Origin of the sequence: Rhizobium sp. SU303, assembly GCF_021052345.1 — a bacterium.
Lineage (GTDB): Bacteria > Pseudomonadota > Alphaproteobacteria > Rhizobiales > Rhizobiaceae > Rhizobium > Rhizobium laguerreae.
This window is the reverse complement of record NZ_CP088095.1, coordinates 335412-392746: the sequence shown is the minus strand read 5'-3', so window position 1 is coordinate 392746 and position 57335 is coordinate 335412. Positions and strand designations below refer to the sequence as shown.

Sequence of the window (57335 nt, the reverse complement as noted above, 5' to 3'; positions counted from 1 at the left end):
GCTGCTGGATCACATCCCACATGTTGGAAATGTTCGGCAGTTTCGACTTGTCGAGCTTCTGGAAGACGCCGGCCTGGATCTGGCGCTGCAGGAAGTCGGCAGTGGGAACGACGACGTCATAACCCGTGCCGCCGGCAAGCAGCTTGGTTTCCACGGTCTCGTTGGAATCGAAGGTGTCGTAGACGACCTTGATGCCGGTTTCCTTGGTGAAGTCGGTCAGGATGGAGTCGTCGATATAATCCGACCAGTTGTAAACGTTGACCACGCGCTCCTGCGCATAGGCCGGCGCGGCAGCAAGGAGTGCGGTAACGGCGGCGGCCGTCACGCATAGGATGGTTGACCTCATGACTTCTCCTGTTTTTTTCAAAGATTCCGCACCCGGGGCATCTTTTCCCTCTGGTTTTCGACGCAGACTAAGAAGGAATTTCTAAGCCCACAAGCGCAAAATCCTGCGCGCTCAATGATTTCACATTCACTGGAAGTCGAAGGCGCTGAGGCCTGCCACCATCTCGTCGAGCCCGAGCGGTCTCGTCACCGGCGGCTCGGCCCGGGAAAGGCAGCCGCGCCGCTCGCAAAGGCGACAGGCGGGACCGATCGCGACCGGCTCGAGCGCCGTCACCTGCCCGTAGACCACGCCCTCGCCAAGGGCGGCATCGCAGCCGATCAGGATCGCGGTGCGTCTGACCCTTTCGCCGAATTCGACGCTCGGTCCCTCCAGGGTGCGGGCGACCGTCAGGAAGGATGCGCCGTCAGGCATGACGACCGTTTCGGCGAGGATCTGGCCCGGCTGCAGGAAGGCGGCATGGATATTGAGCTTCGGACAGCCGCCGCCGAAACGGGCCTGCGGGAAGCCCTGGGCGCCTGCCCTGCGCAGCCGGTGGCCGGCGGCATCGATCTCGATCAGGAAGAAGGGAATGGCGGCCGCGCCCGGGCGCTGCAGCATGGCAAGGCGCGCGGCCGCCTGGCCGAAAGAGACGCCGAAGCGCGCACGCAGAATATCGATATCGTAGCGCGTCGCCTTCGCCGCCGAAAGAAAGGCCTCGTAGGGCATTGCGAGCGCTAAGGCCGCGATGCGGGCAAGCTCGAAGCGGGCGATGCGGCGCGCCTCGGCGGAGGAGAGCGAGAGATCGTCGAGCTCGGCATCGATTGCCGGCAGCAAAGCGAGAGTCGCGGCCTCGACGGCAATCTCGTGCGCCCGGTCGGCCTGTGACAGGCGCTCCGAGATGAAAAGCCGCATCGAATGGCGATCGAAACGGCGGCGCAGATCCGGCATGACGTGGACGGGCAGGACACGTACCGCGATGCCGCGCTCGGAACGCAACCAGTCCTTCAGCCCGGCGGCAAGATCGAGGCCGCCGGGGAGCGTTGCAGCAAAGGCTTCCGCCGCCGTCTCGATCTGTCCGAAATAGCCGGACCTACGCTCCAGCGTCTCGCGCACCTCGTCCAGCGGCAAGCGGCCGGCGGCGACCGGCGCATGCCCTTCGGCGGCCATCAGCGCCGTCAGATCGGACAGCCTTGCCGCCTGCTCGCGATAGGCGCGGTAGAGCTTGATCATGCCGCTCGCGGCGTTGGGTGCGGCCTCGGCCACCTCCACCAACTCCTGATCACCCGGCAGCTCGCCCAAAAGCAGTGGATCGGCAAAGACCTCCTTGAGCTGGCCGAGACTGCCGCCGGTCTGCCCCCGCAACTCTTCCAGATCGACCCTGTAGACGCTTGCAAGCTTGAGAAGGAGCTGCACCGTCAACGGCCGCTGGTTGCGCTCGATCAGGTTCAGATAGGACGGCGATATTTCAAGCGCCTCGGCCATGGCGGTCTGCGTCAGGGCCAGCGCATTGCGGATGCGCCTGACTTTCGGGCCTGCGAATATCTTCCGTTCCGCCATGTCACACCCTTTGACAGGAAGGAGCGCTCATATTTACAAAATTTTACAAATTCACAGCGCCACTCTGTCAATCCTCCTCATCTTAACCTCTTTCCGCCCCGGAAATCAAAGGTTTTTCTGGTCATAGCGCGTCATATTGTCAATCTTGTCACGCAACACCTTTGTCGGGCTTCTAGTGAGGAGAGCACATGACTGATTTTTACAAGCTTGTTCCAAATGCATCAGCCAGCCGCTTCGACGGCATCGAGAGACCGTACTCGGCCGAAGACGTGCAGCGGCTCAGAGGCTCGGTGGCGCTCAGTCATACGCTGGCCGAAATGGGCGCGGACCGGTTGTGGCGGCTTCTGCATCAGGATGATTTCGTCAATGCGCTCGGCGCACTTTCCGGCAACCAGGCCATGCAGATGGTGCGCGCCGGGCTGAAGGCGATCTATCTCTCCGGCTGGCAGGTGGCGGCCGACGCCAATACCGCATCGGCGATGTATCCCGACCAGTCCCTCTATCCGGCCAATGCCGGTCCGGAACTGGCCAAACGCATCAACCGCACGCTGCAGCGCGCCGATCAGATCGAGACCGCGGAAGCCCAGGGGCTTTCCGTCGAAACCTGGTTCGCACCGATCGTTGCCGATGCCGAAGCAGGCTTCGGCGGACCGCTCAACGCTTTCGAAATCATGAAGGCCTATATCGAGGCGGGTGCCGCGGGCGTTCACTTCGAGGACCAGCTCGCCTCGGAGAAGAAATGCGGCCATCTCGGCGGCAAAGTGCTGATCCCGACGGCCGCCCATATCCGCAATCTCGACGCCGCACGGCTTGCCGCCGATGTCATGGGCGTTGCGACACTGGTCATCGCCCGCACCGACGCGGAGGCGGCAAAGCTTCTCACATCAGACATCGACGAGCGCGACCAGCCCTTCGTCGACTATGATGCCGGCCGCACGGTCGAAGGTTTCTATCAGGTGCGAAACGGCATCGAGCCCTGCATCGCACGCGCCGTCGCCTATGCGCCGCATTGCGATCTCATCTGGTGCGAGACCTCGAAGCCGGACCTCGAGCAGGCGCGGCGCTTTGCCGAAAGCGTGCACAAGGTCCATCCCGGCAAGCTGCTCGCCTATAATTGCTCGCCTTCCTTCAATTGGAAGAAGAACCTCGACGAAGCGACGATCGCAAGGTTCCAGCGCGAACTCGGGGCGATGGGCTACAAGTTCCAGTTCATCACGCTCGCCGGCTTCCACCAGCTGAACTACGGCATGTACGAACTGGCGCGCGGCTATCGGCAGCGGCAGATGTCGGCCTATTCCGAGCTGCAGCAGGCGGAATTCGCCGCTGAGGTCAATGGCTATACCGCCGCAAAACATCAACGGGAGGTCGGCACCGGCTATTTCGACGCCGTGTCGCTCGCCATCACCGGTGGTCAGTCTTCGACCACGGCGATGCACGGCTCGACCGAACATGCGCAGTTCAAGCCGGCTGCGGAATAACTCGAAGAAGAGGAGAAGATCATGGCATCCATTACACGCGTCAGAGAACGGGCCGAAGAGCAGGCAAGCAGCATGAGCGAGGATCAGCAGACGACGATCCGCATGCTCGCCAACGACCTGCATCGGCTGAACCAATCGGTCATGAAGGCCGTCGAGGCCGGCGTCTCGGTTGAACTGGTGCGCTCGGCCCGTCATCACGGCGGCGACGGCCACTGGGGGGACCTGCTGATCCCGGTCGTCGTCACCAACCGGCATTGACGAAGTCGGGCCGCGGCGCTTTAGCCGCGGCTCGGTCGTTTTCCGGCGAAGAGATCGGCATAACTTTTGATGAGCTTGGTCATGCGGTCGGCGACCGTGCGGATCTCCGGGCGGTGGCGGTCCTCGGCATTCATGACGATCCATTGCCGGTGGCGCAATTCCGGCAACTCGCTGCCTTGCCGCTGCAATTCGGGATGGAGATCGCCGACGAAACAGGGAAGCACCGTCTTGCCGGCGCCGGCACGCACCAGATCCGGCAGCGAACGCGGCCGATTGACGGTGGCAACGATCCCCGTCCCGGCATGGGTATGCGGCCAGCGCAGATAGGCCGATATCGCCTCTTCCTCAGCGACTGCAATCCAGCGCTCGTCGGTCTCGGCGGCGTTGCGCCTGATATAGACGGCATAGGCCACCTCGCCGAGCAGACGTGCGGCAAGATTGGCCTCCTCAGGCTCGAAGGCGCGAATACCGATATCGCTTTCACGATAGGCAAGGCTCGCCCGCGCCTCGCCGATAGTGAGCGAAATGGCGAAGGCATCGCCCGGCATGCGGATTGCGGCGAAATTCTCCGTCAGCAGCCAGGCGAGCCAGGTACCGGCGGCGACCCTGACGGTCGTGCCGCCCTCGCCGGACTGCCGCCACGCCGCCACCTTGCGGGCGGCGGCTTCCATCTCCTGCAGGTGATCGAGCAGCGCCTGGCCATCCTGGGTCAGACGATATCCAGTCTGGCTGCGCGAAAACAATGCGCGGCCGATTTCCTGCTCGAGATCGAGCATGCGCCGGCCGACGGTCGCAGGACTGAGCCCGCTTGCGGTGCTTGCCCCCGTCAGCCCGCCGAGCCGGGCCACCTGCAGGAAAAGCTGATAGGAATCCCAACTCGCGTTTTTCATTGATGAAAAACATAGCGGGATTTTTCCCGTTTATAAAGAGAAATTCGACGCCTAGATCAGGTGATGTCTTACACAGGAAAGGACATTGTCATGATCGACATGATCACCATCGCAGGCACCATCGGCTATCGGCACTATCCCCAGCGAAGCGGTGGCAAGGCGGAAGAGGACAGATTCTATGCCGAGTTCGGAAACAATAGCCTTATCGGCTTTACCGCCTGGCTGACGTCGCTCGACCTCAATCTAGGAAGGCGGTGCAAGGGCGCGGCGCAATCCCGCAGCGGCTGCGGCTGCGCGGTTCAGGCGACTCTTCTTGCTCCGAGATGAGCCGGTGCCGATTCTGCGACGATGCGGAACCGCTCGATCAGCGCCATCAGCGTATCGGCCTCGCCGGCAAGCAAGCGGCTTGCCTGCGTCGTCTCGGCAACCATCGCCGCGTTCTTCTGGGTCATCTGGTCCATGGCGTTGACCGAACCGTTGACCTCCTGCAGCGCGGCCGACTGATCGCGGCTGGCGGTGGCGATGGTTTCGACATGGCCGCTGATCGCGATGATCTCCTGGCTGATCGAGGCAAGGACGCTGCCGGTCTTCTGGACCAGTTCGGACCCTGCCGTCACTTCGCGGCTCGATGTCTCGATGAGCGACTTGATCTCGCGCGCCGCATCGGCCGAACGTTGGGCGAGTTCGCGGACTTCCTGGGCGACGACGGCAAAACCCTTGCCCGCCTCGCCGGCGCGCGCCGCCTCGATGCCGGCATTCAGCGCCAGAAGATTGGTCTGGAAGGCGATGTCGTCGATCACCTCGATGATCTGCTCGATACGCTGCGAAGCCTGCTCGATGCGATCCATGGCGGCAATGGCATCGCCGACGACGGCGCCGGAATTGTCGGCCGTCTTCTTGGTCGCAGCCACGACATTGTTGGCTTCACGGGCACGCTCGGCGGAAGAACGAACCGTCACGGTAATCTCTTCCACCGCGGCCGCAGTCTCCTCGAGGTTGGCCGCCTGCGCCTCGGTGCGTTTCGAAAGCTCGCCGGCAGAGGCGGAGACGGCGCCGCTGTTGCGTTGGATCGTCGCCGCGCTGTCACGGATACCGGACAACGTATCCTGGAGCCGCAAGAGGGAAGCGTTAAAATCGACGCGCAGTTGCTCCAGCCGGCCGACGAACGGCGTGCCGATCGTCTGCGAGACATCGCCCTGCGACAGGCGCCCGAGGCCGGCGGCAAGCTGGTTGACGGCAAAGTCGATCTGGCCGTCGAGCGAGCGCTTGTCGGCATCGTTCCTGGCGCGTTCGGCATCGCTCAATTCGCGCTGTTCGGCGGCCTGGGTTTCCAGGTCGCGCCTTGCACGGGCACTGTCGCGGAAAAGCGCCAAGGCCCGGCCGATGTCGCCGAACTCGTTCCTCTTTTCGACACAAGGGATCGCCGCTTCGAGATCGCCCGCGGAAATCGAGTGCACGCTCGCCGTCAGCGCCTGCAAAGGCTTCACCGACAGGCGGATCGCATAAAAGGCGAGAACGCCGACGAGCAGCATGACGATGCTGCCGACGCCGAGAACCAGCATCTGCAGCTCATACATGCGCTGGTAATAGAGCTCCATCGGAATGCCGATGAAGAGAATGCCGACATTGGCGTTCGAGGCGTTCTTGATTGGGAAATAACCGGTCATGAACTTGCGGCCGAAAAGCTCAGCCGGACCGTAATAAGCCTCGCCCCTGGCGAGAACCGGCTGGGCAGGGTGCTCGGCGACCAGCTTGGTGCCGACGGCGCGATCGCCGTTTTCCTTCTTGACGTTGGTGGAGATGCGGACGTAGTCGCTGCCCTGCTTTTGAAAGATGGTCGCAACGCCGGCGATCGATTGCGCCGTGCGGTCGACCAGCGAATGGTCGGCAAGGGCGGGAATAGCATCTTCCGTGACAGTGGAGAGTTGATTATCCTTCAGCTCGATCTTTGCAGCCTGATCGGCCGCGCCGTAGAGAACGGCCATCGCGCGGGTGGCATCCCTGGCGTCGGAGACAGCCCCGTCCATGACATGATGGCTCAGATTGTAATAGGTCACACCGACGATGGCGGCCGTGCTGATCGCCAGCAGAAACAGCGTGATCGCAACGATCTGGCGTACGATCGACGTAGAGAAAAGGCGCAGCATCGAGACCCCCGGGAGATAGACCAAGGTTAAATTAGACTAAAAGCGTTAAGGAAGATTCTCCGTAAATCGGGGTTGTCGGAGGTATTCATCGGTCTCGTTTTCGGACGGATCATCTCTGCGTGATCGCCGCGCTCGCAATCCGACCGATCGCGATTTCTGCGAAATAGATAGAAACGGCCCCGGAAAGTGAACTGACCCCCGAAAGTTGGACATCCAACCTCGGGGGTTTTCATGTCCAAGTACAGCCTATCGTTCAAGCAGAGCGTCGTGGAGTTCTACGGCGACGGCGAGCGAAGCTATCGGGAGGTCGGTTTACGTTTCGGCCTGGACCATTCGATGGTTCGCAAGTGGGTAGCGAGCCATGCGGCACATGGCGTGGCTGGCCTGTGCAAGAAATTCAGCCACTATGATGCCCCCTTCAGGCTATCGGTGCTCGAGCGGATGTGGAAGGATAGCCTGTCGCGTCGACAGGCAGCTGCGCTCTTCAACATTCGCAATGCTGGTTGCCTGTCGGTTTGGGAGAGGCAATATGAGCGCGGTGGGATTGAAGCCTTGGCCCCGCGCCGGAGAGAGAAATCCCGATCGATGCCAGAACCACCCATCACAGACAGTGGATGGACTGCAGAGCGATGAGGCCAAGAGCCGTGAAGAGCTCATGGCGGAGCTGGCTTATCTGCGCATGGAGAACGCCTACCTAAAAAAACTGGAGGCCTTAGCGCGGGAACATCAAACGCCGACAAGGCGCAAGCCGTCCAGGCGTTAAGGCCACTCCATCCATTGGACGGGCTGCTGAAGCTTTCGGGCCTGGCACGCAGCACGTTCTATTATCAGCAGAAGACGCTGTCGTCGGCCGACCGGCATGCGGCCTTGAAAACGACGATCCGATCGATCATCGAGGCACACAAGGGACGCTACGGCTATCGTCGGGTGACTGCCGCGATCCGGGGGCTCGGAGAGGCGATCAATCACAAGACCGTCCAGCGGCTGATGGTCGAGATGGGATTGAAGTCCCTGGTCCGGCCGAAGAAATACCGCTCCTACAAAGGCCAGGCCGGACGTGTCGCACCAGACCTCCTCCAGCGACAGTTCACCGCCGAGCGCATGAATCAGAAATGGACGACAGATGTCACCGAGTTCAACGTGGCCGGCGAGAAGCTCTACCTATCGCCGGTCATGGACCTCTACAACGGCGAAATCGTCGCCTTCGAAACGGCGAGACGACCGATCTTCAAATTGGTCCAGAACATGCTGACCAAGGCGCTGGATCAGATAGATGACGATGAGAGGCCGATCCTGCATTCCGATCAGGGATGGCACTATCAGATGCCGACCTGGAACCGCATGCTCGAAAGCCGCAACATCGCCCAGAGCATGTCACGCAAGGGCAACTGCCTCGACAACGCCGCAATGGAGAGCTTCTTCGCCACCCTCAAATCCGAGTTCTTCCACCCCAACCGCTTCGACAGTATCGAAAGTCTGAAAGAGGGGGTTGAGGACTATATCCGCTATTACAACAACGACCGCATCAGGCTGAAACTCAAAGGACTGAGCCCTGTACAATACAGGACCCAGCCCTTAACTCTTCCCAGTCTGTAAACCGTCCAACTTTACGGGGTCAGTTCAAAGTCCGGGGCCGCTCGAATAAGACGGGTCGGTCGATGATCAGGCGGCGCGATAGATCGGCGCACCGGTGGCTTCGCCGTCGATCTTGAACTGCTGGATGAGCCTGCGCAGCGAATCGGCCTCGTCGGCCAGTTCGCGGCTGGCGGCAGTCGTCTCCTCCACCATGGCGGCGTTCTGCTGCGTCATCTGGTCCATCTGGTTGACTGTCGCGTTGACGCTTTGCAGCGCGTTGGACTGGTCGTGGCTGGCGCGGGCGATCATCTCGACATGCTGGCTGATCGTGACGATCTGGGCGCTGATCTTGGCGAGCACCGTGCCGGTCTCCTGCACGAATTGCGAGCCTGAATTGACCTCGTTGGTCGACTTGTTGATCAGCCCCTTGATCTCCTGCGCCGCGGCTGCGGAGCGCTGAGCCAGTTCGCGGACTTCCATCGCGACCACCGCAAAGCCCTTGCCGGCTTCACCGGCGCGCGCTGCCTCGATGCCGGCGTTGAGCGCCAGAAGGTTGGTCTGGAAGGCGATCTCGTCGATGACGCCGATGATCTGCTCGATCTGGCGCGAGGCACCTTCGATGCGGCTCATCGCGTCGATCGCATTGCTGACGACGACGGCGGAATCGTCGGCGCTGCGCTTGGCCTGGCGGACGATCTGGTCGGCATCCTTGGCGCGTTCGGCCGACGAGCGGACCGTGACGGTAATCTGGTCGACGGCAGCAGCCGTCTCTTCGAGCGAGGCTGCCTGCTGTTCGGTGCGCTTGGAGAGATCCTCGGCCGACTGGGCCATCTGGTTGCCATTGCCCTGGATCAGTTCGACATTGTCGCGGATCTGGCTCATCGTCGCCTGCAGGCGCATCATCGAACCGTTGAAATCCTGGCGCAGTTGTTCGAGACGGCCGATGAAGGGCGTTTCGATCGTCGTCGAGATATCGCCCTGCGACATGCGTTCGAGGCCGGCGGCAAGCGCATTGACCGCGAATTCGATCTGACGATCCATCTCTCGCTTTTCGGCGTCGTTGCGCTGGCGCTCGTGTTCGGCGGCGGCGCGTTCCTCGTCGCTCTGCTCCTCGATGCGGATCTTCGAGATGGCGTTTTCCTTGAAGATGCCGAGCGCGCGGGCCATGTCGCCGATTTCATCGTGGCGCTGCTCGCCGGAGATGCTGGTATCCAGCGCCCCTTCGGCGATGCGGCGCATGGCGCCGGTGATATGGCTGATCGGGCGCTGCAGCGTCAGCACAAGGGCAATGCCGCCGAGGATCGACAGAAGGATGCCGAGACCGGTGGTCATGACGGAGATGCTGTTTGCCTGGGTGCGCTCGGTGCCGGCCGTCTGCTTCTGCAGCTCGGCGAAATCAGTCAGCTTTTTCCAGATCTGGTCAAGCTCCTGGCGGGCCGCGGCATAGGCCGCGACGCGCTGGCCGATCGTGTCGACGATCTTCGAGCCGCCGCCGGAGATGACGTCCAGCGCCGGCTGGATCGCGCCGGATATGCCTTCGGCAAAGCCCATGCCCTTGGCGCTGGTGACCAGCACCTGCATGTCCTTGCCGAGCGTGCCGGCCTGCTGCTGCAGGCGCACGAGATTTTCCTTGCTGGAATCGGCGAGGAAATCGGAAAGAACGATCTGCAGCGAATAGACGGAATTTTCGAGACGTCTCGTATCCTGGAGGACCGAGTTGGCCTGGGCAATCCGGCCGTCGAGCGCGGCGAATTCCTGCGTCGCGTCACGCATTTTTTGCGTCGCGGTCAACTGCGTATAGGTCGCGGTCTGGCGGAAGCGCGAAACGAGACGGCCGAGTTCGGTGGCGGTCTCGTCGGTCGGATTGGGCGTCTGGGCGATCGTCTTGATGCCGTCGATGGTCGCAGCCAGCGCGTCGACGACATTCTTCTGGTTGCTCGGAACCGAGATGGCGATCAGACGCTGGGATTTGACGATCTCCGGCATCTGTTCGTTGATGAAGGCGATCTTGTCCTGCGGTGTCTGCGGCTTGCTGAAGCCGCTGGCGACGGTGCCGAGAAAATCGCCGCCCTTCAGCAGGCGATCAGCGGTGCGAAGGGTAGCGGTGGCGGCACTCTCATCGCTTTGGACAGTGTTCTGCAATTCCTCGGCCTGGTAGGACACGGTGAAGCGGGTGCTGATCACGCTCTTCTGCGCTGCGTCGATCTGCTCATGCAATGCCTTCTCCTGCTCGTGCAGCGCCCAGAGCTTGTCGACGACGCCCGAAATTTCCTTGGTGCGGCGCGATGCCTCCGCAAGGCTGTCGCGACCGGCGGCCTCGTCACCGACCTGGCTCAGCGTCTGGTCGAGCACGCCTTGCTGGGTCTTCAGATCCGCGATCAGCTTGTCGCGCGCCTCAGGGCTGGTGACGCGCAGGAAATCGTCCATCGAACCGTAGAGATCCTTGAACCCGCTCAACGACTGCAGCACGCTGTTGGATATTTCCATGCGGCCCTGCAGAAGTCCGGAAGCATAGAGGCCCGTCAGGCCCACCGCCGAAATGGTGACGACGAAAGGCAGAACGAAGATCAACACCTTCGTCTTGATCCTGAAGCGGGAAAGAATCTTGTCAATCAACATGGCGTTCCGGGCCTTTCATACACCACTCCTCCCGCAGGCGGCCACATGGCGCCAGCCGGGTGCACATCGAGCTGTTCTTATTTTACATTGGGGAACCCGGAGGCCAGGCGGCAGTCATTGCCAGTTCACGTCCAAACAACTTGGAGATGCCCAAATATTCGCGAGCAATTGTGTCAGATTAGATATTAATTTTCGGATAAGCGGTTATGGCGGGATAAGCCAAGGCCGTGAAATAGTTGCAAATTATGGGCCGCGACGCCGCGGTGCGACAATGAGCATGTCGCAACGTTCGTTCCAGGTCTGCGGACAGGATCAGATGAAGTGCGAGAGCAGCAGCGCGAGGCTGGCGGCGGTGGCGCCGGCTGCAAGCATCAGATAGCGCAGGGCGACCATCCGGGCGTTCGGCTTTGCCTCGGCAATTGCGATGGCGCGGGCGCGTCGTGCGTTTCTGTTCATGGCGAAACCTCACTTCTCTCTGACACAACAACAATCCAACAAATCGGCTTGCCGGTAAAGCTTAATTTGGGGACGACCTTACAAACCGCCAATTGAGACAGGATGGCGCACCTCTATTAAGAAGTCTTGAATCGCTATCTCCGGATACTTCCAAGGCATGTCAAAAAATGTGCAGCGGTTTTGGGCCCACGACATGCATCAAAACAAAGAGCTTTAGACGCATTCGCCGGCGGCAAAACCGGAAGCCCAGGCCCACTGGAAATTATAGCCGCCAAGCCAGCCGGTGACGTCGACGCATTCGCCGATGAAATAGAGGCCGGGCACGGCCTTTGCTTCCATGCTGCGGGAATCGAGTGCTGCCGTGTCGATGCCGCCAAGCGTCACTTCGGCGGTGCGGTAGCCTTCCGAGCCGGACGGTTTGACCGCCCAGTTCTGGGCGCCGGCGGCAAGACGCAGCAGCGCCTTGTCGGGCAGGTCGGCCATGTTGCCGGAGATCTTTTCGCGCTCGACGAGAAATTGTGCCAGCCGCTTCGGCAGGATATCGCCGAGTGCCGTCTGCGGCGACTGACGGCCATTGAGCTGCTTTGCCGTCTTCAGATGCGCAGCGATGTCGATCTCCGGTTCGATCGAGACCACGACCTCGTCGCCCTCGCGCCAATAGGAAGAGATCTGCAGGACAGCGGGGCCGCTCAGGCCGCGATGGGTGAAGAGCAGCGCTTCGCGGAAGGCGGTCCTGCCGTGGCGGATTTCGGCCGGGGCGGCAATGCCGGCGAGCGGCGCGATGCTTTCCAGCAGGCCGGGATCGAGCGTCAGCGGCACGAGGCCGGGTCGGGTTTCGAGCACGGCCAAGCCGAATTGTTCGGCGAGGCGATAGGCAAAGCCGGTGGCGCCCATCTTCGGGATCGACTTGCCGCCGGTGGCGACGATCAGCGACGATGCCTCACAGTGACCTTCGCTCGTCGATACCCGGAAGCCGGCTTCGGTCTTTTCGACGCCTGATATCTCGGTGCCAAGATGCAGCGCCGCACCGGCCATGCGCATCTCCGCCAGCAGCATGCGGATGATGTCTTTGGCGCTATCGTCGCAGAAAAGCTGGCCGAGCGTCTTTTCGTGCCAGGCGATGCCGTGGCGGTCGACCATGGCGATGAAATCGGCGGGCGTGAAACGGGCAAGCGCCGACTTGCAGAAATGCGGGTTGGCGGAGAGGAAGTTCTTCGGTCCGGCATGGATATTGGTGAAATTGCAGCGGCCGCCGCCTGATATACGGATCTTCTCGCCAGGCGCCCTGGCATGGTCGAGGATGACGACCGAACGGCCGCGTTTTCCGGCACGGATGGCCGCCATCATGCCCGCCGCTCCGGCGCCGATGACGATAACGTCGCTTTTGCGCTGCAAACCCGTTTCCCCGATCAAACCCGCGTCTTCTTTTTCCATCAAAGGGCGAAAGTCAACGTTCTCAACCTCTCGCCAATTGGCAAAGTCTGGTTATGATGGCGCCACGATCAACGCAAACCGGTGTGTCATGTCCCCAAAAAAGACGACGCTGAAGCCTGCCAGAAACGTACCCGCCTCAAAGAAAACTCCCCCGGAACCCGGATCCCTGCGTGGCGTTGCGAACTGGAAGGAAGCAGCGCGGTGGCTGAGGGACAGGGGCATCGAAGACATCGAATGCATCACGCCGGACCTTGCCGGTGTTGCGCGCGGCAAGATGATGCCGAGTTCGAAATTCACCTCCAACACCTCGCTGGCGCTGCCGTCGGCAATCTACCGGCACACGATTTCGGGCGAATATCCCGACGAGACGGAGAGTTTCCGCTATGAGCCGCGCGACAGCGATCTGAAGCTGATGCCCGATCTTTCGACGCTTTCCGTCGTGCCCTGGGAGACCGACCCGACGGCACAGGTGATCTGCGACATCGTCGATTCGGATGGCGGGGAAGTCCCCTATACGCCGCGCAACGTGCTGAAGCGGATCATGAGTCTCTATCATGAGCGCGGCTGGAAACCGATCGTGGCGCCCGAGATCGAATTCTACCTCGTCGCCAAGAACGACGATCCCGACTATCCGCTCCACCCGCCGAAAGGCAGGTCCGGCCGCTCGATCCTCGGCGGCCAGGGCTATTCGATCGCCGGCATCAACGAGTTCGACGAGCTGATCGACGACGTCTATCATTTCTCGGAGAAGCAGGGGCTGGAGATCGATACGCTGATCCATGAAGAGGGACCGGCGCAGCTCGAGATCAACCTGCGCCACGGCAATCCGATCGAGCTTGCCGACCAGGTGTTCCTGTTCAAGCGGACGATCCGCGAGGCGGCGCTGAAACACGACATCTACGCGACCTTCATGGCCAAGCCGATGCAGGGTCAGCCGGGCTCGGCGATGCATATCCACCAGTCGGTGGTTGATATCGAGACCGGCAAGAACATCTTCTCCAATGCCGATGGCTCGGCTTCGAAGGAATTCTTCCATTTCATCGGCGGCATGCAGAAATTCGTGCCGAGCGCGATGGCGATGCTGGCGCCCTATGTGAATTCCTACCGGCGCCTGCAGCCCGATATGTCCTGCCCGGTCAACAATGCCTGGGGTTACGACAACCGGACGACGGCCTTCCGTGTCCCGGTCTCCGATCCGCAGGCGCGGCGCGTGGAAAACCGGCTGCCGAGCTCGGACGCCAATCCCTATCTCGCGCTCGCCGCCTCGCTCGCCTCCGGCCTGCTCGGCATCATGAAGGAGATCGAGCCGACGGCGCCGACCGAGGATTCGGCCAATGAGGGATCGATCGACCTGCCGCGCGGCCTGCTGGAAGCCGTGGCGCTACTCGAGGACGAACCCGCCTTCGAGGAGATCTTCGGCAAGCAGTTCATAGGCCTTTATGCCGGCGTCAAGCGCGGCGAGTTCGAGACCTTCATGCAGGTGATCAGCCCCTGGGAGCGGGAATTCCTTCTGCTCAACGTGTGAGGGAAGCATCATGGCATCGCAGGAGACGTGGCAGAGCCCGATCGCGCCCGGGCTGTCCTGGTATCAGGCAACCGTCGGGGAGCGGCCCACCTATCCCGCTCTCGACGGATCGAGAACGTGCGACGTCGTAATTGTCGGCGGCGGTTATACCGGCCTGCAGGCCGCCTATAATCTTGCCAAGTCAGGCGTTTCGGTGGTCCTGATCGACGCCTGCCGCTTCGGCGACGGGGCGTCCGGACGCAATGGCGGCCAACTGGGCACCGGTCAGCGATGGTGGCCGGAAGAACTTGAGGAGAAGATCGGCTACGAACGCTCGAAGGCGCTGTTCGATCTTGCCGAAGCGGCCAAGCGCCATCTCATCGATTTCGCCCGCGAGCATCAGATCGAGATCGACTATGTGCCCGGCCAGCTCAATGTCGCACATAAGGCGAGCTACAAACGCGACTATTACGAGAATGCCGAAATCGCCGCCTTACGCTACGGCTATCCGCATCTCAGCTTCATGGACGAGGAGGAAACGCAGGAAAGGCTCGGCTCGAAGCGTTTCTACTGCGGCGTGCGCGATGTCGGCACCGGCCATATCCATCCGCTGAAGCTGCTGGTCGGGCTGGCGCGGGTCGCCGCCAATGCCGGTGCTGAAATCTTCGAGATGACCACGGCAACGGCGATCCGCCAAAGCGGCGGCAAGGTGACGATCGAAACGGAAAGGGGAACGATCACCGCTGAGCGCGCGCTGATCGCCTGCGACGGCCATATTGACGGCCTCGAGCCGGTGACGGCGAGCCATGTCATGCCGATCCGCTCCTTCATCGGCGCCACGGCGCCGCTCGACGGGCATCCCGATGTGCTGCCCGGGGGCGAGGCCGTGGCCGATTCGCGCTTCGTCGTGCGCTACTTCCGCAAATTCGGCGACGGCCGCCTGCTGTTCGGCGGACGCGAGGCCTATACGTCGGACAATCCGCGGGACATTTCGCAGCACATCCGCCGGCAGATCGCCGAGATTTATCCAGAGCTGAAGGACATCGAGATCACCCATGCCTGGGGCGGCAGCGTCGGCATCACCCTGCCGCGCCAGCCCTTCGTGCGCGAGGTCATGCCCGGCGTCATCTCGATCGGCGGTTATTCCGGCCATGGCGTCATGTTGTCAAACTACTGTGGCAAGCTCTACGCGGAAACGGTGCTTGGAAAATCCGGCGATCTCGACCTCTTCACATCGCTTGATATTCCAGCCTTTCCCGGTGGTCCCCGCATGCGGGCGCCGTTGCTTTTCCTCGCCTTGTCGTGGTTTGCGCTTCGCGACAAGTTTTAGTCCGATTGCGGATTTCATCTTCCGGAAATTCGCTCTAAAACCGGTGCCTGAGAGATTCATTGCACTGCACACTGGCTTTTTTAAATCGATTAGATTAGAAGAGCCGTCAACCAAGCCTGATTGAGAGACAAGCTCATGAGCAGCCAGATCATTCCCGTTGAGCCTTTTGATTACGTCGTTTTCGGCGGCAGCGGCGACCTTGCCGAACGCAAATTGCTGCCCGCCCTTTATCATCGCCAGATCGAAGGCCAGTTCAGCGAACCGACCCGCGTGATCGGCGCCTCGCGCAGCCCCTTGACCCATGAGGAATACCGCAATTTTGCCCGCGATGCGCTGAAGGAACACCTGAAGAAGGGCGAATATGACGAGGCTGAGGTGGAGAAGTTCTGTGCCCGGCTTTACTACGTCTCGGTCGATGCCCGCACCGACAGCGGCTGGGATCAGCTGAAGAAACTGCTCGATGAGGGCAAGGAGCGTGTGCGCTCCTTCTATCTGGCGGTCGCGCCCGGCATCTTCGGCGACATTTCGCAGAAGATCCACGACCACAAGTTGATCACCAAGTCGACCCGCATCGTCGTCGAGAAGCCGATCGGCCGCGACCTCGCCTCGGCGCTGCAGCTCAACGACACGATCGGCCGCGCCTTCAAGGAAGAGCAGATCTTCCGCATCGACCATTATCTTGGCAAGGAGACGGTGCAGAACCTGATGGCGCTGCGCTTCGCTAACGCGCTCTACGAGCCGCTGTGGAACGCCAACTACATCGACCACGTGCAGATCACCGTGGCTGAATCGGTCGGCCTCGAAGGCCGCGCCGGCTATTACGACACGGCGGGCGCATTGCGCGATATGGTGCAGAACCACATCCTGCAGCTGCTCTGCCTGACGGCGATGGAAGTGCCCTCGTCGATGGATTCGGAAGCCGTTCGCGACGAGAAGCTGAAGGTGCTGCGCGCGCTGAAGCCGCTCAATGCCTCCAACGTCGAACAGGCGACGGTCCGCGGCCAGTATCGCGCCGGCGCATCGGGCACCGGCCCGGTCAAGGGCTACCTCGAAGAGCTCGAAGGCGGCGTCTCGAACACCGAGACCTTCGTCGCCATCAAGGCCGAGATCAACAACTGGCGCTGGGCGGGCGTCCCCTTCTATATAAGAACCGGCAAGCGCTTGACCGGGCGCATGTCCGAGATCGTCATCACCTTCAAGCCGATCCCGCACGCGATCTTCGACCAGGCGGCAGGGCGCATCGTCGCCAACCAGCTGATCATCCGCCTGCAGCCGGATGAGGGCGTCAAGCAGTCGCTGATGATCAAGGATCCGGGTCCGGGCGGCATGCGCCTGCGCAACGTCTCGCTCGACATGAGCTTCGCCCAGGCCTTCAACGTCCGCAATCCGGACGCCTACGAGCGCCTGCTGATGGACGTGATCCGTTCCAACCAGACATTGTTCATGCGCCGCGACGAAGTCGAAGCCGCGTGGAAATGGGTGGATCCGATCCTCAAGGGTTGGGAAACGACCGGCCAGCAGGTGCAGGGCTATACGGCCGGCACCTGGGGACCGAGCCAGGCTATCGCACTGATCGAGCGTGACGGCCGCACCTGGCATGACGAAATCTAGGACGACATCGATGGCATCGACCCTGCATTCCTTCGCCAGTGCCGCAGAGCTTGCCGGCAGCCTCGCCGATAAGGTCGCGGATACGCTTTCGGCAGCGATCGCCGCCCGCGGAACGGCGTCCATCGCCGTCTCCGGCGGCTCCACACCGAAGGCCTTCTTCCAGGCGCTTTCGACGCGCGACATCGCCTGGGAAAAAGTGACGATCACGCTTGTCGACGAACGCTTCGTGCCGGCCGACAATCCGCGCTCGAACCATCTGCTGGTCGATGCCAATCTTCTTCAGAACAAGGCAAAGGCGGCGCGCTTCGTGCCGCTTTACCAGCCGGCACCTTCCGTCGAGGAAGCTGCAAGACTTGCGACGGCAAAAAGCGCAGAGATCGGCATCCCCTTCGACGTTGTCATCCTCGGCATGGGTGGCGACGGCCACACCGCCTCGTTCTTTCCCGGCGGCAGCAATCTTGCCAAGGCGATCGATGCATCGACGCCGCGTGGCATCATCACCATGGAAGCGGAAGGGGCCGGCGAGCCGCGCCTGACCTTCACCTTCTCCAGTCTTGAGGATGCCGCACTCCTGGTTCTCCATATAGAGGGCGAAGGCAAAAAAGACGTTCTCGCCAAGGCGGAAGGCAGCGGTGAAGAGGCAGAAATGCCGATCCGCGCCATTCTGCGCCGGGCCACTTCCCCGGTCGAGATCTACTGGGCTCCCTGATCCGCCGCAGATCTGAAATTCAGATTTAGGCCGGAGCCGCCGAAACAGATATAGACAACGAACAAGGCAGGGATTTTCCATGTCCGCTCATGCACGCATCTCTGCGATCACCGATCGCATCGTCGAACGCTCGAAGCCCACCCGCGAACGCTATCTTGAACGCCTGCGCGCGGCCGCCTCGCAGGGCGTGCAGCGCTCGGTGCTTGGCTGCGCCAACCTCGCCCACGGCTTCGCGGTCTGTTCCCCCGCCGACAAGGATGCGCTTGCCGGCGACCGCATCGCCAATCTCGGCATCATCACCGCCTATAACGACATGCTCTCGGCCCATCAGCCGTTCGAGACCTATCCAGCGATCATCCGTGAGGCAGCCGCCCAGGCAGGCGGCGTGGCGCAGGTGGCCGGCGGCGTGCCGGCGATGTGCGATGGCGTCACCCAGGGACAGCCGGGCATGGAGCTCTCGCTCTTCTCGCGCGACCTGATCGCCATGTCGGCGGGCGTCGGCCTGTCGCACAACATGTTCGATGCCGCCCTCTTCCTCGGCGTCTGTGACAAGATCGTGCCCGGCCTCGTGATCGCAGCACTATCCTTCGGGCACCTGCCGTCGATCTTCGTTCCGGCCGGTCCGATGACCACAGGCCTGCCGAACGACGAGAAGTCGCGCGTGCGCCAGCTCTTCGCCGAGGGCAAGGTCGGACGCGCCGAACTGCTGGAAGCGGAATCGAAATCCTATCACGGTCCCGGCACCTGCACCTTCTACGGCACCGCCAATTCCAACCAGATGCTGATGGAGATCATGGGCTTCCACATGCCGGGCTCCTCCTTCATCAATCCCGGCACCCCGCTGCGCGAAGCGCTGACGCGCGAAGCTGCCAAGCGCGCGCTGGCGATCACCGCGCTCGGCAACGAATTCACGCCGGCGGGCGAGATGATCGACGAACGCTCGGTCGTCAACGGCGTCGTCGGCCTGCATGCGACCGGCGGCTCGACCAATCATACGCTGCACCTCGTAGCCATGGCGCGGGCAGCCGGCATCCAACTCACCTGGCAGGACATTGCCGAGCTTTCGGAAATCGTCCCGCTGCTTGCCCGCGTCTATCCGAACGGACTGGCCGACGTGAACCATTTCCAGGCGGCCGGCGGCATGGGTTTCCTTATCAAGGAACTGTTGAAGCACGGTCTGGTGCATGACGACGTGCGCACGGTTTTCGGCCAGGGTCTTGAAGCCTATACGGTCGATGCCCGTCTCGGCGAAAAGGGCGCCGTCGTACGCGAACCGTCGCCGGAAAAAAGCGTCGATCCCAAAGTGCTCTCCAGCATCGAAACACCGTTCCAGGCGAATGGCGGGTTGAAGATGCTGCGCGGCAATCTCGGCAAGGCGGTCATCAAGATATCGGCCGTCAAGCCGGAGCGTCACATCATCGAGGCGCCGGCGATCATTTTCCACAGCCAGCAGGAGCTGCAGGATGCCTTCAAGGAAGGCAAGCTCAACCGCGATTTCATCGCTGTCGTGCGCTTCCAGGGCCCAAAGGCGAACGGCATGCCGGAACTGCACAAGCTGACGCCGCCGCTCGGCGTGCTGCAGGACCGCGGCTTCCACGTGGCGCTGCTGACCGACGGTCGCATGTCGGGCGCATCCGGCAAGGTGCCGGCGGCGATCCACGTCACCCCGGAAGCGGTCGATGGCGGTCCGATCGCCCGCATCCGCGAGGGCGACATCATTCGCCTGGACGCGATCAAGGGCACGCTCGAGCTGCTCGTCGATGCGGCCGATTTGGCCGAGCGCGAGCCTGTCGTCGTCGATCTCTCCGACAATGAATTCGGCATGGGCCGCGAGCTCTTCGCACCGTTCCGCCGCGCCGTCGGACCTTCGGACCAGGGTGCGAGCGTGCTCTTCCACCACTGAGCGTGGTCACTGGAGACAGACAAAAACCCACGGGGCGCGCGCAGCACCCCGTGGGTTTTTGATTTCAGTCGGATGGTCCCTCAGGCCCGGATATCGAGAACGTAGTCGCGGTGGGCCGGATGGGTGCTGTAGACGAAGATCTTGTTCAGCTCCTTCTGCGTCAGCAGGCGCAGGAAGCGCACGTCGATCGTATTGTTGACGTTGACCTTCATCAGCAGGCAGCCGACCTTGGTGATGCGGGCATCCGGAATATCCAGATAGAACTGCTTCGGCAGGCTGAACTGGGTCAGGATCGCGAGTGTCGCGCTGCTCATCGAGATCCGGACAATGTCGCAGCGGCGCGAAGCCGCGTGCATGACGCCCTTTTCCGTATATTCGATGCGCGCGGCATTCATCGTGTCCTCCATTTTGAACCGCACCTCGCGGTCATACATGAAGGATTCTTCCTTGCTCAGGAAATGAGATTTTGGCTGTGACGGATTGGAAGCGGCCACGTGCTTATCCCCCTCATAAATTAACGAGGAAAAGGTAGCAGCCGATCTTTAACAGAAAGTGAGAATTCGGCCCGTCCTGCACAATTCCTGGGGTAATCACCCCAAAAATGGCCGCCTCATTTCCGGTAGGTATGACCGGTTGCGTCAAAGAGATGCAACTTCTGCCTGTCGGCGGCAAACCGCATCCTCTGGCCCTTCTTCACATCGTAGATGCCGGGCAGCTTGACGACGATTGGCTCGCCAGGAACCAGGCCCTCGATATAAAGCAGCGTCACTTCGCCGAGCGCTTCGACGATCGACACTTCACCTTCGAAAAGGTAGTCGGCGTGGTCGGCAACCCGGAGATCCTCCGGACGAACGCCGAAGCTTGCCTGCTTGCCGGTTTCCGACGCGTCGGTCGCCACAACGAGGGTCACCGACATGCCGCCGGTCAGCGTCACCGTCGTCTGGCTTCCAGTTCCGGCGACCGTCGCCGGAATGATATTCATCGCCGGCGAGCCGATGAATTTCGCGACGAAGAGGTTTGCCGGGCGCTCGTAGAGGTCCAGCGGCGCGCCGACCTGCTCGATATTGCCCGCGGAGAGAACGACGATGCGGTCGGCGAGCGTCATCGCCTCGACCTGGTCATGGGTGACGTAGATCATCGTCGTATCGGCCATCTGTTCGTTCAGACGGGCGATCTCGATGCGGGTCGCGACGCGCAGCGCGGCATCGAGGTTGGACAGCGGCTCGTCGAACAGGAAGACCTTGGGATCGCGGCAGATGGCGCGGCCGATCGCCACGCGCTGGCGCTGGCCGCCGGAAAGTGCCTTCGGCAGGCGACCGAGATATTGGGTCAGCTGCAGGCTCTCGGCCGCCGCCTTGACGCGGCGATCGATTTCCTGCTTGCTTTCGCCGGCGATCTTCATGCCGAACGCCATGTTATCGAAGACGGTCATATGCGGGTAGAGCGCATAGGACTGGAAGACCATGGCGATGCCGCGCTTGGAGGGCGGCACGTCATTGACGAGATGGCCATCGATATACATCTCACCGCCGGTGATCGCCTCGAGACCGGCGATCATGCGCAGAAGCGTGGATTTGCCACAGCCGGACGGACCGACGAAGACGATGAATTCGCCCTGCTTGATATCGAGATCGATACCGTGGAGAACGTCCACGGAACCGTAGGATTTGCGAATATCCTTCAGCGTCAGTCCAGTCATTTCTCTCTCTCCCCTGCGTTCTTTAGGCGAGACGGGCGAAATACGCCCCCCAGGCCGGAATATCGATCTTGTCGCCATAGTTGTTGCTGGTAAAGCCGTGGCCCGTCAATGCCTGCCATTCTCCCGCCGGCAAGATGACGCCGACCTCGGCCGGGCTCATGTTGAAGATGCAGAGCAGCTTCTCATTGCCGTATTCACGGGTGAAGAGCAGCGTATCGCCCTGTATTTCCTCGAATTCGATCTCGCCCTTGGCAAAAGCCGGGTGCAGCTTGCGGAAGGCGATGAAGCGGCGATAATGCTCGAGCACCGAAGCCTCGTCGCCCAGCTGGACGCTGACGGCACGCAGGATGTGCTCGACCGGCACCGGCAGCCAGGGCTTGACCGTCGAGAAGCCGCCCTGGGCGACCTGGCTGTCCCAGACCATCGGCGTGCGGCAGCCGTCGCGGCCCTTGAATTCCGGCCAGAACTGGATGCCATAGGGGTCCTGCAGATCCTGATAGGCGAGATCGGCCTCGGTCAGCGCCAGTTCCTCGCCCTGATAGAGGCAGACGGAGCCGCGCATCGTCATCAGCAACGAGGCATAAAGCTTGGCAAAGGCGTCGTGATCGGCGACCAGCCCGCCCCAGCGGCTGACATGGCGCATGACGTCGTGATTGGAGAAGGCCCAGCAGGCCCAACCATCGGGTGCCGCAGCTTCGAAATCCTGCATCACCTCCTCGACACGCTCCGGCGTCAGCGGATCGGGCGCCAGGAACTCGAAGGCATAGCACATATGCATCTTGTCGTTGCCGGAGGTGTATTCGCCGACGATTTCGAGGCCTCGCTGGCTGTCGCCGACTTCGCCGACGGCGGCGATTGCGGGGAATTCCTCGAGAACGGCGCGGAAGCGCTTCAGGAAGGCAAGGTTTTCGGGCCGGTTCTTGTCGTAAAGATGCTCCTGAAAATTATAGGGATTGACCGCCGGCGCCGTCGAGGCGTTGCGGCGCTCGGGCGCAAGCGCCGGATTGTCGCGCAGCTGCGTGTCATGGAAATAGAAATTGATGGTGTCGAGGCGGAAGCCGTCGACGCCGCGATTGAGCCAGAAGCGTACGACATCGAGCAGACGGTCCTGCACCTCAGGGTTATGCAGGTTCATGTCCGGCTGCGAGGTCAGGAAATTGTGCAGGTAATATTGCATGCGCGTCGGATCCCACGCCCATGCCGAGCCGCCGAAGATCGACAGCCAGTTGTTCGGCGGCGTGCCGTCCGGCTTAGCGTCGGCCCAGACATACCAGTCGGCCTTGGCGTTGGTCTTGCTGGAGCGGCTTTGCACGAACCAGGGGTGCTGATCCGAGCTGTGGGAGATGACGAGGTCGATCATCACGCGGATGCCGAGGCGATGGGCCTCGGCGATCATCGTGTCGAAATCCACCAGCGTGCCGAAGATCGAATCGACATTCTCGTAGTCGGAAACGTCATAACCGAAATCGCGCATCGGCGAGGTGAAGAAGGGCGAGATCCAGATCGCATCGACGCCAAGGTTTGCCACATGCGGCAGGCGAGCGGTGATGCCCTTCAGGTCGCCGATGCCGTCGCCGTTCGAATCCTGGTAGGAGCGCGGGTAGATCTGGTAGATCACCGCGCCGCGCCACCAGTCCTTGTCAGGGGTCGAGATCGATTGGGAAGCCACGTTCATGGAATATCCTGTTTGAAGTCACGTTTGGAAATGGTCAGCCTCCCTTGACCGAACCCGCCAGCAGACCGCGCACCAGGTAACGCTGAAGCCCGAAGAAGACGAGCAGCGGCACGATGATGGTGACGAAGGCTGACGCCGTCAAAATCTCCCAATTGCCACCGCGCGAGCCGAGCAGCGCGTTCAGGCTGCCGGTCAGCACGATGTGGTCCTTGTCGGTGCCGAGGAAGACCATGGCGACGAGCAAGTCGTTCCACACCCACAGGAACTGGAAGATGGCGAAGGAGGCGAGTGCCGGGAAGGACAGAGGCAAAACGATGCGGACGAAGATCTCGAAATCGCTCGCGCCGTCGACACGGGCGGATTCGATGATTTCCTTCGGCAGGCCGGCGATATAGGCCCGCAAGAGATAGATGGCGAGCGGCATGCCGAAAGCGGTATGAGCCAGCCAGATGCCGGGATAGGTCTTCGACGGCTGGCCGAGCATGTTGCCGATCTCGTTGTAGAGACGCAGCAGCGGGATCAGGGACATCTGCAGCGGCACGACGATGAGGCCGACGACGAGCGCGATCAGCAGCCCGCGGCCGGGAAACTCCATCCAGCTCAGGGCATAAGCGGCGAAAGCGGCAATCAGGATCGGGATGATCGTCGCCGGGATCGTCACGGTCAGCGAGTTGATGAAGGATTGGCCAATGCCCTCGCCTCTTAGAACCGTGTTGTAGTTCTGCATCGTGAATTCCGGCGGTGCCGAGACGGATGCATAGATGCGCCGCGGGCGTTGGTCGGGCGAAAAGGCGGCGTTCTTCACATAGCGATAACTGCCGTCGCTGTTGATCTGCAGGGTTTCACCGTCGCCGAGATCGGCGGTCTCACCGGCCTTGAAGGCGGCCGGCTGCTGCACGCGATTGCCGAAGGCCTTCACCTCGCGGCCGGTCTGGCCTTCCAGCACATTGCCGGCAATGACATAGGCGGCACCTTCCTGCTGCTGCTGGTCCGGTGTGCCCAAGCGAACGGCAACGGTCTGCGTCGAGCCGACGAAGGCCGTCCACCAGCCGGAGACGACGATCTGGTCCTTGTCGCGCAGCGCGCTGACAAAGATGCCGAGCGTCGGGATGAGCCAGATGATGACGATCAACAGAACGGCTGCGTGAACGAAGAGCCGGGCGGGGCCGATCTTGAAGTAGCTTCCGATAGCGGTCATCTCAGTGCCCTTTCAGCTCGCGATTGGCGCGGCGCACGTTCCAGACCATGATCGGCGTGACGGCGAGCATGATGATGATGGCGATGACCGCGCTTCGGCCGGAATCGCCGCCGCCGCGGAACATCCAGTCGAACATCAGGTTCGCCAGCACCATCGTCTGCCATTGGCCGTTGGTCATGGTCAGCACGATGTCGAAGACCTTGAGGACGAGGATGGTGATCGTCGTCCAGACGACTGCGATGGAGCCCCAGATCTGCGGCACCATGATGCGCCAGAAGATCTGCCAGCCGTTGGCGCCGTCGATGACGGCCGCTTCGATCGTCTCTTCCGGAATGCCGCGAAGAGCCGCCGACAGGATGACCATGGCAAAACCGGTCTGGATCCAGATCAGAATGATCATCAAGAAGAAGTTGTTCCAGAAGGGAATGGAGATCCACACCTCCGGCGTGCCGCCGAAGGTCTGGACAATGGCGTTCAGCAGGCCGATCTGGACGTCGTTGCCGCCGCGATATTCATAAATGAATTTCCAGATGACCGAGGCACCGACGAAGGAGATCGCCATCGGCATGAAGACGATGCTCTTGGCGATATTGCCCCACCAGATGCGATCGGTCATCACGGCGATGACGAGGCCGAAGAAGGTGCAGGCAGCCGGCACCACGGCGAGCCAGAGGATGTTGTTGAAGATCGCCTGGCGGAATTCGCGGTCGCCGAGCGCCCATTTGTAGTTGGCGAGGCCGACGAACTGCAGACCGGCACGGTCGTAGAAGGAGAGGATGAAGGTCGCAACGACGGGATAGACGAGATAGACGATGAGCAGGAAGAGCGCCGGGCCGATGAACAACCACGGCCGGACGAGTGCACGCCGGTTGAGATTGCGCGATGCGGCGCGGATGTCGCCATCCTTCACCGGCAGAGCGAGATCCAGGATCTTGTTCGAAAAATAGAAATAGGCCGAGCACGCGACAACGGCGACGACCACGACGCTTAAAGCGGACACTATCTGCAACAGCATTTCGTCCCTCCCCTGCTTCCCCTGATCTTATTCCGACCGGTTTTTATTCTGACGGGCCAACGCCGGTCATCGTCAATTTATTTGTATTGCCCAATCACAATATATCCTGCGATGGCCGGGCTCTTTGCGAGCCCGGCCAGTCATGCAAAGCCATGCCGCCGGCAAGCCGGCGGCATCATTTTGAAGGATTACTTGATGCCGTCCCAGGCGCTCTGGATTTCGCCAGCGGCCTCTTCAGCGGACTTGCCGCCGACGAAATCGACCATGCCGGTCCAGAAGGCGCCGGCGCCGATCTTGCCCGGCATCAGGTCGGAACCGTCGAAGCGGAAGGTGGTGGCGGAGGTCAGGATATCGCCTTCCTTCTTCATCTGCGGGTTGGCATAGGCCTCGGTGCTGACGCCCTTATACGGCGTCAGGAAGCTCGACTGCGCCATCCAGACCTCATGGGCGATCGGGGTCTTCAGGAAGTCGATGAAAGCGCGAGCAGCCTTCGAGTCCTTGGCGATCGAGACGAGCGTGCCGGCGCCCAGAACCGGCTTGCCGAGTTCGGGATGCGAAGCAAAGGTCGGCATGTAGAAGAAGTCGGCATCCTGGCCGAGCTTCGTGCCTTCAGGGAAGAAGGACGGAATGAACGAGGCCTGATGGTGCATGTAGCACTTCGGCGGAACCGCGAAGAGGCCCTTCGGGCTGTCGCGGAAATCGGTCGAGGCCACGGCTGCGACGCCGCCATCGACGTATTTCGCGTTCTTGGCGAACTTGCCGAACTCGTCGATCGCGGCAACGACGGCCGGATCGGTGAACTTCAGCTCGTTGGTCGTCCACTTGTCGTAGGCTTCCGGCGGCTGCATGCGCAGCATGATGTCCTCGACCCAGTCGGTCGCCGGCCAGCCGGTGGCGCCGCCGGAACCGAGACCGATGCACCAGGGAACGCCGCCGTCCTTGACGATCTGGTCGGTCAGGGCATGCAGCTCTTCCATGGTCGTCGGGATCTTGTAACCGGCTTCCTCGAAGTTCTCCGGAACATACCAGACCAGCGATTTTACGTCGGCCTTGTAGGGGAAGGCGTAGAAGGCTTCCTTGCCGTCCTTGCCCTTGTAGGTGCCGTAACCGACCCAGCTGTCGCCGGCGCCGTAATTGTCCTTGATCCACTTGGAGTTGTCATCGCCGAGCGGCGTCAGGAAACCCTTGCTGGCGAGATCGGCCAGGAGGCCGGGCTGCGGCAGAACGGCAATGTTCGGCGGCGAACCCGCCTGCGTGTCGATGACGATCTGCTGTTCGTAGTTTTCGGAAGAGGAGTATTTGGCATCGATGCCGGTGGCTTCGGTGAAATAGGCAAGCACGCTCATGAAGAACGCCTCGTCCTCGCCACGCCACGGCCCGAAGATCGTCAGCGGCTGACCCTTCAGATCGGCATGCGCAGCCTTGAACTCGTCATAGCTCTTCCAGTTGAACTTGGAATCCTGTCCCGGGGCAAATTTCAAATCGGCCGCGGACGCAGCACCGGCAAAAAGCGCTGCCACGGCAACGCCCATCAAAAATGACTTTTTCATGTGATCAACCTCCCATCACAATCCCAACAGCGCCGAATTCCCTCAATAAAAGAAATTTCAAAGCGCTTTGACACCCAACTCATTCCACTTTCGATGGAATGGAGTCAAGTTAATTCGCGAAAACCCGCTGTGAATACGCCAGATATCGGGGCATATCGCGGCGTAACAGCGCCTATCGGGAAATATGGAGCGATTTTTCTTGAGTCAAGCGCGCCAGATGATACATAATTGAAAGCGCTTTGGATGCCTGGGAGGCGGCATGCATTTTCAAGACGGCTGACGGGCGGGGCTGGGAGGAAGCATAGCAGGTGAATCTCAAACAGCTATCGGAATTGCTGGGGCTGTCTCAGACGACGGTGAGCCGGGCGCTCAACGGCTATCCCGAGGTCAATGAGGCGACCCGGGCGCGCGTGCTTCAGGCTGTCAAGGAAACCGGATACAGGCCGAACAAGGCGGCGCAGCGGCTTGCGACCGGCAAGGCAGGCTCGATCGGCCTGGTCATGCCGACGGCGCCCGGCCACCAGTCCGACGTGCATTTCGGTGAATTCCTGGCAGGGCTCGGCGAAGAGGCCGTGCGCCACGATTTCCACTTCGTCATCATGCCAGCCGACCCGGATGACGAGGTAGCGGCGCTGCGCCGCCTTGCGATCAGCGGCAATGTCGATGCCCTGTTCGTCGCCTATATGCGCGGCCACGATCCGCGGCTCGCCATGCTGAAATCGCTCTCCATGCCCTATGTCGTACACGGCCGATCCTTCGGTTCGGAGCCGGACTATCCCTATCTCGACATCGACAATGAAGGCGCCTTCTACGACGCGACGCGGCTCTTGCTGCAGCTCGGCCATACGCGCTTTGCGCTGATGAACGGACCGATGCATCTCGATTTCGCCATCCGCAGGAAGAACGGCGTCATATCAGCCCTTGCCGAGCGCGGGCTCGCGCTCGAGGAGGGTTGCATGAGCCACGCGCTGATGACGGACGAACAAGGCCTGCTGGCGATGGAACATTTCCTGCAATTGCCGGAGCGGCCGACGGCCATCCTCTGCTCCAGCACGGTGCTGGCGCTTGGCGCGATCCGCGCGGTCAACCAGGCCGGATTGCGGCTCGGTGAGGATATCTCACTGATCGCCCATGACGACGTGCTGCCGCTGCTGAAACCGGAAAGCTTTTCCGTGCCGCTGACGACGACCCGCTCTTCATTGCGGGCGGCGGGCGTTCGCATCGCGCAGCGGCTGATCGGCACGGTGAAGCATGCCGGCCCCTTCCCCGACCAGGAGCTCTGGAAGACCGAGCTGATCGTCAGGGCCTCGACCGGTCCTGCCCCGCGGCCGTAATCAAAACTGGGGCGGCGTCTGCCCCGCAGCGCGATGAGCGGCGATCACGGTGTTGGCCATCAGCATGGCGATGGTCATCGGCCCGACGCCGCCGGGAACCGGAGTGATGGTGCTGGCGACCGCCGAGACCTCCTCGAAGGCGACGTCGCCGACGAGCCGGGTCTTGCCCTCGCCTCTTTCGGGGGCTGCCACCCGATTGATGCCGACGTCGATGACCGTCGCACCTGGCTTCACCCAATCGGCCCTGACCATCTCCGGCCGGCCGACGGCGGCCACCAGGATATCGGCGTTGCGGCAAACTTCAGCAAGGTTCTTCGTCCTGGAATGAGCGATCGTCACCGTCGCATTGGCATTGAGCAGCAATTGCGCCATCGGCTTGCCGAACAGGTTCGAGCGGCCGATGACGACGGCGTTGAGGCCGGAGAGATCCTCGCCATGGGTGCGGCGGACGAAGACCATGGCGCCGGCCGGGGTGCAGGAGACAAGTCCGGTTTTCAGGTCGCCGGTGGCGAGCTTGCCGGCATTGACGACGCTCAGGCCGTCGACATCCTTTTCCGGCAGGATCGACTGGATGATCGCCTCGCTGTCGAGCGGCTTCGGCAAGGGCAGCTGCACCAGAATGCCGTGGATCGACGGATCGGCGTTGAGGGTGGCGACGAGAGCTGCCAGATCCTCCTGCTTCGTTTCCGCCGGCAGCGTGTGCTGAACGGACTTGAAGCCGCACTCCTTGGCCATGCGGCCCTTGGAGCCGACATAGGCGTGGCTTGCCGGGTCGTCGCCGACGATGACGACCGCAAGGCCGGTGGTGACGCCGCTGCTCTTTTCCAGCGCCGCCGTCGCACTCTTGACCGTCTGAATGACCGATGCAGCTACGTTCTTGCCGTCGATTACTGTCGTCACGCGTCTCTCCGCCCTGTTTCACGCAATCTATGGATACTCGGCGAGCGTCAATTGCCCGCTAACGCCCTATCCTGTCGGAAAGCGGCAATGCAATAGCAAGCTTGCAAGGAAATGTTCGTTCAGCGCAGCGGCTGGCGCGCTTCAAGCGCATGAACACGAAGCCGGTCGCGCAGGCCGGAGATTTCGGAGCGCAGCAGCTCCATTTCGTCGACAGGCGCGGGGGCCGGCACAGGCATCGAGGGCAGCGGGGCCTGCGGCCGGGATACGGGCATTTTCTCGCTTGCGGAATCGGCGACGGGCCTCCGCAGCCGGAGCAGGAAAGCCGCAACAAGGCCTATCGCTAGGCCCGCCGCGGCACCGGTCAGCGCGCGGCCGATCAGACCATCGCTTCCCGATACTGCCGTTGCCAACGCCGGCTTCAGGAGAACGATACGACCGTCGGCGGCCGTTTCCACCGCCGCGGACGTCGCGTCTTCGAGCCGCGAGCGCGCGGCATTCGCCTTTTCGCTGAGTTCGGTCAGGCGTGACAAATCGACGCCGGTGTCCCTGCTCTGGGCGATCAGCGTGTTGCGGCGATCGTTCAGGCCCTTGCGCGCATTGACGGCGGCCTTAGCAGTGAGGTTGGCAGTCTGGGCAAGACGGGTAAGCTCCTTGCCCATATTCTCCTTGAGACCGTCCGTTTCGGCCTGCTGCTGCAAGAGGCGCGGATGGCGCGGGCCAAGCTCGGCCGAAAGCTGCGCAAGCGTCGTTTTGGCGACGGCATATTTGTCGCGCCAGTCCTGTAGCGCCGGCGAAAGCATATCGGAGGGGAACGAACCGTCGAGCACTTCGGCAAGTTTTGCGGCCTTGAGCCGGTCGGCCTGCGCCTTGGCGGCAAGGATATTCTGGTCTGCCTCTTTCAGATCGGCATCGAGCCGGTCGATCTGGCGGCGAAGATCGATCGCTACCTTGACATTGCCCTCGCCGCTCTTCGCGGTGAAGGCGGCAAGCTCCGCTTTCACTTCGTCATAGGTTTTACGCAAGGCGGTATCGGTCTCGACGTTGCCGCCGGCTCCGCCTGCTGCGGAAACCGCTTCGGCAAGCCTTGCGGCTATGCGCATGGATTTGCCGCTGTCGCCGGTCGTCACCCTGACGAGGATCGTGCCGGCGGCGGCATCGGGCAGTATCTCGACCGCATGTTTCAGAGTGGCCTCGGCGCGGGAGGCCGAATCGGCAGCAGCACCGGTCGCCGAGAGCAGATCGAGCGCGACGCCAAGCGCATTGGCGCTGGCGCCGGCAAATTCGGGATCATGATCGAGTTTCAGGGCGGCGACCGTCGAAGCAACCATCCGCGCCGACAGCAGCCCTTTCGCCGCGGCCTGGGTGAAGGCAGCGCGGCTTGCGGCATCCGCCTTCACGGAAAGCGTCGCCTCGGCACGGTAGAGGGCCGGCGAAGCTGGCATCAGCGCCGGCAAGCCCGCGCCGATGATCGTCGCGGCGCCCACCATCATCGCAAGACCGATCCCGTTCGCCCGACGCCGCGGCGCTACCGGCCGGGGCTCGGCGGGTTCTTCACGGACCGCGGCCAACGGTTCGGGTGAGATCATCGGCTGGTCGGCCGGAACGCTCAGCTCTTCATCGCCCGCCGGCTCCTGAAGAAGCGGATGGCCGACGTCGTTGGCGGCCCGGAGGCGGTTCCCGAGGATGGTTTCGATGCGGTCGACCAGCGGTGCGGTGCTCGCCGCTCTTGCGCGCTGCTCTTCCAGCGCGCGGCCGATGGCGCGCAGCAATTCGGCCTCGGGCGGCGCGATATCAGGCCGGCTTGACCGGGGCGCCCCATAGGAATCGTCATGGGGGCGCGGCCCTGCGGCTGCGCGATCCTGGAAGCTGTTTCTGGCCCTGATATCGTACATTTGCGCCACATCTCATGCACATGATGGCCGAGTTCGTTCATCCGCACGAATGCAGATGATTAAGTGACTCTAAATATTCATGGCAAAGAAATGGTTAACCGCAGCGGGCAAGAATTGCTAAACCGCGCGTCCTGTTAGACACGCGGCGCTATTAGGTCAGCTCGCCTTCTTGCGGTCCGCCCGCGGCTGCAGTGCGCTGCCGTGCTCTTCCGGATGGCTGAGGATCCTTTCGCGCCGGCGGAAGCGGTAGCGCAGGACATGGAAGAGGAAGACCGGGATGCCGATGACGTAACGGCGCCAGAGGCGCGCCGGCTCCTGCAGCAGGCGATAGGCCCATTCCAGGCGCATCATCCGCACGGTCTTCGGCGCACGCGGGACGGCGCCGGAGACGAAGTCGAAGAGAGCGCCCACGGTCAGCACCAGGCGCGCATGATCGGCGCGGATATTGTTGTGAACCCATTTCTCCTGCAGCGGCGTTCCCATGCCGACGATCAGGATATCGAGCTTCTGGTGCTCGAGCTCCTCGATGACCTCAGTGGAATCGACCTTGTCGAAGTAACCGTCTGAAACGACGACGAATTCGTGCCAGGGCGCGTGCTTGCGGAAGTTTTCCGCGGCCGCCTCGACGACCGAGCGCTTGCCGCCGATGAGACCGATGCGGCGCGGAGCCTCCATGAAGGTCAGGAAGGCCGGCACGAAATCGGTGCCGTTCAGATTGGCAGGAAACGGCGAGCCATGGGCGATCTGCGATGCGATATTGAGACCGATACCGTCAGGCAGCACCAGATTGTGCGACATGATCCGATAATATTCATCGTCGCGTAGCGTCGTCAGCATGTTGTGGGCGTTGACGAAGCAAACCACGGTCTGGCCGACGGGAATGGAGGCCAGCTCGTTGATGAAAACGAGGGCGTCGTCCCAGCCGAGATCGCAGACCGGCAGATCGAAGATCGTCCGCCGCGATGCGAGCACCGCGAAGTTTGCAATCAGATTCATTCCTACCTCCTGCCGAGGGTGCTGCATGCGCCCGACATCCCGGAAAACAAGCCCATATTTCCGCACCGGAGGTCTCGAAAGGACCGGTCGCGTCCCGCCGGGGCGCGTCGCTCCGATCCCGGATAAGCGGCGCATGCCAAGCTGTGACACCTCATATAACAGGACGGTTTCAAACAACCCTTAGGAAAATTCCTTGAATTTCTATGCTCGTATAAGTGGTTTATTAACCACGCTCGCCAACGACAAACGGCGCCCTCGGGCGCCGTTTGTCGTCGATGATCGAATGATGTCGAAAGCATGTCGCGCAAAAGTGTGCAGCGGTTTTGCGACAACGACATGCGTAAAAAACAAATACCCAGAGCGCGAGGAGCGAATCTGAAAGATCGCGACGCGCTTTAGTGGGCCGCTGGCGCCGGTGCTTCGGCAGCCGGTGCGGTCTCGACGATCTTGACCGGTGCACCCACCTTCTTCGGCTGACCGGCGGAGCTTTCCTTGACCTCTTCCTTGGAAAGATAGTCGAGCTGCTCCAGCATCACGTCGGCGACGTATTCGCCACCGAGGCGCTCGTTCATGCCCACCTTGATCTCTTCGCGGAAAGCCTTCGGATCGAAGGATTTGATGTGGGCGATATCGACCATCTTGTTGCCGACCAGCAGGCTGAAAAGCTCGTCCGTCGTCATCTCGCTCAGCGGCAGCGTCACGCCTTTCAGCATGTCCTTGTTCATCATGAACGAAACGCGGCCGAGGAAATAGCCGGTGATCGCACCGTTGCCGATGATCGGCACCGTGATCGTTTCGCCCTTCACCAGTTCAAGCGCGCTCTGCTTGGAATCTGTTGCTGCGGGCGCCGGCGCGGTCGCCAGGTACACCGAGAAATAGACCGAGGCCAAGGTGATGGCGCAAACCCAGACACCGGTGAGGACGAGCTTGATCATCAGTTTCCACGCGCGGCGAATTGTTCCTGGGAATAGGTGCCGTCGGCGTCGGCGTCCTGAACTGCGTTCTTCAGCAGGTCGGCGACAGCGCGAACCGCTTCGAGATGCGCCTCCACGCGACGGGCATTCAGGACCAGCTTCTTCTTCAGGCCGTGCAGCTGATCGAGATGGGCAGCGGCAAGCTCGGCCGGATCGGTGTCGCGGAAAAGCGTCGACAGCTCGTAGAGGCAGCGGCTCTTATGGGCATTGGAGACCTTGAGATCGAACTGCGGGTCGTTGCCGATCCGGGTGTTCTCATTGTCGATGATCATTTCGAGGCGTCCGAGAACGGATTTGATCCTGTATTCGTTCGAAATTATTTCCATGGTACCCTCGGTTATGCTTCGCTTAGAGCATGATGCCAAAAACGTACGCGGTTTTCGGACAACAGCATGCTCCAACTGTTAATTGGAACGGGATTCGGATTTTGGCCAACCGGCCTAAGATCATCCTGTTCTATCGGTCTTGGCTTCGGCGGTCGGCGTGCCAAAGGTCTTGCGCTGGAAGTCGTCGATCATGCTGAGCGCGGTGTTGCGGTCATCGTCGTCTGTGGAGGCATTGACGATCTTGCCTTCCTGCCGGCGCAGAAGTTCGCTGTACATCTGCTTGGCAATGCCGATGCCGTCACCCTTGGCCATGGTGTTGCCGAGCTGTTCGGCCATCATGCCTTTCCAGATATCGCCGGTCGCGCCCTTGCCGTAGACCTCTTCGCTTTCGCTCGGCAGCATGGACTTGACGAAATTCTGCAGGACCATGGCCTCGAACTTCCGGTAGCTTTCCGGAACTTCCTCGGTCTTGGTGCGGTTCTGGATGTTGGCGAGGGCGCTCTTCTGGCCGACATGATCGAGAACGTCGACCGTGTTGGAGAAGCCCTTGCCATTCTCGGCGAGGCTCGTTGCGGCAAAGGCCGCACGATTTGCCTTCAACTTTTCCTGGGCCGCCTGAACCTGCATGGGGTCGGCAGCTTTGACAACGTCCAGGACCAGATCACTGGGAGGCGAAATAGCCACGTTACAATCCTCTGAATTTAAGATCGTAACGACTATGGTTTTTGAAGCTTGCTGGAGGCTGGCGTTGCGAATTGCTGATCGATGACATCGTAGACGGCATTGTCATCGGCCTCGCGGCGCTCGGCCTCGAGTGCTTCCTTCATGCCCTCTTCAAAGCGGTCACCCTTGGCGCGCTCGCGCGTCAGCCGCATCTCGTGGATCTGCTGCATGCCGGTCAGCTGCTGGTCCTTGATGGTGAGCCGGCCGAATCGGTCGGCGTAATTCTGCGAAAAGGCGTGGTGGACGGGGTCCATCGAGCCGAGCGCGAGGATGACGTCGTCCATCGCCACATTGACCTCGACACGCTGGCGGCTGGTTTCGGCCAGGTCGTTCTCGGCCATTCTTTCGATATGACGCTGCACCGAGAGCAGTCGCTTGAGCTTTTGGGAGCGGCTCTTTTCGACCATGACAGCCTCATCGCCCGATATAGATCGAGGCGAAGGACTGACCGAACTGGCTGACCATCGCCGCAATCGAGAAATAGATCAGGAAGAGCCCGCCCATCAGCAGGTAGGGCGTGGAGATGAAGTAGACCGGGATCTGCGGCGCCAGCTTGTTGATGAAACCGATCGAGACGTTGAAAATCAGGCCGTAGATCAAAAAGGGGCTCGACAGCCGCAGCATGATGTAGGTGGTCTGCTCCAGCGTGTCGGTAAAGGAGATCAGCGTCGCGCGCATCTGCATCATGCCTCCGAATGGCATGGTCGTGTAGGAATCGATCAGCGCGCGAAAGACGATGTGATGGAAATCCATGATGAAGAGGATCATCATGCCGGCAAAGGTGATAAAGGCCGACAGGCTGGTCTCCGGCGTATCTTCGATGACGTCGGCGGAGCCCGGCTGGGTGTAGCCGACCATCATGGCGGTGATCGAGGCGGCGAACTGCATGCCGAGCGTGTAGATCCTCGCCAGCATGCCATACATCACGCCGATCAGCGATTCGCTGAAGATCAGGCCGATATAGGTTCCGGCACCGGTGTGAACGGCCGGATAGACAGTATCCCAGAGCAATGGCATGACGGCGATCGAGAGCGCGCCGGCGATGAAGACCCGCAGCTGTGCGGGCACGCGCGCCGAGGAAAAACCCGGAAGAGCCAGCACACAGCCACCGATCCGGCAGAAAACCAGAAACAGCGCGAGAACGGTCCCTTGCGGGTCTGTTATCATGAAATAGAGCCCAAAATCTTTATCTCGATGCCCTTGGCCAGTTCGACATGCGACAGGACCGGGAGCGTGGCGAACAGCCTCTCGATGATCATGCGCACATAGGAGCGTGTTTCCGGCGACGTGACAAGTGCGAATGGCAGGCCGCGATCCATGAACTCACGGATAACTTTGGTGGCCTGTTCGCTGAACTCCTCCAGGCTGCGCGGATCGATGTCGAATTCGATCACCTCGCCCTTGGCGTCGCGCTTCAGCGCCTGGTGGAAAGCGAGATCCCATTTGCTGCCCAGCCGCAGCACGCGCAGCACGCCGTTGTCGGCGAGGTCGCCGCAGAGCTGCTGGGCCATGCGGATACGGACATGCTCGACGATCTGCTCGGTCTTCCTGACATGCGGGGCGAGCTCGGCCACCGCCTCGAGAATGAGGTGCAGGTTGCGGATCGAGACGCGTTCGGCCAGCAGCAGCTTGAGCACCGCCTGCAGACCGGAATAGGACATATGCGACGAGCAGATCTCGTCGGCGAGCTTCTTGTATTCGGGGTCGAGGCGATCGATCAGTACCTTGACGTCCTTGTAGGACAGAAGCTGCGGCAGGTTGTTGCGGATGACCTCGCTCATATGGGTCAGCACGACGGAGACATTGTCGATCGGCTGGAAGCCCTCGCGTTTCAGATCGTCGGCGAAGTTTTCGAGGATGGAGACGGCAGGCATGCCGAAAGCGGGTTCGCGGATTTCGTCGCCGGGAATGCTCGGCCGGCGGCCAGCACCGGTAACGACGAGGACTTCGCCGACGCGCAGCAGGTTGGAAGCGACCGTCGTGCCGTGGATGCGGATCTGGTAGGACTTTTCAGCGATGGCGATATCGTCGGTCACCTTGATCTCGGGCACGACGAAGCCGTATTGGGTGGCGAACTTCTTGCGCATCTTGCCGACGCGGAAGGCAAGCTCCTGGTGGGCGCCGAGCAGGCGCGTCGAGACCATCTTGCCGAGTGCAAGTTCGATTTCGGAGGTGCGCAGCACTGCCTTGACCGAATCCTTTTCCAACTCCTTGTTCTGGACGACCTTCTTTTCTTCCTGCTCGCGGCGAAGCATGTTCTCTGCCTCGACTTGACGCGGTATGAACCAGGCGCCGAAGGCGAGAAGACCGCCGAGGACCACGAAGGGGATAAACGGCAGACCCGGCATCAGAGCCAGGATGAACATCAGCACCGCCGAGACGGAAAGCGCACGCGGATAACCGCTCAACTGGTTGACGACCGCCTGGTCGGTGGAGCCGGTGGTCCCGCCGCGGGAGACGAGAAGGCCGGCGGCGAGCGAGACGATGAGAGCCGGCATCTGTGCGACGAGGCCGTCGCCGACCGAGAGCTTGACGAAGACGTCAGCGGCTTCGCCGATCGGCATGCCGTGGCGGAAGTAGCCGATGATGATGCCACCGAAGATGTTGATGCAGGTGATGATCAGGCCGGCGACGGCATCGCCGCGCACGAACTTCGACGCACCGTCCATCGCACCGAAGAAGGAGCTTTCCTCCTCGAGCTCCCTGCGCCGACGCTGGGCTTCCCTCTCGTCGATGATGCCGGCCGAGAGATCGGCGTCGATCGACATCTGTTTGCCGGGGATGGCGTCCAGGGTGAAACGTGCGCCGACTTCGGCGATACGCGTGGCGCCCTTGGTGATGACGATGAAGTTGATGGTGATGAGAATCAGGAAGACGATCAGACCGATGACGAAGTCGCCGGACATCACCAGGCTTGCAAAGCCGGCGATGACGCCGCCTGCGGCATCGTGGCCCTCATGGCCATGCGAAAGGATCACGCGTGTCGTCGCGATGTTCAGCGCCAGCCGGGTCATCGTTGCGATCAGCAGAATGGTCGGGAAAGACGAAAAATCGAGCGGCTTCTGGATCCACAGCGCGACCATCAGGATCAGCACCGAGAAGGCGATCGAGAAGGCCAGTCCCATATCGATCAGGAACGGCGGGATCGGCAGGAAGAGAATGCAGATAATGCCGATGATGCCGAGGGCAAATCCGACATCGCGCAGGTTGGGGGCGACTTTTGGAAGGGGGAGTGCAGGTGGTTGCGCCATGACGATTCCGTCTCTTCATGAGAGGAGGCGGACATGCAGTCCGCCCAATTCGGATCGAGAGTTAAATGGCGAAGCTTGCGCGAAGGTGGCTCAGAGCGGTTCAGCTTCTCATGGAAGCGTAGAACCGCTCTAACCTTTTGTTTCTACGCAATCCCCGACGCAAAACCGCTGCGCACTTTTGCTGGAATTGCCCTAGAAACCGGACTGGATGCGAGAGAAGACCAGATTGGTGAAAATCGAAATCTGCGAGCCGACGAAGGGTGCTGTGACCCCGACGGTGATCAGCACCGCGACGATTTTCGGCACGAATGTCAGTGTCGCTTCCTGCACCTGGGTCAGCGCCTGGATCAAGGCAATGACGAGACCCACCACCATTGCCGCGATGACGGCGGGACCGGCGGCAATCAGGACGGTCCAGATTGCCGCCTGAAACAGATCCAATGCATCAGCTTCATTCATCCGAAGGCAACCTCATATCGCCTTGAAGCCGCCCCGCCGTGGCCGGACCGCCATTGATTGGTATCACCCGAGCTATGCGGCGCGCCGGCGCCGTGGGTATCAGGTATCGCTGGTGTCGGTCGACGTGGTCGGCGCCTTGTCGGCAATAGTGATTCCCGCCTGCACGAGTATATTCCCGCCAGCCGTGGTTGTCGCAATGATTCCGTCCGAATAAACCTTGACGGATTCGATGGTGCCCTTAACCTTACCGTCGGCGCTTTCCATGTATTTGCCGACGTAGCTGCTCGCTTGGGTGAGGCTGGAGCTTGCCAGAAGTGTGTCCAGCTTGGTGTTGGTCTGGATCGTCTGTTCGACCTGCGAGAAGCTTGCCAGCTGCGACATCTGCTCGCTGGCATCCATCGGATCGGTCGGATCCTGGTTCTTCATCTGCGCGATGAGCAGTTGAAGGAAATTGTCGTAGTTCAGCGTCGCCTTCGTCTGGGCCGTGTTCGTTGTGGTCGTCGAACTCGTTTTGGCCACGTTCGATGTTGCATCTACCGCCATGGTGCAATCTCCCTGCGAATCTGCTCGACCATCGTCGGCGGCATTTCGTGGTTGTTGAGGATATTGTCTTCGATGGCGTAAAGGCCGCGGATCGCCTTGAGTGCGTCAAAGGCACGGCCTGTCGAGACGAGCGCATCGATGCGCTTCAGTTCGGCGAGGATTTCCTCGTTCTTGAAGCAGGAGAGCAGCATGGTGATCGACTTGCGGAACAACGCCGTCGACTGGTCCTTGCCCTCAGGGTTGATGAGGATCATCTGCGCGATGAAATAGAGCTGACGCAGCGGCGTCGTGGCGCCCTCCGGCTGGAGGACGTGGTTTTCGAGAAGGAACGTCACATCATTCAGGAATTCCAGCGCGACCTTGCGGTCGACGCGCAGGACGGCGCCGTTGATGAAGATTCTTTCTCCGGCTTTCAGAGAAATGCGAAGTGTGCTTTTCATTTAAGTCCATCCCTGATGATGGTGGTAACGTCGATGATGCCCTGGTAGTTATTAGACTGACGTTTTCTGATCCTGTCGCATTCCTTCAATATCCAGATCGCGATCGAGATGAGGTTGGCCCTGAGCCCGATCTCCAGCTGGTTGTCGGGATGTTTGAGATCCTCGATGAAGCTGATCCAGACCCGGCGGGTATAAAACAGGGCTTCAATGGCTTCCCGGCCGTATTTTTCCTTTTCGCGCGCCGCCGCCAGCAGGTCTATGGACCGGTCAAGAACCTGCCATTCCCGCTCTTTCGCGTCGGCCACCGAGTCCTGCATGACTTCGGCATATGAGAACTGATACATTCATGCATCCTTCTTTATTGCGCGCCTTTGATCATCAAAGGTAGTTTACTAGACTCAACTGCTGGATCTTCGAGACGATCGTGTAAGCCGTTTCAAGCTGCGTTTCCAAAGTCTTGACGAGGGTCGACGCCTCGTAAGGGTCGACGCCCTGGAGATCGACGAGCTTGTTCTTGATGATGTTCGATTGAGCGTCGAGAGCGTCGTTCGACTTCTTGACGCGCTCTTGGGAAAGACCGAGCTGGCTTGCCTGGGTGACCAGGCCACTGGTCGCCTTCGCCGTGTAGCTGATCGCCTGCTTGGACACCGTGCTCATCGCATCGCTGCTGAGGCCTTGTCCCAACAGTGCCGAGGCCATCACCGAGGCGAGCGCGAAGTAACGCATGCCCTCGGAATTGGCATTGGTCGAGGATTCGATCACTTCGGAGTTGCTGATGCGGCTCGTCATGTTCTGGTTCGACGCCTGCGACCAACCGGTCGTCGGGTCGGTCCAGGCTGCCTGACTGAACATCGGCTCTACCGTCGTGGTGATGAAGGTGCTCATTTCGGCACCGGTCAGATCCTTGACCGCCTTCGGTGGGACAAGAGCGGCGGCGTATGCATTCAACTGCGTGACGATGGCGGCACTCGTCGCGGCCGTCTTGTCTGTCAGCGGCTGTACATCGGTGTTGATGCCCGAGAACAGATATTCGCCGTTTACCATGGTATTGGCCGTGTCCATCATGGTGGACAGGGCGCTGGTCGCCGACTGGATGGCGACGGTGATGCTGCCGGGATCGTGGCTGCCCTGGAGCGCCGTCAGCTTCGAAACAAGGCCGTCGCCGACATCCTTCATCTTGGAAAGGCCAAGCTGCGAGGATTCCATGCGCGCAGTGACAAGCGAGTTGCTTGATTTGATCGAGGCTATCCTGTCGACCTCGCGGCTGAAGTCCACGCTCCTGGCGGCGTTGCCGCCGAGCGAGACGCCGATATCGGCATAGACTCCCGTCGTCGCTTCCATCGTCGCCTTCGTCATCTGGTTCTGCGCCTGACGGATCGTCAACCGCATCGCATTCTGAATGGCCGAACTTGAAATAAATGAGCTCTTCATGGCTTAACTCGCAATATCCAGCAATGACTTCAACATTTCGTCAACGGCGTTCAGGATCTTGGTCGCCGCCTTGTAGGACTGCTCTATGTCGAGGAGCAACGTCAGCTCCTCGTCGAGGTTGACGCCCGTCTCGTTGGAATAGGCTTCGTCGGAGCGTGACAGCGCCGCCGAGGTGTTTTCCGCCGCCGTCGTGGCATTGCTGCGGTACTGTTCGAGCCAGCCAAGCGAATTCGTGGCGAATTCCATGATGCTGACGTTCGAATCGATGCCCGTCGTGGCGTCGAACCCGACCGGCGTCCCCGCCGCTGGGTCGAAATCGATGTCGGAGCCCAATGCGGTATAGAGACGATCGAGTTCAGTCGTATAACCGCTGGCGCCTGACGCGTTCAGGACGAGGCCGGTGACATTGACGCCACCATCGCGCAGGCGCATCGGATCGCCGCCTTGCGAGGTGATGACGCGGCTGCTGACCGTGATGGTCGCCGCCATGCCGGCAACCGCGGTGGCGCCGGTATCAACCGTGCCGCCGCTCCAGGTAAAGAGGCCGGGCACATAGGCCGGGCCGGCTACCGTATTCTGCTCCTTGAAGAGCGAGACCAAGCCGCGGGCGACTTCGTCGAGCTGCTTCTGGAAGTTCGGGGCGATTTCGTCGCGCACCTGGAGGAGAGACTGAAGGCTTCCCTGTGCCGTCGTCGTCGATCCGCTGCCGCGCGGAAGTGCTACACCGTCGATATAGACAGAATTGCCGGCGATGGTCGCGGTATAGACATCCTGAGACTTGAACGTCACCTTGCGCGGGATCGTCTCGAAGAGGATCGTTCCGTCAGACGTGCTCAGCACCATGTCATTGTTGTCGCGCGTCGTTGTGTTGACGCCGACGATCTGCGAAATCTGCTTGAGAGCCTTCTCACGCTCGTCGAGGGCGCCGGATGCATCCGCACCCGAGGCCGTGGCGGTCTTCACCGCATTGTTGGCCTTCTCGAAGTCGCTGAGAAGCGTATTCAGCTTATCGACGTCGGTGGCGATCTGCTTGTCGGCGGTGGCGCGGACGTTCTGAACGGATTGCGAGGCATTGTTCAGCGAGTTGGCGACGTCCTGCGCGGCGGTGATGGCGCCCTGAGCGGCGACGGTGCTGCCCGGCGTCGTGCGGAAGGCCTGAAGCTTCTGCTGGAAAACACCGAGATAGGTGGATGGCGACGTTTCGTAGTCGTTGCCACCCACAATCGACTTCAGGTCCTCAAGACCGCCGAGCAATGCCTGCTGGGCACTGTCCTGCGAGGATGTCTTCAGGTATTGGCGCAGCAGCGCCTCTTCCTGCGCCCGATCGATCTTGACGACCTGCGCGCCATTCAAGGACGTGGTGAGCATCGCCTGCCGGCGCACGTAATCTTTGTTGCCCGCATTCGAGATATTGTTCGATACGACACTGCTCTGAGTGCCAGTATTGTTGAATATGTTCTGCGCGGTATTAAGTGCTGACGTGAGCGACATGGCTTACCCGGTACCTTGCTTATCTCTTGAGGTTGACGAGAACGTCCATAATGTCGGATCCCGTCTGGAACACCTTGGAATTGGCGGTATAGCTGCGCTGCGATTCGATCATCTCGGTCAATTCGCCGGCGAGGTCGACGTTCGAACCTTCGAGAGCGCCTGATTTGATCGTGCCGAGGCCGTTGGTCTGCGGGAAGCCGGTGACGGTGACGCCCGACTGGCCGTTGGCGCTGTAGACGTTGCCGCTCATCAGCGTCAGCTTGTCGGGGCTGGCGACGTTGGCCAGCGGAATGCGATAGAGCGGCTTGGTGCTACCGTCTTCGTATTTCGCATAGACGATGCCGTCGCCGTCAACCGTGACGTCCTTGACCGGGGTCGCTGCCTGACCGTTCGGCGTACCGGTGCCGGAGAAGTCGGCACCGAGCTGGGTGAAGGCGGAGAAGTCCATGGCAATCGTCTGGCCAGTCACCGGATCGACGATGTTAACGGCGCCGGTCGAGGTCATCTTGCCATCGCGGTCGAAGGTGAGCGCTCCCGTGCCGACAGCGGCGGTGGAGTAAGGGAAAGAGGTCGCGCCGCCGACCGCAGCATCGGCGTTGCGGAACATCGCCACTTCCCACGTTGCAGCGGTAGCGGGAGGTGCCGGCGGCGGCGCTGCCGCGACTGAGGACTTCGTGAAGTAGAAGTCGTACATCACCTTGTTGCCGAGACGGTCGTAGGCGACCATCGAGACCTTCTTGGTATCGGTCGTCGTCGTGGCGAGGTTTGCACTTGGAGCCGTCGCGGGAGCGACCGGAGCGATCTTGGCGTTGGAGTCCAGGTTGCCCTTGAAGATACCGGATGTCGAGGCGATCGCGGTCAGACCATCCTGGTTGACATTGACGGGAACGAGGCCATCGAAGCCGTTGACGACGACAGCAGGAGCGCCGGAGTCGTAGGAATAGCCCATCAGCATGAAGCCGGCGGCGTTGACGAGGTTGCCTTCGTCGTCCTTGGTAAAGTCGCCGGCGCGGGTTAGAACCGGGGTGCCGTCAGGACCCTGGACGATGAAGAAGCCGTCGCCTGAGATTGCAAGGTCGGTGCTCGACGTTGTGTAGGAGATATCACCCTGGTCGGAGACGGCCTGGCGAACGGAGGTCTGAACGCCGCCGGAATTGTAGTTGCCGCCCGAGGAGGGCAGAACCAGCGACGAGAAGCTCGTCGACACAGCCTTGTAACCGGTGGTGTTAACGTTGGCGATGTTGTCGGCGACGGTGCTGAGGCGGTTGGCCTGAGCGTTCATCCCCGATACTGCCGTCTTCATGCTGCCGAAAATGCTCATCTGAAAACCTCGTTTTACCTATTATGCACGAGAGTATTTGTCGGGCCTTGCGTGAAGCTGTCTGTCATGCGAGCTGCGAGGCCAATATTGATGTTCAGCCGGGCGCCGGCGCCCCGGCCGAGAAATCAGGCCCAATCGATGCAGTAACCAAGGAAGCGCTTGGAATCGACCGGGTCGACACCGAGCTTCTTGCGCAGCTTCTTGCGCAGCTTCGAGATGTGGCTTTCGACGACGTTCTCCTCGACCTCTTCATCGAAGATGCCGTAGATGGCGTTGAAGATCTGGGTCTTGGTGACCCGGCGACCGCGATTGGCGATCAAATATTCGAGGATGCGGCGCTCGCGCCGGGGAAGTGCGAAGACTTCGCCGTTGATCTCGGGGTCACGACCATCCGAGAAGACGCGGATCCCGCCGATCTCGGTGTAATTGGTGATCGCCTTCAGCCGGCGCCGGATCGCAGCCGCCCTTGCGAGGATCTCGCGGGGATGCACCGGTTTGCGCACCACGTCGTCGACGCCGCAATCGAAAAGCGCAAGAGTGTTTTCGAGCGAGTGCTGGTCGCTGACCGCAATCACCGGCGCCATCGACCGATCCCGGATCGCCCGGGGCAGTTCGAAGTTGCGCTGGCCCTGGCCGATCAGAAAGGCCTCGACTGCAGCTATATCGGAATCGGCAGCGGTCTGTACCCACTCGCCAAATTCCGCTGGATCAAAGCCGGTGGAGGGAATGCCCTCACGACCGAACAGAGATGTGTATCCATCTTTCACGAGCTCACGCTCATCAACCACTACGATCATTCGTCCGCCTCCGAATCAGTGTGGCACTTCGATGATCTATGGGTACGAATCGCACGAATCGGCGACAACTCGTTAAAGTTAATGGCAGAAACTAATAATTGATTGAGATCGGGGTAGCGATTTGATCTATATCTAGTGGGTATGCCTAATTATACACACCAAAATTTCGTGGAAAAGTTAACAGTCGGTTAAATATGACTTGCGTACGGGTTTCGTGCCGGATTCCCGCCACATTGTGACACAGTTTCGTCACAATACGCCTCTTCCATCTTTGGTTGAATCAATTTCGGCAAAAGTTACTCGCATTGAGAGTCCACTTGCCATAGCCGGTGGCAACGAGATTGGAGATGACGCGGCAGACATATTGCTTCTGCGCCGGATTGTTGTTGGGTCCGGCATGGTATCTGGCTACCGCCATCGTCCATGTCTCGTGACGGTCATGCAGATTGCGGAGGAATTTTGCCGCATACTCCACGTTGCGATGCGGGTCGAACATCTCCTCGGCGGAGCGGAAATTCTCGCCGTGAAAGTAATGGTTGATCTGCATGCAGCCGATGTCGATGAGCTTGGCGCCGCTGCTGCGGGCGACATCGAACTGCCGCATTGCGTCCTGCTCCGAGGGTGGAAAGATCGCTTTGCCTTCGACGTTCATGGCGTAGGGATAGAGCGAGCCCTTGCGGCCGGTCTCCGTCAGCCCAACTGAATAGAGGATGCCTTCCGGGATGCCGTATTTGGCCGCTGCCGACTGGATCTCGCGTTCGCAGGCGCCGGTGGAGGCGATCGCCTCAGAGGTAAACGCCGCCAGTGCTGCTGCTGCCGCCAGAACGAGCGTCTTCAATACTGGTATCGCCTGCGCCATTGAAGCCTCCGTCCGTCCGCTGTACCGTCTGATTTTGGCGATCGCGCGCCTCGCCGCCCTGCCCCTGCTGAGGGAGCGACTGCTGCTGGGAGGCCTGGCCCTGATTGCCCGCGTCGGGACGCTCGACCGGCGCCATGCTGATGGTGACGTTTTCGACCGCGTAACCCTGGCTGCGCAGAGCTTCGAGAATCTTGCCGTGATCTTCCTTCATTTGACGATAGGCCGCTCCGGTTTCGACCTTGAGGTCGACGTTCAGAGCGTCACCGGACAAGCGCATGGTCGCCGTCACCAGGCCGAGATCGAGTGGGTTCATCTGGATCTTCAACGTATTGACCACCTTGCCGGTGCTCGTCCATTCCGCCGCGTTAGAGAGCGCCGAGCTCGGCTCCATGGCGCGCGCCCATTCGGAATCGCCGGAGAGAGCAGCGGTGACGGCGGCGGAATTCGTATTCTGCATCAGGCCGATATAGCGGCGCGATTCGAGCACCGAAACGTTTTCGACATCGGCTTTCTTCGAACCATCTTTCAGCCCGGCCTGATCCGTGCCGATGTGGACATCCATCGACACGCCGCGGCCATCGGCGCGGCTCAACCTGAATGTCTTGCCATCGGCGGCTTCGGCAGTCTCCGATCCGGGGACCTTGATGTCATCCGCCTTGCCGCTCTCGATATTGCCGCTGACCGCGGCAAGAGCGTCGGACGCATGGCCGCCCGCCTTGGCTTCGATAGCATCGAGTTTCTTGTCGCCCGCTCCAGCCTCGTCGACCTTGACGGAGACGTGATGCGCGGTGGTCGCCGGCAAAGTCACGGTCCCGTCGGCAGGCTCCTGCTTCAGCAGACCCAGAACATCGGAAATGCCGCCGTCATCATCGTCGCTGACCTTGTCCGTATCGGTTTCCAGCGCGTCGGCCTTGGTGTGTTTGCCACCCTTGGCTGCCGGAGCGACCTCATCTGCGGGACTGTCCTTCGGATCGAGCTTGCCGAAGGCGAGATCGGCCGGCATTTTGACCTCAGCCTTTGCGGGCTTTGTCGTGGCTTTTTCAACACTGGCAATCGTTTCCGGCTGCACCTCGGCCTGTGCCTTCAGCGCGGCGTCGCCGAGGTCGATCAACGGCTTTGCACTGCTGCGGCCGCGGATCGTCCGCGCCACTTTCTCGGCGGCGCCATCGGCAGCCACGCCCTGATCCGGCTGCGCATCGTCGGGCTCGTCATTGACGGCATCGCTGCCGGCCTTGGCAAGCGCGTCGAAGAAGCCGCTCTTTTGGCCTTCAGCATCACCTTTTCCGGCCAGTCGCGCGGATTTCGCAACCGCAGCCGTCTCCGTACCGGAGGCTCCGCCCGAGACGCTTATATCCATCATTGTTCGTTGCCTTCTTGCGCCAGAAGACCGTCGATCTCGTCGAGCTTGGATCGACTGGTCGTCACAAATGCGTTGAATGAGGGGTCGGTATCCTGGCTTTGGCCAGTCGATGCCACACCTCCCGGAACAGGCTCGGGAAGCGCGCCTGGCGCCCCCGGTTGCATGGCTATCGCCGCAGCCTTTTCAGAAGTGATTTCTTGATGATCAGTGTTAGGATTGGAGGCTTGCGTCAAGCTTGCCGGGTCGGGAGCGCGCAGGATCTGCTCGGCAACGGATCGCGCCGCCTCCTGCAGCGCCTGATCCCGCCGCGACAGCGCGTTGCCGTCGATGCCGCTGACATTCTTTGCTGCCTGATCGATATCCTCGGTGGGAAGGCCGGCCATGCCGCCATAGAAATCCGCGAGCGGACCGAAAGCATTGTCGGTGCCGCCGCCAAGCGACTGCACGCGTCCGACCGCCATGCGCGCCAGCTCCGGCTTGCCTGATATCGCGGCGGCGCGGGCGATGCGCAGATAGACCTCGCGCTGGCGCGGTGCGTCCATGAAGGACAGAATGTCGATGACATCCTGCGGCTTCACGTCGTGATCGTGGCCGACGACGAGGGTGACGAAAAGATCGGCGAACTGGCTGGCATAGGGCGAATGCAGGAAGCGTCTGACATAGCGCTGCGAGTAGGCCATTCCCCTGTCGAGCATCCCCTTGTCGACGCAAATGGCGAGTGAGCGGCGCAACGCCGCCTCCTCGACGATCGTGCCCGGGGCGGCAAGACGCGCCTGGTCGTAGAGATCCAGCGCGTCTGTCGGTTTCGTCGCGATCAGCACGTTGCCGCCGATCAGCGCAAGGTAGGGGCCGATCTTCTTGTCGCGATATTCCCTGGCCGTCTCCTGCAGCGTCTTGGCGACGAGGAGGCCCTTGCCGCTCAGATATTTGCGCAGCACGTCGGTGACACGGTTGTCGAAATAGCCGTTGACGTCGTGGGCGATCAGATATTCGAGCGTCTGCGGATTGCCGCCGCTCATCGTGTAGATCAGCGCTGCGTCGACATTGCGGTCGTCGTCGAAGATCGACGGTTCGACGGTGCGCAGCCGCGTGTCGATCGTGCCCAGCATGAAGCGCTGCATCTCGCCGGCCGAATGATCGCCGGTAACAACGGAATCCTGCACGAATTGCAGCGACCGCAGCATTTTGTAGGGCGCGAGATCGTCCGGATCCTGCGCATTGGCTGCGGCCGGCGAAAGCATCGCCAGGCCGAGAGCCACAAATCCGACGTAGCGATGCTGCCGACGCGCCATTCGACTATCCTTGATCCGCCTGCACCAGAATCTCGATCCGGCGGTTGGTGGCGTTGAACGGGTCAGACGGCAGCTTCAGCCGACGGTCGGCAAAGCCGGAGACCTGGGAGATGCGTTTCTCGTCGAGCCCGCCGCGCACGAGCATGTAGTAGGCGCTCTGGGCGCGGTCCATGGAAAGCCGCCAGTTCTCGTTCTGCGCGCCCTTATACTGGCGACCGTCCGTGTGGCCGCGGACGGCAACCGCACCACCCCTCTCCTTCAGGATCGCGCCGATCTTTTCCATGGCGAGCACCATTTCCTGGCGCGGAACCGCAGAACCGATATTGAACATCGAATCGTCGGCCTGGTCGGAGATGCTGACCAGCAATCCACCTTCGGACGCGGTCACGGTCAGGCCTTCAGCAAGCTTGCCGGCCACGCCGCCGATCTGCTGGGCGATCTGCGCCTGCAGTTGCTCGGCTTCGTTCTGCTGCTTCTCGGCCTCGGCGGCACTCTTGTCCGCATCCTTCTGAAGATCGGCGTCCTTCTGAGCTTCGGCCTTCTTGTCTTCGGGCGACTTGCCACCCGGCGTCTTGCCGTCCTTGGCCTCGACCGCGCCTTTGGTTTCCTTGGTTTCTTTGGTCTCCTGGGCGGCCTTCTGATCGGTGGTCAGCGGTATCGGCTTGGCGTCCTCCAGCTTGGCGATCTCGGTCGTCTCGCTCTCGACCGCCTGGTCGTCGCTCTTGCCGGGCGGCAACGGCTTGCCGGCCGTCGTGACCTCGATCTGCTTCGTCCAGAAATCCGGATCGAAGGGATCACGATAGGCCTCGCCGCCATCGGCGCCGGTGGCCGGGCCGGAATCGGCGGCACCGCCATCGCCCTTGGCGCTGACATTGGCCTGCTGGCCGACCTCCTGGGCGATCTCGGCGAGAACCGAATAAGGGTTTTCGAAGAAATCGGCCTCGGAATAATTGGTTTGGTCGCCGGAGGTCGATGTCTGGTCGTCACCATCCGCTGCGGCCTTGCCGTCGTTCGGATCTTCTTCCTTCTGTTTCGACTTCTCCTGCTTCTCCTCACCCTCGGCATTGTCGACGGGCTTCTTCAGGCCCTTCTCGGTCGGCTTTTCGTCGGAGAGTTTGATCGGATTGAAATAGGTCGCGACCGAGGCCTTGGTCTCCTCGTTGGCGGCATTGACCAGCCACATGACCAGGAAGAATGCCATCATCGCCGTCATGAAGTCGGCATAGGCAATTTTCCACGCACCGCCATGGGCGCCATCGTGATCACCGCCGCCATGTCTCTTGACGATGATGATCTCGTTCTTGCCGTGGTGGTGGTTTTCGCCTTCGCTCATTCCAGAACTTTCTTCAAGCTGGCCGCCCAGGCGGACATACGGGTGACGATGACGGAATCACCGATTTCCATGGCAAGATCGATATCGTCGGTCTCAAAGTGGCGAACCCCGCCTGCATGTTCGCCAAGCTCGGCCTTCAATATGTCGAAAAGCCGGGTCGGGCCCCTGACGACGATCGCTCCGGCCGCGCCCTCGAGGATCGCATCACGCAGCAGGGCGGCGAGGCTTTCGGCAGCCTTGGCTGCGAGCGCGTCCGTCATCACAGGCGCGATGGCCTGGGCGGCGCCGGCGCTGACCAGCTGGGCGACCTCTTCGGCGATATCCCGGATGCGGGACGCAATGACCGCCGCCGCCTCGACTTCGTAACGAAGCCTCAGCTCTTCGAGTTCTCGCGCATGGACCTCTGCCAGCGTCCGCGCCTCGCGTTCGTATTTTTCGGTCAATTCCACGGTCGCTGCGGCGTGACCTTCCGCATAGGCTTCGCGGCGCTCCGCCTCGATGTCGATCGCCGGTTCGCTCGGCATTTCGGGGAAATCGTCGCCGCCGAAATCGTTGATGTCGAGGATCGGCGCTGACGATTCCGGTTCACCGAAATCCTTCAAATACCGGGAAAGCGTAATGCTCATAAAAAACCATCCAGCATTCGGGAGGCATGCGGCATGCCCGCCCCCGCTCAAAGTGACCTTGTGCGCCGGCATCCCCTTCGAAACGGGCAAGGGCCTGACCTTGCACCGGCACGGATTCGGACGATAGCTTCATGCCGGAAACTAGGCAGTCAAACTTGCGCGAGGATGAATGGCGCCGCCGCCACCCGTGATCGCGCCCGCCCCTATTCCAGCAGGATCAGGATCTTGCTTGCGGCCGTGTTGAGGATCGAGATCGCTTCCACGGCCATCTGCTTCTGGGTCTCGATCGCCTTCTGCCGGATCGAAGCCTCGTCCATGTCGGTATCGACGAGCGCGCCGACGCTCTTGTCGATCGAATCGGCCAGATCGGCGGTATAGTCGATCTGATCGTCGATGCGCGCCTTCATCACGCCGATGGACGCGGCCGTCGTCGTCAGCGAGGAGAGAAGCGCGTCGGTGACGTCAAGCATGTCGGTGAGTTGCGCATCGGTCGTGTTGTTGTCGATCGCAATTTCCGTACCTGCCGCGGGCGTGGTCGAGTTGGCGTTCAAAAGGTAGTAGTTGCGCGACGTCGCGCCGCTGTTGTTGATCGCGTTGGCATCGACCGACTTGGTCAATAGGCCGCCACTTGCATTGTTCTTGTCGATGAGAATGGTCTGCGAGGATGGGAAATCGATGGTCTGGGCCTGATATTCGCCGGTCGGAGCGCGCACGAAACCCGAAATGACCTGCCATGTCGGCGGCGCAGCGGTGTCGCCGTTCAACAGCCAGTTTTCACCCGCAAACGATGTCGATTCAACGATCGTCTGCAACTGCTCTTTGTATTCGCTGATCTCGGCGTTGATCTTGTCCTTGTCGGCGCCGGGCTCTCTTGCCGAAACCAGCTTGGCGCGAATCTGGCTTAAGAGATCGATCGACGAGGTCATCGCCGTGTAGGTCGCATCCACCTTGGCAGCGCCGAGACCGAGCGCATCTCCGATCGTTCCGAGATTGGTGCTGTCCGAGCGCATGACGGTCGCGACCGACCAATAGGACGCATCGTCGGCGGCCGTCTCGATACGATATCCCGAGGACACTTGCTGTTGGGTCTGGTTGGCTTCTTTGTTGATGCTGCGCAGCACCGCAAGCGCATTCACCGCGGCCGCGTTGGTAATCTTAACGGTCATCGACAGGTCTCGGAATGGGGGTGAAAGGGCAGGCCGGATTGCCGGCGGCGACTGAAGTGGCGTCATGCCTCCGGCAGAGTTTCTACCGGCGTGTCGCAAAAGCAAATCAACTCGAGGCGAAGTTAACTCGATACCAACCTGTTGGGCAAGTGCGCAGCACTGAGCCTGATGCAGCCATCACAATTCCGACCAAAGCATTGATATAAAAGAAAGAACCGCGCCATTTTGGGCGCGGTCCGGGATACTTTGCGCTTGCTGCCAGACGACGGCGCAAGATTGGGTCCAGCTTCAGCGCCTGATTTAGCTGCGGAACAGCGTGAGGATGTTCTGAGCGCTGGAGTTGGCAATCGACAGTGACTGGATGGCCAGCTGCTGCTGCGTTTGCAGCGCCGTCAGCTTGCTCGATTCCTCTTCCATGTCGGCATCGACGAGGCGGCCGACACCCGATTCGATCGAGTCGCTGAGCGCGCCGACGAAGTTTTCCTGTAGATCGATGCGCGTGGAAATCGAGCCGAGCTGCGATGCAGCCTTGGTCATCGCCTCCAGGCCGGCCTCGATCGACGTCAGAGCCATGGAGATCTCAGCCGAGCCGAAAGTGCTGATGTCCATCGAGTAGATCGAGCCGATCGTACCATATGATGTGCCGATGATGCCGGAACTCGTGTCGATCACGCCGGCCGAGGTCATGCCGAAGAGGACGTTGCCTGTGGAGCTCGAGTTCAGAATGTAGTCCGTCGTCTTGACGGAGACATTGCCATTGCCATCACGCACGAAGGTGGAAACGACGCTCTTGGTGCCGTCGGCGCCGGCAACCCAGTTTTCACCGGAGAAGGAAGCCGATTGCGCGATGCTCAGGAGCTGCTGCTGCAGCTGGCTGATTTCTTCCTGGACCTTGGTCTTGTCGACGCCCTTTTCGGTCGCGGCGACAATTTTCGCCTTGATTTCGCTGATGACGTCGATGGCGCTGTCCATGGCAGAGTAAGCGGTGTCGACTTTGGCGGCGCCGAGGCCGAGAGCGTCGGAAACAGCTCCGAGAGCCTTGTTGTCCGAACGCATGGTCGTCGCGATCGACCAGTAAGCGGCGTTATCGGCTGCCTTTTCGACGCGGTAACCCGACGATACGTGGTTCTGCGTCGTCTCCAGGCTGTCGTTGATACCACGGAGTGTCTGAAGAGCGGCCATCGCCGCGACGTTCGTCAAAATGCTGGTCATGAAATGATTGCCCCTTGTCGGCATGTGGAAAAAAGGGACATTCCGGAAAGGTACCGGGAACGGGAAGCAGCCTCATGCCTGTTAACCGGTTCTTAAATTTGGTTAACTCTCCGTCTCGTTGACCGCAGAAGACAGCATTATGGTTAATCGATCGTTAACGGAAATTAAAAAAGCCGCGCTCCATCGGAGCGCGGCTCGATTCCAATGCCCGCCGAAGACCGGCGGGCCGATGTTTCTGCGGGTTATTAGCCGCGGAACAGCGTGAGGATGTTCTGCGAAGAGGAGTTCGCAATCGACAGCGACTGGATCGCCAGCTGCTGCTGGGTCTGCAGGGCGCTGAGCTTGGAGGATTCTTCTTCCATGTTGGCGTCGACGAGGCGGCCGACACCGGAGTCGATCGAGTCGCTGAGCGCGTTGACGAAGTCTTCCTGCAGGCCGATGCGGGTGGAGATCGAGCCGAGAGCAGCGCCGGCGCTGGTCATGGCCTTCAGAGCCGATTCAACGTTGGTCAGAGCCGTCTGGATCTGGCCGAGCGTGAAGGTGGTGATGCTCATCGAGTAGACCGAGCCGGTAGCGCCCGACGAGGTGCCGAGGATACCCGTGGAGGTTTCGACCGAGCCGCCGCTCATGCCGAACAGGACGTTGCCGGTGGAGGTGTTCGAGAGAACGTAGTCGGTCGTCTTGACCGAAACGGCGTTGGAGGCGTCGCGGACGAAGGTGGAAACGACGCTCTTGGTGCCGTTTGCGCCGGCAACCCAGTTTTCGCCCGAGAAGGAGGCTGACTGAGCAATGCTCAGGAGCTGCTGCTGCAGCTGGGTGATTTCTTCCTGGACCTTGGCCTTGTCGACGCCGTTTTCAGTGGCGGCAACGAGCTTAGCCTTGATGTTGCCGACGACGTCGATGGCGCTGTCCATGGCGGAGTAAGCGGTGTCGACCTTGGCCGCGCCGAGACCGAGAGCGTCGGAAACAGCCGAGAGAGCCTTGTTGTCCGAACGCATGGTCGTTGCGATCGACCAGTAGGCAGCGTTGTCGGAAGCCTTGCCGACGCGATAGCCGGACGAAACGTGGGCCTGGGTTTCCTGGAGACCCTGGTTGATGCCACGGAGAGTCTGGAGGGCTGCCATTGCAGCGTTGTTGGTGTTGATGCTCGTCATAGTTTGCTTGCCCCTTGTTGGCAGATTTTAAGAAGGGACATTCCGGATTTTCGGCCGGCCCACAGCGATCAGCATCATGCCTGTTAACCATTCCTGTTAGGGTTAACTCGCCGTTTCGATGGGCCTAGATGACAGCAAGATGGTTAAGGAAAGCTAAATTCAAATTGGAAATAGCGTAAAAATATCTGAGACTTAGAAGGATTTTCATTAACCTTATGTTAAAACATTTCGCGGCCGGGGATGACCCGGCCGCGAAACTTGGAAGCCTTGTGCCGACCGGTCTTAGCGGAAGAGCGACAGGATGTTCTGCGAAGAGGAGTTCGCAATCGACAGCGACTGGATCGCCAGCTGCTGCTGGGTCTGCAGGGCGCTGAGCTTGGAGGATTCTTCTTCCATGTTGGCGTCGACGAGGCGGCCGACACCGGAGTCGATCGAGTCGCTGAGCGCGTTGACGAAGTCGTCCTGACTGTCGATGCGCTTGGAGAGCGATCCGAGAGCTGCACCGGCGCTGGTCATGGCCTTCAGAGCCGCTTCAACGTTGGTCAAAGCCGTCTGGATCTGGCCGGCGGTGAAGGTGGTGATGCTCATCGCGTAGATCGAGCCGGTCGCGCCCGACGAGGTGCCAAGGATACCGGTGGAGGTTTCGACCGAGCCGCCGCTCATGCCGAACAGGACGTTGCCGGTGGAGGTGTTCGAGAGAACGTAATCGGTCGTCTTGATCGAAACGGCGTTGGAACCGTCGCGGACGAAGGAGGAAACGACGCTCTTGGTGCCGGCTGCACCAGCCACCCAGTTTTCGCCGTTGAAGGAAGCCGATTGAGCGATGCTCAGGAGCTGCTGCTGCAGCTGACCGATTTCTTCCTGGACCTTGGCCTTGTCGACGCCGCTTTCGGTTGCGGCAACGAGCTTAGCCTTGATGTCGGTGACGACGTCGATGGCGCTGTCCATGGCGGTGTAAGCGGTGTCGACCTTGGCGGCGCCTACGCCGAGAGCGTCGGAGACGGCCGAGAGAGCCTTGTTATCAGAACGCATGGTCGTTGCGATCGACCAGTAGGCAGCGTTGTCGGAAGCCTTTTCGACGCGGTAGCCCGACGAAACGTGGTTCTGCGTCTGGTTGAGGCCCTGGTTGACGCTACGCAGCGTCTGGAGAGCGGCCTGTGCGGAAGAATTGGTGTTAATGCTTGTCATAAGTCTGTCCCCTGGAAAACTAGATACAAAAAGGAGGACATACCGGACTATAGTACCGGCGATGACGGACCAGCTTCATGCTACTCGGCGCCTGTTTTGTTTGGCCCAAACCCGTCATGTCCAGGGCAATTTCGCAGCCAATGCTTGCCAACTTCTTAAAAATACCGACCCTGGGCCGGCTCCTTGCGGGGCATAGTTAATGCCATCTCACAAGGCTTAGTTAATGCCTGCTGAAGATAATTTTTAGCATCCGAATTCGAGCGGCAAAAGCGAACTTTACCGGCGAAATGGGCGCTTTCCTGGGACAGTCGAGGCTTTCCGAACAAAGCAGGCGCTCATCGCGCCACCGGTTTCAAGCAAGCTTCGAATGCCAGTATGGCAGATGCCGGGATAGCATCATCGGACTGACCCCGTTCTTGGGAGGACGGTCCGTGCGCGCTTCGGCGATCGACAGCCATGCCAGAACATTTCCTTCACGGAGTTGGGTTTTGAACAGCAAAGTTTCGTTCTCTGCGGCATCCAAGGATTACCAGATGGGCCGCTACACACAGTCCTTGGCGACGCTCAACCAGCTGATGGATATCCAGCAGGACGCCAAGACCTATGCGTTGCTGGCCAAGAACCTCGTGCAGCTCGGCTTCAAAGCCGATGCCGCGAAAGCCTATGGCCTGGCCGGCAACTGCGAAGGACCGAACGCCTACGAATATCAGAAACAGGCTGCCAAGCTGCACTACGAAACCGGCAGCGAGGACGACGCCTTGCTGATCGCCATGCGGAACCTCAGCAAGGCGCAGGAAGACCCGGAACTCGCCTTCATCATCACCGCGATCTATCTGAAGCGCCAGCAGCGGGATATCATCCGGCCGTTCAAGACGGTGCTGTCGCAGAGCCAAAATCCCGATCATATGCGCCTGGCGGCCTTGCTTCTCAGCGACGATCTGAACGACCCAACCAACCAGAGCCTCTCGCGCAACCTCTTCAAGCGGTTTCCCGGCAATCTCGCATTCCGCTTCCTGCATCTGGTTTTCGCCCGCGAATTCAATGAGTTCGAAGAGGCCAGCAAACATCAGGCGGTGATCGACGCTGCTCTCGCAAAAGGCGATATCGAGATCCTGCGCAAGGATAATCCGTTCTATCACCTGCACTGGTGCGGCAACGAAGACTTCAACCGGTATGCGACGATCGGCTTCGCCCCCCTCAACCCGGAACGGGTGTCCTTCCGCCGCAGCCAGCCGCACAGCTGGTCGGACAAGATCCGGATCGGCTACATGTCATCGGACTTCTGGGATAGCCACGCGACGATGAAGCTCTTGCAGCGCATCCTTGAACTGCACGACAAGGACCGGTTCGATGTGACGCTCTTCTGCCATACGGGCCCGGAGTACCTCAAGCACAATACTACCGACCGCAGCCGCTGGGGCCGGATCGTCACCGTTCACGGCTTCTCCGATCAGGCCGTGCTGGAAGTGGTGCGCGAGCACAATATCGACATCATGGTCGACCTGAAGGGCCATACATCAGGCAGCCGTGCGACGGCCTTCAACCTGCCGCTGGCACCCGTGCATGTCGGCTGGCTCGGTTTTCCCGGCAGCACGGTCAATATCGATCTGGACTACGTCATTGGCGACCATTCCGTGCTGCCTGATGTGGCAAAGCCCTTCTATCATGAGAAGTTCTGCCGGCTGCCGGAGAGCTACCAACCGAACGACCCGATGCATCGCCCGAAGCCCCGCCCCGTTACCCGCGAAAAGCTCGGCTTGCCGGAAGAGGCCTTCATCTTCGCGTCCTTCAACGGCAACCGCAAAATTACGCCGGAGACGATCGACAGCTGGTGCCGGATCCTCAAGCGCGCGCCGAACAGCGTGCTCTGGCTGATGGCGAATACGCCGCGCAACCAGGCAAACTTGTTGAAGCAGTTCCAGACGGCCGGCATTTCGCCCAAGCGGATCATCTTCTGCCCGCGCGCGCCCTATGAAGAACATATCGACCGTCAGCAGGCAGCCGACCTCGGCATCGATACCTTCCCCGTCAACGGCCATACGACCACCTCGGAGCAGCTCTGGGGCGGCCTGCCGGTCCTGACCGTCAAGGGCACGAACTTTGCTTCACGCGTCAGCGAGAGCCTGCTCAGGGCCATCGATCTGCCCCATCTCGTCGCGCCCGACCTGCAGGCCTATGAGGATATGGCCGTCGAACTGGCGCAAAATCCCGGACGGATCGCCGAATACAAGGCGCATCTCAAGGAGAAGCGTTATATCGCGCCCCTCTTCGATGCCGAACGGTTCTGCGACCATCTGGAGAAGGCCTATGAAGCCATGGCCAAGCGCGCCAAGCAGGGTCTTGCACCCGATCACATGGACATTCCGGCGCTGCCGCCGCGCACGGCGCCGTTCGCGGCCGAGTGAGGCTTTTCCGACCGCTACAGCGCCGCGCGTCTTTCAGAGGCGTAAAGGACGCTGTGGCACTTTGAATTGCTGCATAATGAAAGGACCCGCCGGAGCAATCCGGCGGGTCCTTTCATTGACGAATAATCCAAGCGGCGGCAGCCGGTCAGCTGAACGAGCGCACCAGGCTGCCGACGAGCAGGTTCCAGCCGTCGATCAGCACGAAGAAGAGAATCTTGAAAGGCAGCGAGATCGAGGTCGGCGGCAGCATCATCATGCCCATCGCCATGGTGATGGTCGCGACGATGAGGTCGATGACGAGGAACGGCAGCACGACGAGGAAGCCGATCTCGAAGCCGCGGCGAATTTCGGAAATCATGAAGGCCGGGATCAGCACGCGGTAGTCGATCGGATCGGTCGTCTGGATATTTTGTCCGCGTTCGCGCGCCAGATCGACGAAGAGCGCCAGATCCTTGTCGCGGGTATTGGCCGCCATGAAGGTGCGGAAGGGTTCGGCGATACGCTGGACCGCCTCGGTCTCGTTGATCTGATTGGCAAGCAGCGGCTGCACGCCGCTCTGCCAGGCCTGATCGAAGGTCGGCGACATGACGTAGAAGGTCATGAACAGCGACAGCGACAAGAGGATCATGTTGGAGGGCGTCGAGGAGAGGCCCATCCCTGAACGCAGGATCGAAAAAGCGATGATGAAGCGCGGAAAGCTCGTCACCATGATCAGGATACCCGGCGCGACCGAAAGAATGGTCAGTAGGCCGAATGTGCGGATGATCCAGGCGGCGACGGAACCATCGACCGGCACGTTCAACAAGTCAGTCGGCAGCTGCTGTGCCACCGCCAGTTCCGGTACCGCCATCATGGCGGCAAGGAAAACTATGAGACGAATCATTCGATGACAAATGTCCTGAACATGACCTTCGATACCCGCCCTTGCG

General features: G+C 60.9%; 51 protein-coding genes and 1 pseudogene (2 of these 52 cut by a window edge). 11 read left to right on the top strand and 41 right to left on the bottom strand.

Annotation, left to right across the window (positions count from 1 at the left end):
• Positions 1–346: the start of a polyamine ABC transporter substrate-binding protein gene (locus RlegSU303_RS01945; RefSeq protein WP_017959038.1), read on the bottom strand. The gene continues 752 nt to the left of window position 1, outside the view; the window shows 346 of its 1098 coding nt (coding positions 1–346); it begins with the start codon at positions 344–346; the stop codon falls past the left edge of the window.
• Between the two features lie 126 nt (positions 347–472).
• A complete protein-coding gene (locus RlegSU303_RS01940) occupies positions 473–1882 on the bottom strand; it encodes a helix-turn-helix domain-containing protein (protein ID WP_017959037.1) in 1410 nt (469 codons plus the stop codon).
• A gap of 188 nt (positions 1883–2070) precedes the next feature.
• Between RlegSU303_RS01940 and aceA the strand changes: the two genes are divergently transcribed.
• Complete coding sequence (aceA, locus tag RlegSU303_RS01935) at positions 2071–3360, top strand: isocitrate lyase (protein WP_017959036.1); 1290 nt, start codon at positions 2071–2073, stop codon at positions 3358–3360.
• 21 nt (positions 3361–3381) lie between these two features.
• The gene (locus RlegSU303_RS01930; protein WP_003545603.1) at positions 3382–3618 is read left to right on the top strand and encodes an SMc00767 family acetate metabolism repressor; all 237 of its coding nucleotides are present in this window, start codon (positions 3382–3384) and stop codon (positions 3616–3618) included.
• A gap of 20 nt (positions 3619–3638) precedes the next feature.
• Here RlegSU303_RS01930 and RlegSU303_RS01925 read toward each other — a convergent pair whose 3' ends face one another.
• Entirely contained in the window at positions 3639–4508 is an 870-nt protein-coding gene (locus RlegSU303_RS01925) for a LysR family transcriptional regulator (protein ID WP_168289323.1), read from the bottom strand.
• A 90-nt stretch (positions 4509–4598) separates the two neighbouring features.
• Between RlegSU303_RS01925 and RlegSU303_RS01920 the strand changes: the two genes are divergently transcribed.
• Positions 4599–4835, top strand: coding sequence for a hypothetical protein (locus RlegSU303_RS01920; protein ID WP_231283390.1), 237 nt, complete (start codon positions 4599–4601; stop codon positions 4833–4835).
• Here the strand turns inward: RlegSU303_RS01920 and RlegSU303_RS01915 are convergent.
• Complete coding sequence (locus RlegSU303_RS01915; protein WP_222330452.1) at positions 4808–6655, bottom strand: methyl-accepting chemotaxis protein; 1848 nt, start codon at positions 6653–6655, stop codon at positions 4808–4810. The two genes, RlegSU303_RS01920 and RlegSU303_RS01915, sit on opposite strands and share 28 nt — an antisense overlap.
• 231 nt (positions 6656–6886) lie before the next feature.
• Here RlegSU303_RS01915 and RlegSU303_RS01910 point away from each other — a divergent pair.
• Positions 6887–8251, top strand: a pseudogene (locus RlegSU303_RS01910) (IS3 family transposase).
• Between the two features lie 66 nt (positions 8252–8317).
• On the opposite strand, the gene RlegSU303_RS01905 reads toward RlegSU303_RS01910, so the two are convergent.
• The 3 genes from RlegSU303_RS01905 to RlegSU303_RS01895 all read right to left on the bottom strand — a co-directional run bounded on the left by RlegSU303_RS01905 (position 8318) and on the right by RlegSU303_RS01895 (position 12739).
• A complete protein-coding gene (locus RlegSU303_RS01905) occupies positions 8318–10849 on the bottom strand; it encodes a methyl-accepting chemotaxis protein (RefSeq protein ID WP_222330450.1) in 2532 nt (843 codons plus the stop codon).
• 312 nt (positions 10850–11161) lie between these two features.
• Positions 11162–11305, bottom strand: coding sequence for a hypothetical protein (locus tag RlegSU303_RS01900; RefSeq protein WP_012756101.1), 144 nt, complete (start codon positions 11303–11305; stop codon positions 11162–11164).
• A 213-nt stretch (positions 11306–11518) separates the two neighbouring features.
• Entirely contained in the window at positions 11519–12739 is a 1221-nt protein-coding gene (locus tag RlegSU303_RS01895; RefSeq protein WP_231283389.1) for an NAD(P)/FAD-dependent oxidoreductase, read from the bottom strand.
• An 88-nt stretch (positions 12740–12827) separates the two neighbouring features.
• Here RlegSU303_RS01895 and RlegSU303_RS01890 point away from each other — a divergent pair, with 88 nt between their 5' ends.
• The 5 genes from RlegSU303_RS01890 to edd all read left to right on the top strand — a co-directional run bounded on the left by RlegSU303_RS01890 (position 12828) and on the right by edd (position 19796).
• Positions 12828–14264: a glutamine synthetase family protein gene (locus tag RlegSU303_RS01890; RefSeq protein WP_017959030.1), complete on the top strand. Its 1437-nt coding sequence runs from the start codon at positions 12828–12830 to the stop codon at positions 14262–14264.
• 10 nt (positions 14265–14274) lie between these two features.
• Entirely contained in the window at positions 14275–15573 is a 1299-nt protein-coding gene (locus tag RlegSU303_RS01885) for an NAD(P)/FAD-dependent oxidoreductase (RefSeq protein ID WP_222330446.1), read from the top strand.
• Between the two features lie 135 nt (positions 15574–15708).
• Positions 15709–17184 carry a glucose-6-phosphate dehydrogenase gene (zwf, locus tag RlegSU303_RS01880; RefSeq protein ID WP_017959028.1) on the top strand — a complete coding sequence of 492 codons (1476 nt, stop codon included), beginning with the start codon at positions 15709–15711 and terminating at the stop codon, positions 17182–17184.
• Between the two features lie 10 nt (positions 17185–17194).
• Complete coding sequence (gene pgl, locus RlegSU303_RS01875; RefSeq protein ID WP_168276742.1) at positions 17195–17893, top strand: 6-phosphogluconolactonase; 699 nt, start codon at positions 17195–17197, stop codon at positions 17891–17893.
• A 79-nt stretch (positions 17894–17972) separates the two neighbouring features.
• Positions 17973–19796: a phosphogluconate dehydratase gene (gene edd / locus RlegSU303_RS01870; RefSeq protein WP_017959026.1), complete on the top strand. Its 1824-nt coding sequence runs from the start codon at positions 17973–17975 to the stop codon at positions 19794–19796.
• A gap of 80 nt (positions 19797–19876) precedes the next feature.
• Here the strand turns inward: edd and RlegSU303_RS01865 are convergent, their stop codons facing one another.
• From RlegSU303_RS01865 to RlegSU303_RS01840, 6 genes are all read right to left on the bottom strand, one after another.
• A complete protein-coding gene (locus RlegSU303_RS01865) occupies positions 19877–20230 on the bottom strand; it encodes a hypothetical protein (RefSeq protein ID WP_043294401.1) in 354 nt (117 codons plus the stop codon).
• Positions 20231–20406: 176 nt separating this feature from the next.
• Positions 20407–21495, bottom strand: a complete 1089-nt coding sequence (locus RlegSU303_RS01860; protein WP_231283388.1) for an ABC transporter ATP-binding protein — start codon at positions 21493–21495, stop codon at positions 20407–20409.
• Positions 21496–21517: 22 nt separating this feature from the next.
• On the bottom strand, positions 21518–23170 hold the full coding sequence (gene bglA, locus RlegSU303_RS01855; RefSeq protein WP_017959023.1) for a beta-galactosidase BglA: 1653 nt from the start codon (positions 23168–23170) through the stop codon (positions 21518–21520).
• A gap of 34 nt (positions 23171–23204) precedes the next feature.
• Positions 23205–24368: a carbohydrate ABC transporter permease gene (locus RlegSU303_RS01850; RefSeq protein ID WP_017959022.1), complete on the bottom strand. Its 1164-nt coding sequence runs from the start codon at positions 24366–24368 to the stop codon at positions 23205–23207.
• 1 nt (position 24369) lies between these two features.
• Positions 24370–25383 carry a carbohydrate ABC transporter permease gene (locus RlegSU303_RS01845; RefSeq protein ID WP_017959021.1) on the bottom strand — a complete coding sequence of 338 codons (1014 nt, stop codon included), beginning with the start codon at positions 25381–25383 and terminating at the stop codon, positions 24370–24372.
• Positions 25384–25571: 188 nt separating this feature from the next.
• Positions 25572–26933, bottom strand: coding sequence for an ABC transporter substrate-binding protein (locus tag RlegSU303_RS01840; RefSeq protein WP_017959020.1), 1362 nt, complete (start codon positions 26931–26933; stop codon positions 25572–25574).
• A 308-nt stretch (positions 26934–27241) separates the two neighbouring features.
• On the opposite strand from RlegSU303_RS01840, the gene RlegSU303_RS01835 reads away from it, so the two are divergent.
• The gene (locus RlegSU303_RS01835; RefSeq protein ID WP_094086717.1) at positions 27242–28267 is read left to right on the top strand and encodes a LacI family DNA-binding transcriptional regulator; all 1026 of its coding nucleotides are present in this window, start codon (positions 27242–27244) and stop codon (positions 28265–28267) included.
• Here RlegSU303_RS01835 and folD read toward each other — a convergent pair whose 3' ends face one another.
• The 26 genes from folD to RlegSU303_RS01705 form a co-directional block, all read right to left on the bottom strand.
• Positions 28268–29167 carry a bifunctional methylenetetrahydrofolate dehydrogenase/methenyltetrahydrofolate cyclohydrolase FolD gene (gene folD, locus RlegSU303_RS01830; RefSeq protein ID WP_094086718.1) on the bottom strand — a complete coding sequence of 300 codons (900 nt, stop codon included), beginning with the start codon at positions 29165–29167 and terminating at the stop codon, positions 28268–28270.
• Positions 29168–29286: 119 nt separating this feature from the next.
• Complete coding sequence (locus RlegSU303_RS01825) at positions 29287–31059, bottom strand: succinoglycan biosynthesis protein ExoP (protein ID WP_017959017.1); 1773 nt, start codon at positions 31057–31059, stop codon at positions 29287–29289.
• A 156-nt stretch (positions 31060–31215) separates the two neighbouring features.
• The gene (locus RlegSU303_RS01820) at positions 31216–32055 is read right to left on the bottom strand and encodes a WecB/TagA/CpsF family glycosyltransferase (RefSeq protein WP_026158528.1); all 840 of its coding nucleotides are present in this window, start codon (positions 32053–32055) and stop codon (positions 31216–31218) included.
• A 395-nt stretch (positions 32056–32450) separates the two neighbouring features.
• On the bottom strand, positions 32451–32990 hold the full coding sequence (locus RlegSU303_RS01815; protein ID WP_017959016.1) for a hypothetical protein: 540 nt from the start codon (positions 32988–32990) through the stop codon (positions 32451–32453).
• Positions 32990–33355 (bottom strand): hypothetical protein, encoded by a 366-nt coding sequence (locus RlegSU303_RS01810; protein ID WP_017959015.1) that lies wholly within the window; start codon positions 33353–33355, stop codon positions 32990–32992. The genes RlegSU303_RS01815 and RlegSU303_RS01810 overlap by 1 nt, the downstream gene beginning before the upstream one ends.
• A 120-nt stretch (positions 33356–33475) precedes the next feature.
• Entirely contained in the window at positions 33476–34039 is a 564-nt protein-coding gene (locus RlegSU303_RS01805) for a rod-binding protein (protein ID WP_094086720.1), read from the bottom strand.
• A gap of 32 nt (positions 34040–34071) precedes the next feature.
• Positions 34072–34485, bottom strand: a complete 414-nt coding sequence (locus RlegSU303_RS01800) for a hypothetical protein (RefSeq protein ID WP_231283387.1) — start codon at positions 34483–34485, stop codon at positions 34072–34074.
• 7 nt (positions 34486–34492) lie between these two features.
• Positions 34493–35245 (bottom strand): flagellar biosynthetic protein FliR, encoded by a 753-nt coding sequence (locus RlegSU303_RS01795; protein WP_017959012.1) that lies wholly within the window; start codon positions 35243–35245, stop codon positions 34493–34495.
• Positions 35242–37329, bottom strand: a complete 2088-nt coding sequence (flhA, locus tag RlegSU303_RS01790) for a flagellar biosynthesis protein FlhA (protein ID WP_017959011.1) — start codon at positions 37327–37329, stop codon at positions 35242–35244. Before flhA ends, RlegSU303_RS01795 begins: the two co-directional genes overlap by 4 nt.
• A gap of 192 nt (positions 37330–37521) precedes the next feature.
• On the bottom strand, positions 37522–37788 hold the full coding sequence (gene fliQ, locus RlegSU303_RS01785) for a flagellar biosynthesis protein FliQ (protein WP_009992823.1): 267 nt from the start codon (positions 37786–37788) through the stop codon (positions 37522–37524).
• A gap of 99 nt (positions 37789–37887) precedes the next feature.
• A complete protein-coding gene (flgD, locus tag RlegSU303_RS01780; RefSeq protein ID WP_017959010.1) occupies positions 37888–38331 on the bottom strand; it encodes a flagellar hook assembly protein FlgD in 444 nt (147 codons plus the stop codon).
• Positions 38322–38771, bottom strand: coding sequence for a flagellar biosynthesis repressor FlbT (gene flbT, locus RlegSU303_RS01775; RefSeq protein WP_017959009.1), 450 nt, complete (start codon positions 38769–38771; stop codon positions 38322–38324). The genes flgD and flbT overlap by 10 nt, the downstream gene beginning before the upstream one ends.
• Entirely contained in the window at positions 38768–39115 is a 348-nt protein-coding gene (gene flaF, locus RlegSU303_RS01770) for a flagellar biosynthesis regulator FlaF (protein WP_003556569.1), read from the bottom strand. The genes flbT and flaF overlap by 4 nt, the downstream gene beginning before the upstream one ends.
• A gap of 34 nt (positions 39116–39149) precedes the next feature.
• Complete coding sequence (locus RlegSU303_RS01765; protein WP_017959008.1) at positions 39150–40202, bottom strand: flagellar hook-associated family protein; 1053 nt, start codon at positions 40200–40202, stop codon at positions 39150–39152.
• A 3-nt stretch (positions 40203–40205) separates the two neighbouring features.
• A complete protein-coding gene (flgK, locus tag RlegSU303_RS01760) occupies positions 40206–41693 on the bottom strand; it encodes a flagellar hook-associated protein FlgK (protein ID WP_222373442.1) in 1488 nt (495 codons plus the stop codon).
• 19 nt (positions 41694–41712) lie between these two features.
• Positions 41713–43014, bottom strand: a complete 1302-nt coding sequence (locus tag RlegSU303_RS01755) for a flagellar hook protein FlgE (RefSeq protein ID WP_027666401.1) — start codon at positions 43012–43014, stop codon at positions 41713–41715.
• 125 nt (positions 43015–43139) lie between these two features.
• On the bottom strand, positions 43140–43811 hold the full coding sequence (gene rem, locus RlegSU303_RS01750) for a transcriptional activator Rem (RefSeq protein WP_003545558.1): 672 nt from the start codon (positions 43809–43811) through the stop codon (positions 43140–43142).
• A 280-nt stretch (positions 43812–44091) separates the two neighbouring features.
• Positions 44092–44649, bottom strand: a complete 558-nt coding sequence (locus RlegSU303_RS01745) for a transglycosylase SLT domain-containing protein (RefSeq protein ID WP_017959005.1) — start codon at positions 44647–44649, stop codon at positions 44092–44094.
• On the bottom strand, positions 44597–46030 hold the full coding sequence (fliK, locus tag RlegSU303_RS01740; protein ID WP_231283386.1) for a flagellar hook-length control protein FliK: 1434 nt from the start codon (positions 46028–46030) through the stop codon (positions 44597–44599). Before fliK ends, RlegSU303_RS01745 begins: the two co-directional genes overlap by 53 nt.
• On the bottom strand, positions 46027–47322 hold the full coding sequence (gene motC / locus RlegSU303_RS01735; protein ID WP_094086725.1) for a chemotaxis protein MotC: 1296 nt from the start codon (positions 47320–47322) through the stop codon (positions 46027–46029). Before motC ends, fliK begins: the two co-directional genes overlap by 4 nt.
• Positions 47323–47326: 4 nt before the next feature.
• Complete coding sequence (locus tag RlegSU303_RS01730) at positions 47327–48655, bottom strand: MotB family protein (RefSeq protein ID WP_231283385.1); 1329 nt, start codon at positions 48653–48655, stop codon at positions 47327–47329.
• Positions 48652–49281 (bottom strand): hypothetical protein, encoded by a 630-nt coding sequence (locus RlegSU303_RS01725; RefSeq protein ID WP_231283384.1) that lies wholly within the window; start codon positions 49279–49281, stop codon positions 48652–48654. Before RlegSU303_RS01725 ends, RlegSU303_RS01730 begins: the two co-directional genes overlap by 4 nt.
• A gap of 203 nt (positions 49282–49484) precedes the next feature.
• Positions 49485–50447, bottom strand: a complete 963-nt coding sequence (locus tag RlegSU303_RS01720) for a flagellin N-terminal helical domain-containing protein (RefSeq protein WP_017959000.1) — start codon at positions 50445–50447, stop codon at positions 49485–49487.
• 300 nt (positions 50448–50747) lie between these two features.
• On the bottom strand, positions 50748–51659 hold the full coding sequence (locus tag RlegSU303_RS01715; RefSeq protein WP_026158527.1) for a flagellin N-terminal helical domain-containing protein: 912 nt from the start codon (positions 51657–51659) through the stop codon (positions 50748–50750).
• 245 nt (positions 51660–51904) lie between these two features.
• A complete protein-coding gene (locus tag RlegSU303_RS01710; RefSeq protein WP_017958998.1) occupies positions 51905–52813 on the bottom strand; it encodes a flagellin N-terminal helical domain-containing protein in 909 nt (302 codons plus the stop codon).
• A 282-nt stretch (positions 52814–53095) separates the two neighbouring features.
• A complete protein-coding gene (locus tag RlegSU303_RS01705; protein WP_017958997.1) occupies positions 53096–54001 on the bottom strand; it encodes a flagellin N-terminal helical domain-containing protein in 906 nt (301 codons plus the stop codon).
• Positions 54002–54432: 431 nt separating this feature from the next.
• On the opposite strand from RlegSU303_RS01705, the gene RlegSU303_RS01700 reads away from it, so the two are divergent.
• Complete coding sequence (locus RlegSU303_RS01700; RefSeq protein WP_017958996.1) at positions 54433–56406, top strand: O-linked N-acetylglucosamine transferase, SPINDLY family protein; 1974 nt, start codon at positions 54433–54435, stop codon at positions 56404–56406.
• A gap of 145 nt (positions 56407–56551) precedes the next feature.
• Here RlegSU303_RS01700 and fliP read toward each other — a convergent pair whose 3' ends face one another.
• Together fliP and RlegSU303_RS01690 are read right to left on the bottom strand one after the other, a co-directional pair.
• Positions 56552–57289: a flagellar type III secretion system pore protein FliP gene (gene fliP, locus RlegSU303_RS01695; protein WP_017958995.1), complete on the bottom strand. Its 738-nt coding sequence runs from the start codon at positions 57287–57289 to the stop codon at positions 56552–56554.
• Positions 57286–57335, bottom strand: the 3' end of a protein-coding gene (locus RlegSU303_RS01690) for a flagellar basal body-associated FliL family protein (RefSeq protein ID WP_017958994.1). The gene runs 457 nt beyond the window's last position; only the last 50 of its 507 coding nucleotides appear in the window; its start codon lies beyond the right edge, outside the window — the gene reads right to left on this strand; the stop codon is at positions 57286–57288. The genes fliP and RlegSU303_RS01690 overlap by 4 nt, the downstream gene beginning before the upstream one ends.

What these genes read in the sequence shown, in the direction of transcription:
- RlegSU303_RS01940 (WP_017959037.1), bottom strand. Translation starts at nt 1,882, where the DNA reads ATGGCGGAACGGAAGATATTCGCAGGCCCGAAAGTCAGGCGCATCCGC.
- aceA (WP_017959036.1), top strand. Translation starts at nt 2,071, where the DNA reads ATGACTGATTTTTACAAGCTTGTTCCAAATGCATCAGCCAGCCGCTTC.
- RlegSU303_RS01930 (WP_003545603.1), top strand. Translation starts at nt 3,382, where the DNA reads ATGGCATCCATTACACGCGTCAGAGAACGGGCCGAAGAGCAGGCAAGC.
- RlegSU303_RS01925 (WP_168289323.1), bottom strand. Translation starts at nt 4,508, where the DNA reads ATGAAAAACGCGAGTTGGGATTCCTATCAGCTTTTCCTGCAGGTGGCC.
- RlegSU303_RS01920 (WP_231283390.1), top strand. Translation starts at nt 4,599, where the DNA reads ATGATCGACATGATCACCATCGCAGGCACCATCGGCTATCGGCACTAT.
- RlegSU303_RS01915 (WP_222330452.1), bottom strand. Translation starts at nt 6,655, where the DNA reads ATGCTGCGCCTTTTCTCTACGTCGATCGTACGCCAGATCGTTGCGATC.
- RlegSU303_RS01905 (WP_222330450.1), bottom strand. Translation starts at nt 10,849, where the DNA reads ATGTTGATTGACAAGATTCTTTCCCGCTTCAGGATCAAGACGAAGGTG.
- RlegSU303_RS01900 (WP_012756101.1), bottom strand. Translation starts at nt 11,305, where the DNA reads ATGAACAGAAACGCACGACGCGCCCGCGCCATCGCAATTGCCGAGGCA.
- RlegSU303_RS01895 (WP_231283389.1), bottom strand. Translation starts at nt 12,739, where the DNA reads ATGGAAAAAGAAGACGCGGGTTTGATCGGGGAAACGGGTTTGCAGCGC.
- RlegSU303_RS01890 (WP_017959030.1), top strand. Translation starts at nt 12,828, where the DNA reads ATGTCCCCAAAAAAGACGACGCTGAAGCCTGCCAGAAACGTACCCGCC.
- RlegSU303_RS01885 (WP_222330446.1), top strand. Translation starts at nt 14,275, where the DNA reads ATGGCATCGCAGGAGACGTGGCAGAGCCCGATCGCGCCCGGGCTGTCC.
- zwf (WP_017959028.1), top strand. Translation starts at nt 15,709, where the DNA reads ATGAGCAGCCAGATCATTCCCGTTGAGCCTTTTGATTACGTCGTTTTC.
- pgl (WP_168276742.1), top strand. Translation starts at nt 17,195, where the DNA reads ATGGCATCGACCCTGCATTCCTTCGCCAGTGCCGCAGAGCTTGCCGGC.
- edd (WP_017959026.1), top strand. Translation starts at nt 17,973, where the DNA reads ATGTCCGCTCATGCACGCATCTCTGCGATCACCGATCGCATCGTCGAA.
- RlegSU303_RS01865 (WP_043294401.1), bottom strand. Translation starts at nt 20,230, where the DNA reads ATGTATGACCGCGAGGTGCGGTTCAAAATGGAGGACACGATGAATGCC.
- RlegSU303_RS01860 (WP_231283388.1), bottom strand. Translation starts at nt 21,495, where the DNA reads ATGACTGGACTGACGCTGAAGGATATTCGCAAATCCTACGGTTCCGTG.
- bglA (WP_017959023.1), bottom strand. Translation starts at nt 23,170, where the DNA reads ATGAACGTGGCTTCCCAATCGATCTCGACCCCTGACAAGGACTGGTGG.
- RlegSU303_RS01850 (WP_017959022.1), bottom strand. Translation starts at nt 24,368, where the DNA reads ATGACCGCTATCGGAAGCTACTTCAAGATCGGCCCCGCCCGGCTCTTC.
- RlegSU303_RS01845 (WP_017959021.1), bottom strand. Translation starts at nt 25,383, where the DNA reads ATGCTGTTGCAGATAGTGTCCGCTTTAAGCGTCGTGGTCGTCGCCGTT.
- RlegSU303_RS01840 (WP_017959020.1), bottom strand. Translation starts at nt 26,933, where the DNA reads ATGAAAAAGTCATTTTTGATGGGCGTTGCCGTGGCAGCGCTTTTTGCC.
- RlegSU303_RS01825 (WP_017959017.1), bottom strand. Translation starts at nt 31,059, where the DNA reads ATGTACGATATCAGGGCCAGAAACAGCTTCCAGGATCGCGCAGCCGCA.
- RlegSU303_RS01820 (WP_026158528.1), bottom strand. Translation starts at nt 32,055, where the DNA reads ATGAATCTGATTGCAAACTTCGCGGTGCTCGCATCGCGGCGGACGATC.
- RlegSU303_RS01815 (WP_017959016.1), bottom strand. Translation starts at nt 32,990, where the DNA reads ATGATCAAGCTCGTCCTCACCGGTGTCTGGGTTTGCGCCATCACCTTG.
- RlegSU303_RS01810 (WP_017959015.1), bottom strand. Translation starts at nt 33,355, where the DNA reads ATGGAAATAATTTCGAACGAATACAGGATCAAATCCGTTCTCGGACGC.
- RlegSU303_RS01800 (WP_231283387.1), bottom strand. Translation starts at nt 34,485, where the DNA reads ATGGTCGAAAAGAGCCGCTCCCAAAAGCTCAAGCGACTGCTCTCGGTG.
- RlegSU303_RS01795 (WP_017959012.1), bottom strand. Translation starts at nt 35,245, where the DNA reads ATGATAACAGACCCGCAAGGGACCGTTCTCGCGCTGTTTCTGGTTTTC.
- flhA (WP_017959011.1), bottom strand. Translation starts at nt 37,329, where the DNA reads ATGGCGCAACCACCTGCACTCCCCCTTCCAAAAGTCGCCCCCAACCTG.
- fliQ (WP_009992823.1), bottom strand. Translation starts at nt 37,788, where the DNA reads ATGAATGAAGCTGATGCATTGGATCTGTTTCAGGCGGCAATCTGGACC.
- flgD (WP_017959010.1), bottom strand. Translation starts at nt 38,331, where the DNA reads ATGGCGGTAGATGCAACATCGAACGTGGCCAAAACGAGTTCGACGACC.
- flbT (WP_017959009.1), bottom strand. Translation starts at nt 38,771, where the DNA reads ATGAAAAGCACACTTCGCATTTCTCTGAAAGCCGGAGAAAGAATCTTC.
- flaF (WP_003556569.1), bottom strand. Translation starts at nt 39,115, where the DNA reads ATGTATCAGTTCTCATATGCCGAAGTCATGCAGGACTCGGTGGCCGAC.
- RlegSU303_RS01765 (WP_017959008.1), bottom strand. Translation starts at nt 40,202, where the DNA reads ATGAAGAGCTCATTTATTTCAAGTTCGGCCATTCAGAATGCGATGCGG.
- flgK (WP_222373442.1), bottom strand. Translation starts at nt 41,693, where the DNA reads ATGTCGCTCACGTCAGCACTTAATACCGCGCAGAACATATTCAACAAT.
- RlegSU303_RS01755 (WP_027666401.1), bottom strand. Translation starts at nt 43,014, where the DNA reads ATGAGCATTTTCGGCAGCATGAAGACGGCAGTATCGGGGATGAACGCT.
- rem (WP_003545558.1), bottom strand. Translation starts at nt 43,811, where the DNA reads ATGATCGTAGTGGTTGATGAGCGTGAGCTCGTGAAAGATGGATACACA.
- fliK (WP_231283386.1), bottom strand. Translation starts at nt 46,030, where the DNA reads ATGATGGATATAAGCGTCTCGGGCGGAGCCTCCGGTACGGAGACGGCT.
- motC (WP_094086725.1), bottom strand. Translation starts at nt 47,322, where the DNA reads ATGGCGCGTCGGCAGCATCGCTACGTCGGATTTGTGGCTCTCGGCCTG.
- RlegSU303_RS01730 (WP_231283385.1), bottom strand. Translation starts at nt 48,655, where the DNA reads ATGAGCGAAGGCGAAAACCACCACCACGGCAAGAACGAGATCATCATC.
- RlegSU303_RS01725 (WP_231283384.1), bottom strand. Translation starts at nt 49,281, where the DNA reads ATGAGCATTACGCTTTCCCGGTATTTGAAGGATTTCGGTGAACCGGAA.
- RlegSU303_RS01720 (WP_017959000.1), bottom strand. Translation starts at nt 50,447, where the DNA reads ATGACCGTTAAGATTACCAACGCGGCCGCGGTGAATGCGCTTGCGGTG.
- RlegSU303_RS01715 (WP_026158527.1), bottom strand. Translation starts at nt 51,659, where the DNA reads ATGACCAGCATTTTGACGAACGTCGCGGCGATGGCCGCTCTTCAGACA.
- RlegSU303_RS01710 (WP_017958998.1), bottom strand. Translation starts at nt 52,813, where the DNA reads ATGACGAGCATCAACACCAACAACGCTGCAATGGCAGCCCTCCAGACT.
- RlegSU303_RS01705 (WP_017958997.1), bottom strand. Translation starts at nt 54,001, where the DNA reads ATGACAAGCATTAACACCAATTCTTCCGCACAGGCCGCTCTCCAGACG.
- fliP (WP_017958995.1), bottom strand. Translation starts at nt 57,289, where the DNA reads ATGATTCGTCTCATAGTTTTCCTTGCCGCCATGATGGCGGTACCGGAA.